Here is a 57,671-nt window from a genome sequence, read left to right as displayed (position 1 = left end):
AATCAATTTATCCATGTGCGTCTTTCACGTCGAACCGGCCGACATTCTGACACAAGGCGCGCGCCATGGACCGCAGGCTCAGAAGCCCATCCTGAACTTGGCGCTCAGCCCGGAATTATTGGTCTCGCTGCCCCATTTCTTCGCGCTGTTACCGTACTGCTCGTACTGCGCGGACACCGACGCCTTCTCGGTCAGCTTGTAGCGCGCGCCCATCCCGGCATAGGCGCCCACGTCGCTGTCCGAGGCAGTGGCGCGCAGGGTCTTGTCGTGGGCCACGCGCTCGCTGTAGGCGACGCCCACCTTCCCGTAGGCGGAAAAACTGTCGTTGACGGGCACGTTGACCCTGGCGGCCAGGTAGCTGTTGAAGCCCTTGGTGCCCAGGGCACCGTTCACTTCGTCGGGCCTGGCGTAGTCGGCGAAGTGATAGCCGCGGGTGTAGAGGTTCGCGTACCCCGTTTCGAGCGCGACGTGCGGACTGAGGTTGATGCCGCCGAACAGTTTCGGGTCCGCCACGTAGACGCCGAACTCACTCTTGGCGGGATTTCTCAGTCCGACCGGCTCCGCGGCATTGCCCATATAGGTGCGCGGGACGGGCTGGACTTTCGCGAACGGTTGCGACGGCGCGGGCGTCGACGACAGCGTCCTGGGCGCGGTCGCGCCGTCCAGCAGTTGAGCCTGGGCGCCGCCGGCGGCAAGCAGCCCGGCGGCCAATGCAAAACTGGATGTCTTCATCGTCCTCTCTCGTTGTCGTGGATGATTCAACCGGAGACCCCGTCACGATAGCATTCCGTGTTCAAGATCGCATCACGATATACGTACGATGTTTCACGTTGTTACAACAAAGCGGGCGACCGGAGCGCGCTCCGATGACCACACGCAGCCGTCGCGGCGCCGCTACGTATGGTCGGCCAGTTTACCGCGCAGCATGTCCAGCTGGCGCTTGATGGCCGCCAGTTCGGACGGCGCGCAGGCCGCGGCGCACAGCACGCCGTCGTGGATCGCGGCGGCTTCGCGCTCGAGCGCGCGGCCGCCCGGGCTCAGGGCAACGACGACCTGGCGCTCGTCCAGGGCGGAACGGGTCCGCGTCACCAGGTCGGCCGCCTCGAGCCGCTTGAGGAGCGGCGTCAGCGTGGCCGAGTCGAGGAACAGCCGGGCGCCGATCTCGGATACCGTCTGCTCGTCCTTTTCCCACAGCACCAGCATGACGAGGTATTGCGGATAGGTCAGATCCAGCCGGCGCAACAGCTTGCGGTACACCTTGTTCATCGCCAGGCCAGTCGAGTACAGCGCAAAACACAACTGGTCGTCGAGAAGCGGCGTCCGCTTGCCGTGCCGGGTGGATGCGTCGTTGGCTTCCATGGTTCGCAGATCGGATCGCGCGCCGTCAATGCCCGCATCGAGCGGACTCCACGCCAGTGTAGGCCTTCCGCAGCCGCGGGGCGCACGGCAGGGTTCAAGCCGCCGCCTCGTGGCCCTCGCGCGCGACGACGCGGTTCCGGCCCGTGTCCTTGGCCTCGTACAGCAGCCGGTCGGCCACGTCGACCCAGGCCAGCGGATCGTTGCGTTCGGCCAGGGACGGATGGCCGACGTACAGGCCCATGCTGAGGGTGACGCGGCCGGATGGGCTGTCCGGATGGCGCAGGTCGAGGCCGGCCACGGATGCACGGATCCTGTCGGCCACCGCGTTGGCGCCGGCCAGGTCGGTATCGGCGAGGATGACGGCGAATTCCTCGCCGCCGTAGCGCGCGGCCAGGTCGGCCGGACGGCGCGCGCCGTCGGCGACGGCACCGGCCACCTTGCGCAGGCAGTCGTCGCCGGCCGGGTGGCCGTAATGGTCGTTGTACTGCTTGAAATGGTCGATGTCGGCCATGACGAGGGCGAACGGCGCGCCGCTGCGGCGCGCGCGGTCGTATTCGCGCACGAGGCGGTCCTCGAACAGGCGGCGATTGGCGAGGTTCGTCAAGGCGTCGCTGTCGGCCAGGTTCTGCAACGACTCGTTGTGGCGCTGCAGCGCGGCGCCCGCGCGGCGCAGGTCGTGTTCGAGCCGCTCGCGGACGCGGATCTGGCGCACGAGGAGCACGCCGCCCCACGCCAGCGCGCAAATCGCCGCCAGCACCAGCACGCCCGTCTGCAGCGTGCTGCGGCGCCATCCGGCCAGGATCTCGTCCTTGGCCTCCCCGCTGGCGACGAACAGCGGAAAACCCGCCAGGTGCCGGTAGCTGTACAGGCGCTCGATGTTGTCGATCCTGGGCGCCAGCACGGCCGAGCCGGGCTGGCCGCTGCGCTGGGCCTGCTCCCAGATGGTGCCGTTGCGGATGTCCATGCCGACCTGGTCATCGTGGAACGGACGGCGGTAGACCAGCGTGCCGTTGTCGAGCGCCAGCAGGATGGTGCCGTTCTTGCCGACGTCGAAGCTGTCGTAGAAGCGGCCGAACCACCCCAGGTTGAGCGTGGCCAGCACCACCCCGGCGAAGGTGCCGTCGGGCGCCTCGATGCGGCGCGACAGCGGCAGGATCCACACGCCGGTCGAGCGGCTGCGCACGGGCACGCTCACGTGGGTGCCGCGCCCGGTGTGCAGCAGGTGGTACTGGAAATATTCGCGGTCGAAATTATTGCCCTGCATGGGACGCGGCAGCGACGACGTCAGCCACTTCCCGTCCGGGCCGTACACGAACAGGCCGTGCAGTTCGCCGACGTCGTGCGTGAGCTCGCGCAGCCGCAACGTCAGGCGTTCCGTGGCGGCATCGTCCAGGCCGTCGTGCTCGATGCGCTCGACCATCTCGGCCAGCACGGCATCGCCGAGCTTGATCGACGTCTCCGCATGCGACGCCAGCGCGCGCGTCATGTTGGCCGTGGCGACGCGGCTGTCGTCCAGGCGGGTCCGGTAGGCATGCCAGGCGCTCCAGCCCTGCAGGCCGGCCAGCAACAGGCAAAAGCAGGACAGCAGCGCGATGGTCAGCGCCGCCAGTGGACGGCGCGGCCCGTCGAGCGCGGGCAGCGCGGCGCCGGCGTGGTCGGTGCCGTGGCCGGCACCGTCATCGGAATTGTGCATGCGATGCTCCGAATCCTGCGGGGCTCCAGCTTAGCCGCGTCGCGCCGCGGCGTCCACCGGCGCACGGGACGATGCGGCCGGGCCTCATGCGTGATCCGCGGATGCCTAGATTTCGACTTGCGTTCCCAGCTCGATGACCCGGTTGGTCGGGATCCGGTAGTAGTCGGCGGCATCGCGCGCGTTGCGCTGCATCGCGACGAACAGGTGCTCGCGCCATGGCGCCATGCCCGCGCCCGGCGTCGAGATCACGGTTTGCCGCGCGACGAAGAAAGAGGTCTCCATCATGTCGAACGCCAGCCCGTGGCGTGCGCAGAGGCCCAGCATGCCGGGAATGTCCGGCTCGTCCTTGAAACCGAACGTCACGTCGACCTGATGGCAGCCGTGGCCAAGCCCGGTGATGCGGACCTGGGACTGCGGGTCGACACGGGGCTCGTCCGTGATGTGCACGGTGAGAAACACGACACGTTCGTGCAACACCTTGTTATGCGAAAGATTATGCAGCATCGCATGCGGCACGCCATCGCTTTCGCCGCGCAGGAAAATCGCCGTACCGGGCACCCGCGTCGGCGGCCCAATGAACAATGACTCCAAGAAAGCGTCGAGTGGAATGGCATGCTTTTGCAGGTTGTCGAACACTTGCTGGCGCCCCCGGCGCCAGGTGAGCATCAGGGTGAACAGCAATACGCCCAGCAACAACGGGAACCAGCCGCCATGCAATATCTTGAGGGCGTTCGCCGCAAAGAACGCCACGTCGATCACCAGAAAAAAGCCGGTCGCACCCAGGCACAGCAGCAGGTTCATGCGCCAGCGGTAGCGGATCACGAAATACGTGAGGATCGTCGTCGCCAGCATCGTTGCGGTGACCGCGATGCCGTAGGCCGATGCCAGTTGCTCGGACGAGCCGAATCCGACGACGGCCAGCAGCACCGCGATCAGCTGCAGCCAGTTGATGAGCGGAAGATAGATCTGCCCGATCTCCCGTTCCGACGTGTGCACGACGCGCATGCGCGGCAGGAAACCGAGTGCGATCGCTTCCTTGGTCATCGAGAACGTGCCGGATATCGTCGCCTGCGATGCGATGACGGTCGCGATGGTGGACAGCACGACCAGCGGATAGACGCTCCAGCTGCCCAACTGCTGGAAGAACGGATTGGCGATCGCTTCCGGGCGGGCCAGCAACAGGCCGCCCTGGCCGAGGTAGTTCAGGGCCAGCGCCGGAAAGGCGACGGCGAACCAGGCGAGCCGGATCGGCTTCCTGCCGAAGTGGCCCATGTCGGCGTACAGCGCCTCGGCGCCCGTGAACGCCAGGACGATCGCGCCGAGCGCGAGAAAGGCGATGCCGCGGTTGTCGATGAAGAAGCGCAGCGCATGCCACGGATTGAGCGCGACCAGGATGGCGGGGCTGCGGGCGATGTTCAGGACGCCTATTGCCGCCAGCACCGCGAACCACACCAGCATGATCGGGCCGAACCAGCGGCCGATGCCGGCGGTGCCGTGACTCTGGGCCGCATACAGGCCGATCAGGATGACGATCGTCAACGGCACGACATAGGCCTGCATCGCCGGGGTGGCGACCTCCAGGCCCTCGACGGCCGACAGGACCGAAATCGCCGGCGTGATCACGCTGTCGCCGTAGAACAACGACGCGCCGAATACCCCGATCAGCAGCAGCGCGGTGTGCAGGCGCTTGCGCTCGCCGACGGCTGCCAGCGCGAGCGCCAGGAGCGCCATGATGCCGCCTTCGCCGCGATTGTCGGCGCGCAGGACCAGCGCCACGTATTTGAACGAAACGATGATGGTCAGGCCCCAGAAGATCAGCGATACGACGCCGACCAGGTTGGCCGGCGTGAGCGCCAGCCCATGCGTGGGATCGAAGACGGTCTTCAGCGAGTACAGCGGACTGGTGCCGATGTCGCCGTACACGATGCCGATGGCGGCGAGCGCGAGGCCGGCCACTTTCTTGTTGTTCTGCTGCGTATCCAACCGGGTCCTCCAGACGGTATTCGGGAGCGGTATCGTACCGGGCGGCGCATAAATATTTTGTAAAAACACTGCCCGACGGCGCACGACCCCGTCCGTAAATAAACCGTTTATCCGCGCCGGACATCTTTTTAGAAAATCTTTACGTCCGCGTCTCTACACTCCATTGCATCGCAACGCATGACGGCAAGGCGCACGACCGTCCGACGGGAACGGCTGGCGCCGCCGCCCTGGCTTTCCGATCAACCTGAACAACGAGGTACGCATGGATATCGTCTTCATCGGCGCGATCGTCTTGTTCCTTGCCCTGGCCTGGGGCATGGCAAGCGGCTGCGCTCAACTGGGGGAGCGCACATGACGCTCTTTTACCTGATCGGCGCGCTCGCTTCCGGCGCCCTGCTGGCGTACCTGCTGTACGCCATGTTCAACGCGGAGGACCTGTGATGGACGTTCGTTCGCTGGCGCTTCCGGCGCTGTTTTTCGCCCTCCTGCTGGCCACGGCCTGGCCGCTCGGGATCCTGCTGGCCCGCGTGGCCGAGGGCGGCCGCGTGCGCGGTCTCGGCTGGCTGCACCGCGCCGAGTCGATCCTGTACCGCGCGGCCGGCATCGCACCGGCGCAAGGGATGGACTGGAAGGCGTACGCCATCGCCCTGCTGGTGTTCAACGCGGTCGGCGCGCTCGCCGTCTACCTGCTGCAGCGCGTACAGGCATGGCTGCCGCTGAACCCGCAGGCACTCGGCAACGTCAGCCCCGACTCGGCCTTCAACACCGCCATCAGCTTTGTCAGCAACACCAACTGGCAGGGTTACTCGGGCGAGCAGACCATGAGCTATTTGACCCAGATGCTGGCGCTGACCTGCCAGAACTTCTTCTCGGCCGCCACCGGCATTGCGGTGGCGTTCGCCCTGATCCGCGGCTTTTCCGCGAAGTCGTCCCGTTCGATCGGCAATTTCTGGGTCGACCTCACCCGCAGCACGCTGTATGTGCTGCTGCCGCTGTCGCTGGTGTTCTCCGTGTTCCTGATGGGACAAGGCGTGATCCAGAATTTCTCCGGCTACCAGCAAGTACCACTGGTCGAACCGCTCACCTATACGCAGCCGGGAACCGGCGCGGATGGCCGGCCGGCGACCGTGAACGTGACCGCGACGACGCAGACGATCGCGATGGGTCCGGTGGCGTCCCAGGAAGCGATCAAGATGCTGGGCACGAACGGCGGCGGCTTCTTCAACGCCAACTCCGCCCATCCGTACGAGAATCCGACCCCGCTGTCGAACCTGCTCCAGATGGTGTCGATCTTCCTGATCCCGGCCGGCCTGTGCTTCGCGTTCGGCCGCCTGGTCGGCGACCGCCGCCAGGGCTGGGCGATCCTGGCCGCGATGACGGCGCTGTTCGTCGTGATGGCGGGCAGCGTGATGTTCGCCGAGCACCAGGCCCACCCGCTGCTGTCGGCCATGGGCATCGACCAGCAGGCGAGCAGCCTGCAAGCGGGCGGCAACATGGAGGGCAAGGAAGTCCGCTTCGGCATCGACGCCTCGGCGCTGTTCGCCGCCGTCGCCACGGCCGCGTCCTGCGGCGCGGTCAACGCGATGCACGACTCGTTCACGCCGCTGGGCGGCGCCGTGCCGCTGCTGCTGATCCAGTTCGGCGAGGTCGTGTTCGGCGGCGTCGGTTCCGGCCTGTACGGCATGCTGGTGTTCGCGATCATGGCGGTGTTCATCGCCGGCCTGATGATCGGCCGCACTCCGGAATACCTCGGCAAGAAGATCCAGGCCTACGAGATGAAGATGACGTCGATCGCCATCCTGGTCACGCCGGTCCTCGTGCTGGCGGGCACCGCGATCGCCGTCATGCTGGACGCGGGCAAGGCCGGGGTGGCCAACCCCGGCGCGCACGGCTTCTCGGAAATCCTGTACGCGTTCAGCTCCGCCGCCAACAACAACGGCAGCGCGTTCGCCGGCCTGTCCGCCAACACACCGTTCTACAACTGGATGCTGGCCATCGCGATGTGGTTCGGGCGCTTCGGCGTGATCGTGCCGGTGCTGGCGGCCGCCGGCTCGCTGGCGGCCAAGCAGCGCCTGCAGGCCACCGCGGGCACCATGCCCACGCATGGTCCCATGTTCGTCGGCCTGCTCGTCGGCGTCGTGGTCCTGGTCGGCGTGCTCAATTATGTGCCGGCGCTCGCCCTCGGTCCGGTGGCGGAGCACTTGCAGCTGTTCGCAAAATAATCGATGGAGTCCCCAATGTCCCAACTCTCTTCGTCCGCGGCGCCGCCCGCGGGCGCGCCGGCCGGCGGCAAGCGCTTGAACATGTTCGACACCACGCTGGCCGTCCCGGCCCTGGTCGACGCCTTCAGGAAGCTGGGTGTGCGCACCCAGTTGCGCAGCCCCGTCATGTTCGTGGTCTATGTCGGCGCCATCATCACGACCTTGCTCTATCTGCAGGCCGTGGCCGGCACCGGCGAGGCGCCGCGCGGATTCATCCTCGCAGCGAGCGTCTGGCTGTGGTTCACGGTGCTGTTCGCGAACTTCGCGGAGGCGCTGGCCGAAGGCCGCAGCAAGGCCCAGGCGGCATCGCTGCGGGGCCTCAAGGACAGCGTGACGGCCAAGAAGCTGTCCGTCCCCAGGCACGGCACCACGTGGCTGCCCTGCCCCGCCTCCGACCTGCGCAAGGGCAACCACATCCTGATCGAAGCGGGCGACGTCGTGCCCATCGATGGCGAGGTGGTCGAGGGCGTCGCCTCGGTCGACGAGAGCGCGATCACCGGCGAATCGGCGCCGGTGATCCGCGAATCGGGCGGCGACTTTTCCAGCGTCACGGGCGGCACCCGCGTGCTGTCGGACTGGCTGGTCGTGAAGGTCACCGCGAACCCGGGCGAGACCTTCCTCGACCGCATGATCGCGATGGTGGAAGGCGCCAGGCGCAAGAAGACGCCCAACGAGATCGCCCTGACGATCCTGCTGGTAGCCTTGACCATCGTGTTCCTGGTCGTGACGGTGACGTTGCTGCCGTTCTCGCTGTACTCGGTCGCGGCGGCCGGGGCCGGCACGCCGGTCACGATCACGGTCCTGATCGCGCTGCTGGTCTGCCTGATCCCCACGACCATCGGCGGCCTGCTGTCGGCGATCGGCGTGGCCGGCATGAGCCGCATGATGCGCGCCAACGTGATCGCCACGTCCGGCCGCGCGGTGGAAGCGGCCGGCGACGTCGACGTGCTCCTGCTCGACAAGACCGGCACCATCACGCTCGGCAACCGCCAGGCCGCCGCCTTCCTGCCCGCGCCCGGCGTGACCGAACGCGAGCTGGCCGACGTGGCGCAGCTGGCGTCCCTGGCCGACGAGACCCCGGAAGGCCGCAGCATCGTGGTGCTGGCCAAGCAGCGTTTCAATATCCGCCAGCGCGAGATGGAAAGCATGCACGCCGTCTTCATGCCGTTTTCCGCGACGACCCGCATGAGCGGCGTCGACGTGGGCGAGCGCCGGATCCGCAAGGGCGCCTTCGATGCGGTGCGGCGCCATGTCGACGCGCTCGGCATGCCTTTCCCGGCCGAGGTCGCGCGCACCGTCGAAGATGCCGCGCGCCGCGGCAGTACGCCGCTGGTCGTGGTCGACGGCGCCCGCGCGATGGGCGTGGTCGAGCTCAAGGACATCGTCAAGGGCGGCATCAAGGAGCGTTTCGCCGAATTGCGCCGCATGGGCATCAGGACCGTGATGATCACCGGCGACAACAAGCTGACCGCGGCCGCGATCGCCGCCGAGGCGGGCGTCGACGACTTCCTGGCCGAGGCCACGCCGGAGGACAAGCTCGCGCTGATCCGGCAGTACCAGTCGGAAGGCCGCCTCGTGGCGATGACCGGCGACGGCACCAACGATGCCCCGGCGCTGGCCCAGGCCGACGTGGCGGTGGCGATGAACTCGGGCACCCAGGCCGCCAAGGAAGCCTGCAACATGGTGGATCTCGACTCGAACCCGACCAAGCTGCTGGAAATCGTCGAGATCGGCAAGCAGATGCTGATGACGCGCGGGTCGCTGACCACGTTCTCGATCGCCAACGACGTCGCCAAGTATTTCGCGATCATCCCGGCCGCCTTCGTCGGCACCTATCCGCAGCTGAAGGCGCTCGACGTCATGCACCTGGCCAGCCCGGCCTCGGCGATCATGTCGGCGCTGATCTTCAACGCGCTGATCATCGTGTTCCTGATCCCGCTGGCCCTGCGCGGGGTACGCTACCGCGCGATCGGCGCGACCGCCCTGCTGCGCCGTAACCTGCTGATCTACGGCGCCGGCGGTATCATCCTGCCGTTCATCGGCATCAAGGCGATCGACGTGCTGCTGGCGGCGCTCGGCCTCGTCTGAACAAGGAGACCCCCATGGCATCCATCCTGCGTCCCGCACTGGTCATCTTCGGCGCCCTGAGCCTGCTGTGCGGCCTGCTGTACCCGGCCGCCGTCACCGGCATCGGCCACGTCGCCTTCGCCCACGAAGCGAACGGCAGCCTCGTCGCGGTCGACGGCCGCACGGCCGGCTCGATCCTGATCGGCCAGCCGTTTTCCTCGCCCGGCTATTTCTGGGGCCGGCCGTCGGCCACGGCGCCGCTGGCGGACAATGCCGCCGGCTCCGGCGGCTCGAACCTGGGGCCGACCAATCCGGCCTTCCTGGCCGCCGTCAAGGAACGCGTGGCCGCGCTGAAACGGGCCGATCCCGGCAACCGCGCGCCGATACCGGTCGACCTCGTCACCGCCTCGGCCAGCGGGGTCGATCCGGAGATCAGCGTGGCGGCCGCCGACTACCAGGCGGCGCGAGTCGCGGCCGTGCGCAAACTGCCGGAACGGCAGGTCCGCGCACTCATCGAGCAGTATCGGCGAGACCCGGCGCTGGGGTTCCTGGGCGAACCGCGCGTGAACGTGCTGGCGCTGAACCTGGCGCTGGACGGCAAGACGCCGCGCGCGCAATGAGGCGAGCCGCATGAATTTCCCCGGCGACGAAGCGCGGCGCGACCCGGATGCGCTGCTGGCCCAGGTGCGCGAACAGGAACGCCGGGCGGCGCGCGGCCGGCTGCGCATCTATTTCGGCGCCTCGGCCGGCGTGGGCAAGACTTACTCGATGCTGTCCGCGGCGCGCCAGTTGGCCGCGACCTGCGACGTGTTGATCGGCATCGTCGAGACGCACGGGCGCGCCGAGACCGAAGCCTTGCTGGAAGGGCTGGCGGTCCTGCCGCGCAAACGCATCGATTATCGCGGCAGGGCGCTGGTCGAATTCGACATCGACGCCGCGCTGGAACGGCGCGCGCAACTGGTGCTGATCGACGAGCTGGCCCATTCGAACGTTCCCGGCTCGCGCCACCCCAAGCGCTGGCAGGACATCGAGGAACTTCTGGCGCGCGGCATCGACGTGTTCACGACGGTGAACGTGCAGCACCTCGAGAGCCTGAACGACGTGGTCGGCGGAATCACCGGCGTGCGCGTCGGCGAAACGGTGCCGGACTCCGTGTTCGACGAGGCCGACGAAGTGGTGCTGGTGGACCTGCCGGCGGACGAGCTGCTGGCCCGGCTCAAGCTCGGCAAGGTGTACCAGCCCTCGCAGGCCGAACGGGCCGGCCGGAATTTCTTCCGCAAGGGGAACCTCATCGCGCTGCGCGAGCTGGCGCTGCGCCGCACCGCCGAACGCATCGGGGACGACGTGCGCGCCTACCGCGTCGAAAAGTCGATCGACGCGGTCTGGCGGACCGGAACGGCCCTGCTGGCCTGTGTGGGCCCCGGCCCCGGTGCCGAGGGCGTGGTGCGCAGCGCTGCGCGGCTGGCGGGCCAGCTCGGCGCCGAGTGGCATGCGGTCTACGTCGAGACCCCCGCGCTGCAGCGGCTCGGCGCCGCCCGGCGCGAGCGGATACTGGACGCGCTCAAGTTGGCGCGCGACCTCGGCGCCGCCACGGCCGTCCTGTCGGGCGACCGGATGGAAGACGCGGTGGTCGACTATGCGCGCACCCATAACCTGGCGCGGATCGTGCTGGGCCGCGGCCATGGCGGCCGGCCGTGGCGGGCGCCGGCCAGCCGGCGCGTCGCGCGCCGCGCGCCCGACATCGAATTGCTCGAAGTCGCGGCGGCACAAAGCCTGGCGGCCGATGGCCCGCGCGCGCGGACCGACGAACCGCGTGCGCCCGGCCGGACGGCCATCGTGGCGCATGGCGCCGCGATCCTGTCCAGCCTGTGCATGGCGCTGGCGGCCACGCCGACCATCGCCTGGCTGGACCTCGCCAACATCGCCATGCTGTTCCTGCTCGTGGTGCTGCTGGTGGCGGTGCGGTTCGGCCGCGGCCCCTCGGTCACCGCGACCTGCGTGAGCGTGGCCTGCTTCGACTTCTTCTTCGTGCCGCCGCGCTTCACGTTCGCGATATCGGATCTGCAGTACCTGGTGACCTTCGGCGTGATGCTTGCGGTCGGCCTGATCACGGGACATCTCACGGCCGGCCTGCGTTTCCAGGCCCATGTCGCAGCCCGGCGCGAGAGCAGGACCCGCGCGCTGTACGAATTCGCGCGGGCCCTGTCCGGCGTGCTGCAGACGGAGCAGATCCAGGAAGCCACGCGCGATGCGATCGGGCGCACGTTCGGCGCGCGTACGGCCCTGCTGTTGCCGGACGCCGATGGGCGCGTGCGTCCCTCCGCCGAGGCGGACGCCGGGCCGATCGCCGCCCTCGATGCCGGCATCGCGCAATGGGCGTTCGACCACGGCGCCAGCGCCGGCATGGGAACCGACACCCTGCCCGGCAGTCCCGTCTTCTACATGCCGCTGGTGGCGCCGATGCGTACCCGCGGCGTGCTGGCGATCGAGGCAGCGACGGCGCGCTGGCTGCTGGCGCCCGAACAGCGCCAGCAACTGGACACCTTCGCCACGCTGGCCGCCATCGCACTGGAAAGGGTGCACTACATCGAGGTCGCGCAGGATGCGCTGCTCAAGATCGAATCGGAGCGCTTGCGCAACTCGCTGCTGGCGGCGCTGTCGCACGACCTGCGCACGCCGCTTACCTCGCTGATGGTGCAGGCCGAAGCGCTGGCGCACTCCGCGCCGCCGCTGGCGCCCGCGCAGCGCACCATGGCGGACGCGCTGCGCGAAGAAATGGTCCGCATGAGCATGCTCGTGACGAACCTGCTCGACATGGCCCGCATCGAAAGCGGCGACGTCAGGCTCAAACTCCAGTGGCAACCGGTCGAGGAAGTCATCGGCAGCGCGCTCGCGGCCAGCCGCGCCGCGCTGGCCGGCCACACGGTCGAGACCCATGTGCCGGCCGACCTGCCGCTGGTGCAGTACGACGCCGTGCTGATCGAGCGGGTGCTGTCCAACCTGCTGGAAAACGCGGGAAAATACACGCCGCCGGGCAGCACGGTCGCCATCTCGGCCGAGCGGCACGGCGTGTGGCTCGACGTCGCCGTGACGGACGACGGACCGGGCCTGCCGCCCGGCCAGGAAGAGGCGGTGTTCGAGAAATTCACGCGCGGCGAGCGCGAATCCGTCAAGCCCGGGGTCGGCCTGGGCCTGGCGATCTGCCGCGCGATCGTCGGCGCCCACGGCGGTACGATTCATGCAGCCAACCAGCCGGGAGGCGGCGCCGCCTTCGTGTTCACCCTGCCGCTGGGAACGCCGCCGGCGCTGCCCCTGCTGGACGAAGACATCGAGATCGAGGAACAGGATGAGTGATTTTGCCGGCATCGCCCTGCTCGTGGAAGACGAGCCCCATATCCGCCGCTTCGTGCGCGGCGCGCTGGAACAGGAAGGGTGGCAGGTGCACGAGGCGGCGACCCTGCAGCGCGGGCTGACCGAGTCCGGCACCCGCAGGCCGGACGTGGTCATCCTCGATCTCGGCCTGCCCGACGGCGACGGCGTCGATTTCATTGCCGATTTGCGCAAGTGGTCTGCCGTGCCGGTCATCGTGCTGTCGGCCCGCGTGAACGAGGAAGAAAAGATCCGCGCCCTCGACAACGGCGCGGACGACTACCTGACCAAGCCGTTCGGCGTCGGCGAACTGCTGGCGCGCGTGCGCGCGTCGCAGCGCCGCCAGCGCGGCCCCGCGACCGGCGGCGACGGCAAGGTGCGCTTCGGCGACGTCGTGGTCGACGTGCAGAACCGGCGCGTCACCAAGGGCGGCGCGGCCGTGCGGCTGACGCCCACCGAGCACCGCCTGCTGGCGGTACTCGTCGCCAATGCCGGCAAGGTCATGACCACGCCCCAGCTGTTGCGCAACGTGTGGGGCCCGAACCAGGCGGACCATGCCCACTATCTGCGGATCTACATGGGGCATCTGCGCCACAAGCTGGAAGACAATCCGGCCCAGCCCCGCTACATGATCACCGAAACCGGCGTCGGCTACCGGTTCCAGCTGCCTTGATTCAGGCGCCGGCGACCAACACGGACGCCGTATCGCGTCCCGCATGCTTGGACCGGTACAGCGCCTCGTCCGCCACCAGGGCCAGCGCGGCCTGTTCCGGATGCGCGCTCCAGGCGATGCCGATGCTGCTCGTGACCTGCACCGTGCGGCCGTCGAGTTCGAACGGCAGGCGGATCGCATCCTGCAGCTTGGCCGCGATCCGTTCGCATTCCCGCGGCGAACCCACCTGCTCCAGCAGGACCACGAATTCGTCGCCGGCCAGGCGCGCCACGGTGTCCGTGCTGCGCACGCTGGCGGCCAGGCGGCGCGCGAGTTCGCGCAGCACGGCGTCGCCGGTCGCGTGGCCGTGGCCATCGTTGATCTGCTTGAAGTGGTCGACGTCGAGATAGGCCAGCGCCAGCGGCGTGGCGCCGCGGCGCGCGCGCGCGATGGCCTGCCCGAAGCGTTCCTCGTAGCTGCGCCGGTTCGGCAGGCCGGTCAGGTGGTCGGAATGCGCGAGCGCGTGCAGCTGGCGCTCGTACTCGCGCGCCGACGTGGCATCCGTCGACAGCACGTAGATGCCTTGCACGACGCCGTCGCGCAGGTGCGGCAAATAGGTCGAGCTGACCACGCGGGTGCGGCCGCGGCGCACTTCCTCGATCTCCAGGTGCGACGCGTGGCCGCCCAGGCAGCGTTCCAGCGCTGCGCGGCGCGGCGCGTAGAACGCCTCGCCCATCGATTCCAGCACGGTCCTGCCGATCATGTCCTGGCTCTTCACGCCGAACCATTCGCGGTAGCGCTCGTTGGCGAAACGATAGCGCAGGTCCGTGTCGACGTAGGCGATCAGCGCGGGCACGTTGTCGGCGATGGTGCGCAGCCATTCGCCGCTCTCGGCCAGGCGCGCGCGCGACGCGGCCAGCTCCGTCACGTCCTTCATCGCGACGACGGCGCCCAGCGGCTCGCCGCCCGGGCCGTGCAGCGCGCGTCCGCTCGCCAGCAGGCGGCGCGGCGCGGCGCCCGGCGCGTGGATCGTCATGCCGGCATCCTGCACGCGCTCGCCGTGCAGCGCACGCACGAGCGGGACCTGTTCCGGGGCCAGCGGCGTGAGGCCGTCCTCGCCGTATAAATCGTAGCGCGCGGGCCAGTCGGCCATCGACAGACCGGTTTCCGCGTCGAGGCCGTGGAAGGCGCGCGCCGCGCGGTTGAACAGGGTCAGGTGGCCGTCGGCGTCGCACGCGACCACGCCCACGTCCACCGTCTCGAGCACCGCATCCAGCAATTCCTGCTTCTGCCGCAAGACGCGTTCGGCGGTCACGCGCAGGCGCATCGCCAGCTCGAGGGCGGCGTTCTTGTCGTGCAGTTCGCGGGTGCGCGCGGTCACCAGCGCGTCGCGGTTCAGCTCATCCTGCGCCAGGCGCGCCAGGTCGCCCAGCAGGTGCCGGTCGGCGTCGCCGAATGCGCGCGGCGCCGTATCGATGATGCACAGGGTGCCGAGCGGCTGGCCGTCGACGCTGTGCAGCGGCTGGCCGGCATAGAAACGGATGCGCGGCCCGCCCGTCACGTGCGGGTGGCCGGCGAAGCGCTCGTCGAGCAGCGTGTCGGGCACGACGAGCAGGTCGTCCAGGGTGATCGTGTGGCTGCACAGGGCGAGCGAACGCGGCATCTCGCCGGCGTCGAGCCCCACGCGCGACTTGAACCACTGGCGCTCGCGGTCGACGAGCGACACGAGCGCGATGGGCACGCGGAACGCGGCCACGGCGAGGCGGGTGACGCGGTCGAACCGGTCTTCCTGGGGCGTGTCGAGCACCCCCAGCGCGTGCAGGGCGCTGATGCGCGCTTCTTCCGCAAGATCTTGTTGACTGAGCATGAGCACCCTTGCCTGGACGGCGAAGAACAACCGGCGATGCCGACGCCGCGACAAGCAGATTCGTCAAAGCGCACAGCCTTTTCAGAAGATTCTATCCGATTACCACCAGGCTGTGCACTGGCGCTACAACCGTTGCATCACGGGCACACCCCGTACCGGCATAAAACTTCTGAAACATTCTACAGCGGAATAATTGGCGAGAATTCATTCTTTATGCAAAAAACATGACTTCTGCTGCGCAAATGTCACACCTGATGCCGAGCCAGCCCGCATTGCGTCGTCGGCGTAGCGGACGGCGCCGTTCGCTCAAATCGGGAACGGCAGTCGGTGCCGATCGGCATGTCGACGCGCTTCATTTCCACTTGGAATTTGAATCGTCGCGCCGGCAACACGGCCGCGACCGCAAGGCCGGGCCGGCGCATCTTTCACTTGCCCTGCCGGGCAAACTGCCCCTATTCTTCCCGTTCGCGGCCCAGCCGCACCGAGTCTGCCCGGCATAACAACGGACGAGAAGACATGACGCATAACGACACGGGCAATGTCGAGGCGCCCCTCGACGAGGTCTTGATCACGCACGAACTCGCACGCCGCCCGGCGCGTGCGCCCGACCACTGCGCGGAGAACCGCGCCCTCACCCTCCTCAGCCTCGAGCTCGTGACGCATCCGCATGGCGTACTGCAGCGGCTCGCCGAACTCGCGCTGCAATTGTGCCGCGCCGGCACGGCCGGCGTCAGCGTGCTGGAACGCGGCGACGACGGCGACGTGTTCCGCTGGCCCGCCGTGGCCGGCGCGCACACCGGCGTGCTCGGGAGCGCGATACCGCGCGCGGCCAGTCCGTGCGGCGTTGTCGTCGAGCGCAACACGACGCTGCTGTTCGACGCGCCGGACCGCTGCTTCCCGGCGCTGCGCTGCGGCGGTCCGCCGCTGGCGGAATGCCTGCTGGTGCCGTGGACGATCGACGGCCGGCCGGCCGGCACCGTCTGGGCCGTCGCCCACGACCACGAGCGCCGGTTCGACGCCGAGGATGCGCGCCTGCTGGCGGCGCTGTCGTCCTTCGCCGCGGCCGCGTACCGGGCCGTGACGGCGCTGGACGGCGACGGCCGGCGCGTCGAACACGGCCTGGCGGCGCAGCGCGACGACGAACGGCGCCAGGCTTTCCTGCTGCGCCTGAACGACGCACTGCGCCCGCTGGCCGATCCGCGCCGCATCCAGGCCGAGGCCGCGCGCGTGCTGCGCGAACACCTCGGCGTCGACCGGATCGGCTATGCGGCCGACTGCGGCGACGGCGAACACCTGATCGTCACGTACGCCGACGGCGCCACCGCGCCGGCGCTCGCGGACAAGCTGCGCTACGCCGACTACGGCGCCGGCCTGCTGGCCGCGCTGCGCACGGGCCGCCCGGTCGTGCGGCCGGACGTGCGGGCCGATCCGGCGCTGGATGCCGCCGCCCGCGCGGCGCATGCGGCGCTCGGCGCCGCCGCGGTGGCGGACATGCCGCTCGTGAAGGACGGCCGGCTCGTCGCCGTCCTGTTCGCGCACCACGGCCGGCCACGCGCCTGGAGCGACGCCGACCTGGCCCTGATGCAGGAAACGGCCGAACGCACCTGGGCCACCGTCGAACGCGCGCAAGCCGAGACCGAGCGCGAAGCGGCCCACGCGGCGCTGATGCGCCAGTCGCGCTTCGTCGCGACGACGCTCGATGCCCTGCCCGATTTCGTGTACGCGTTCGACCGCGCGCACCGCTTCGTCTACGTCAACCGCGCGATGGAAGAACTGTTCGGGGCGCACGCGGGCGACCTGCTGGGACGCAGCTTCGCCGACCTGGGCCACCCGTCCGACCTGGCCGCGCGCCTGGACGAGCACCTCGATACCATCTTCCGCACCGGCGTCACCATCCAGGACGAAGTGTTCTTCACGAGCCCCACGGGCACGAGCGCCTATTTCCAGTTCCGCTGGGGGCCGGTGCTGGCCGAGGACGGCTCGGTCGAGCAGGTCGTGGGCGTCTCGCGCGACACGACGGGCCGGCGCATGCTGGAAGCGCGCCTGCGCGAGAGCGAGGAACGCGCGGCCTTCCTGCTGCGCCTGTCCGACGCCATGCGGTCGCTGGACGCGCTCGACGCGATCGAGGCGACCGCCACCCGCATGCTGGGCGCGCACCTGGGCGCCAGCCGCGTGCTGATCGGCGAATTCGAGGACGGCCGGGTCCACATCCGGCGCGACCACGTGGACGGCGTGGCGTCGCTGGCCGGCACGTATCCGCTGCCCGCGCTGGGCGTGCGCGCACTCGCCGCGTTCGACCGGGGCGAAGCGTTCGTCGTCGAGGACATGGCGCGCGACCCGCTCGTGGACGGCGCCGCGCGCGCGGGCTGGTGCGGCGCCGGCATCGCGGCCCAGGTCGGCGTCGGCCTGTTTTCCGGCGGCCGCGTCGCGGGCGCGTTCTGCGTGCACCACGCGGCGCCGCGCCACTGGAGCGGCGCCGAAGTGAACCTCGTGCGCGAGGTCGCGGAGCGGACGTGGGCCGCGATCGAGCGCGTGCGCGCCGAGCAGGCGCTGAAGGAAGCGGACCGGCGCAAGGACGAATTCCTCGCCACGCTGGCGCACGAGCTGCGCAATCCGCTCGCGCCGATCAGCAACGCGATCCAGCTGCTGCGCCGTTCCGACGGCCCGGCGGCGGCCGACCGCCTGTTCGGCATCGTCGAGCGCCAGGTGCGGCAGATCGTCAAGCTGGTCGACGACCTGATGGAGATCGCGCGCATCTCGCGCGGCAAGATCGAACTGGCCAGGCGTCCGCTGCCGCTCGCCGACATCGTGCGCGACGCCGTCGATGCCAGCCGCCCGCAGTTCGAGCGGGCCGGCCACCGCCTCGACGTCGCGCTGCCGGACGAGCCCCTCGTCGTGTACGGCGACGCCGTGCGGCTGACGCAGGTGCTCACGAACCTGATCAACAACGCCGCCAAGTACACGGACGCCGGCGGACGCATCGAACTGGCCGCGCAGCGCTGCGGGACCACCGTCGCCCTGACGGTGGTCGACAACGGCCGCGGCATCCCGGCCGCCCAGCTGCCGCGCGTGTTCGACATGTTCGCGCAGCCGCACCTCGACAACAAGGGCGGCGGCGACGGCCTGGGCATCGGCCTCGCCATCGTGCGCAAGCTCGTCGAGATGCACGAGGGGACCGTGGAAGCGCACAGCGCGGGCCCCGGCCAGGGCAGCGAATTCATCGTGCGCCTGCCGCTGCTGCCGGACACCGCGCCGGACGCCTGCGCGGATACGCCATGCGGCACGCTGGCCGGCCATCGCATCCTCGTCGTCGACGACAACGCCGACGCGGCCGACACGCTGGCCCTGCTGCTGGAATCGCACGGTGCGCGGGCGCGGGCCGTGTACGGCGGGCCGGCCGCGCTGGCGAGCCTGCCGCAGTTCGCGCCGGACGTCGTGCTGCTCGACCTGGGCATGCCGGACATGGACGGCTTCGACGTCGCGCGCGCCATGCGGACCGCGGGCGGCGCGCGCGTGCGCATCGTCGCCCTCACGGGCTGGGGCCAGCAGGCCGACCGCGCCCGCACGCGCGCGGCCGGCTTCGACCATCACCTGACCAAGCCGGTCGACCTGCAGGCGCTGGCGGCCTGGTTAAGCGGGGCGTAGTTCGCGCACCCGCTGGAACGTGCGGGCCTCGCCATCCTCGGGCACGCTCACGCGCGCGCGCAGGCCCTGCCCGTCCAGCCAGGCGCGCAGGTCGGCGCGCGACAGCACGCAGTGGTTCACGGCCTCCAGGTGGCTCGCGACGATGGACGCCCGCGGCGCGGCGCGCGCCACCCGGCCCACGTCGTCCAGGTCCATGATGATGGCGCCGAGGCCCGGCACCTGCGCGTCACCGCAGTTCAGCACGACGACGTCCGGATCGTACGTTTCCAGCGCCGCCGCCACGTGCGCGTTCCACACGGTGTCGCCGGCGATGTACAGCGTCGGCTCGTCGGGATGGCGCAGCACGATGCCGGACACCTCGCCCATGCGTGCGCCGATCGCCGCCATGACGGCATCGCTGCCGTGCTGGCCGCCGGTCCGGGCGATGCGGATGCCGTCGAACGGCGTGTCCCCGTCCGCCGCGAGCGGCCGCACGTCGGTGAAGCCGTCGGCGCGGATGGCGTCGGCATCGGCCCCGTTCTGCGCGAACACGGGCAGGCCGCGCGGCAGCACGCGGCGCGCCGTCTCGTCCCAGTGGTCGAGGTGCAGGTGCGTGACGACGACGGCGTCCACGTCGAGCAGCGTGGCCAGCGGCACGGGCAGGTCGACGAGGGGATTGGCGAGGTGGCTGTTGGCCGTGCCGGCAAAGCCGGGGTAGGCGCCCCGCCCGGCCAGCAGCGGGTCGATGAGGAGGGTCTTGCCGGCGTAGTCGACGAGCAGGGTGGCGTTGCGGATCTGGGTGAGTTGCATGGCGGCTCCTTGTGGTTCGTGTACCGCCATTCTCGCGGCGCGGGGTCAAACCCGACAGTGGCCCGCAGGACACCTTTCGATATAATCGGGCCATGACCCGATCCGCTCCTCCTTCGTACCGCGTGGCCGTCATCGCCTTCGACGGCATGACGCCGTTCCACCTGTCCGTGCCCTGCCTCGTGTTCAGCGGCCGCCCCGGCGCGGACGCGCGCTCCCGCTTCGAGCTGACCGTGTGCGGCGCCGGCCCCGAAACGCCGCTGGCGACGAGCGCCGGCTTCGCCATCGTGCCGCGCCACGGCCTGGAAGCGCTGGCGCACGCCGACATCGTCGTCATGCCGGCCTGGTACGACGATTGCCGCCCCGCGCCGCCCGCGCTGCTGGACGCCCTGCGCGCGGCGCACGGACGCGGCGCCTGCATCGTCGCGCTGTGCCTGGGCGCCTTCCCGGTGGCCGAAGCCGGCCTGCTGGACGGCCGCACCGCGGCCACGCACTGGGCCGTGGCACCGGAACTGGCGCGCCGCCATCCGCGCGTGAAAGTCGATCCGGACGTGCTGTACGTGGACGACGGCGACGTGCTGACGTCGGCCGGCGTGGCCGCCGGCATCGACTGCTGCCTGCACCTGCTGCGCCGGCTGTGCGGCGCCGACGCCGCGAACCACGTGGCGCGCATGCTCGTGGTGGCGCCGCACCGGCAAGGCGGCCAGGCCCAGTTCATCGAGCGGCCGCTGCCCGTGTCGGGCACGGACGGCCGGCTGTCCGCGGTGCTGGACTGGGTGGCGCGGCACCTCGGAGAAGAACACGCCATCGACGACCTGGCGCGGCGCGCCGCCATGAGCCGGCGTAACTTCACGCGTCACTTCCGCCAGGCGACGGGCACGTCGTTCAAGCAATGGCTGCTGGCCCAGCGGCTGGCGCACGCGCGCTGGATGCTGGAGACGGGCGATGCCGCGGTCGAAGTGGTGGCCAGGGAAGCGGGCTTCGGCTCCGCGCTGTCGCTGCGCCAGCACTTCCGCACCGCGCTGCAGACGTCGCCGGCGGCGTACCGCAAGGCGTTCCGGCTACGTCCCGGGTAACGCCTCGTGGGCGCCGCATGTGCCCAGCCACGCGTGCAGCATGGCCAGGTCGACGGGCTTGGTGAGATGGAAATCGAACCCGGCGCCGCGCGTGCGTTCGCGGTCGCGCTCCTGTCCCCACCCGGTCAGCGCGACGATGCGCACGCCGCACCAGGCGGGATCGGCGCGGATGCGGCGCGCCACTTCGAAGCCGTCCATGTCCGGCATGCCCAGGTCCAGCAGCACCGCGTGCGGACGCAGGCCGGGCAGCGCGGCCAGCGCCGCGGCGCCGTCGTACACGGCACGCGCCCGGGCGCCGTCCGCTTCGAGCAGCATGGCGAGCGTGTCGGCCGCGTCCTGGTTGTCGTCGACGACGAGGATGCACTGCCCGGCCAGCGGCACCGTGCCGGCCGCCGCCGCGTCGTCGTCGGCCGCGTCGTGCGCGTCCGCCAGCGGCAGGCGCACGACGAATTCGCTGCCGTGCCCCGCGCCGGCGCTCTTCGCCTCGACGGTCCCGCCATGCATCTGCACGAGGCCGCGCACCATCGCGAGCCCGATCCCGAGCCCGCCGTGCCCGCGCCCGGCCGCGCGGTGCGCCTGCGTGAACATGTCGAACACCTCGGGCAGGTGGCCGGGCGGGATGCCGATGCCGTTGTCGCGCACCGCGATCTCGACGTCAAGCCCGACGCGGCGCGCGGCCAGTTCGATGCGGCCGCCCAGGTCCGTGTACTTGGCCGCGTTGTTCAGCAGGTTGGCGAGGACCTGCGTGAGGCGCACGCTGTCGGCGTACAGCGTGAGCGGCTCGTCGGGCAGGCGCACGTCCAGGTGGTGGCGCATCTGGTCGATCAGGGGCCGGCTCGTCTCGACGGCGCCGTGCACGACGTCGGCCAGCAGCAGCGGCTGCGGGTGCAGTTCGATCTTGTCGCGGGTGATGCGCGCGATCTCCAGCAGGTCGTCGACGAGCTTGATCATCTGGCGCACCTGGCGTCCCAGCATCTCGACCAGCCGGTCGGCGCGGCGCCGTCCGTCCGGATGGCGCAGCAGGTGCACGGCGTTGCTGATCGGCGCGAGCGGGTTGCGCAGTTCGTGCGCCAGCACGGCCAGGAATTCCTCCTTGCGGCGGTCGGTCTCCTTGAGCGCCTGTTCGGCCAGCACGGCGTCGGTGATGTCGAGCGAGGCCCCCACATGGCCCGCGTAGCTGCCGTCCGGCGCGAACAGCGGCTGCGCGTAATTGTCGAACCAGCGCCACTGGCCGTCGTGGCGCAGCAGGCGGTCGAGGTTGCGCCAGGGCCGGCGCGCGCGCACGGCCTCCATGTAGTCGGCGATGTAGGCCGGCGCGTCGTCCGGATGCACCAGCGCATGCCAGCGCACGCCCATCAGGTCCTCGAACGGCTTGCCGGCGAAGTCGAGATAGTACTGGTTGACGAACACGTTGCGGGCCTGCTCGTCGTTCTGCCAGATCAGCACGGGCACCGTGTTCGCCAGCGTGCGGAAGCGCAGTTCCGACGCCCGCAGTTCTTCCTCGACGCGCTTGCGCGCCGTGATGTCCTGCACGATGTTCACGGCGCCGCCGAGCGCGCCCGCGTGGTCGCGCAGCGGCGTGATGTTCAGCAGGACGTCGATGCGGCTGCCGTCCGGCCGTTCGATGGACAGTTCGCGGTCGACGACGGGCTCGCCGCCGGCCAGCACGTCGTGCAGCGGCGCCGTGAAATTGGTCAGCCGGTGGCCGTTCGCGGCGCATGCGCCCACGCCCCAGCAGGCCGGCGTCTCGCCGGGCGGGCCGCCGCACAGCCGGTCGGCGCACGCGTTGTGGAATACGACGGTCCCCGCCGCGTCGCACGCGACGACGCCGGCGGGAATCGCGCCGAGCAGGTCGCGGTAGCGCTGCTCGCTGGCGCGCAGCGCGTCGTCGGCCTGGCGCCGCTGGGCGATCTCGTGTTCGAGCATGCGATTATGTCCCGCCAGCACGCGCGTGCGCTCCTCGGCCGCGTGCACGAGGTCGCGCCTGCTCTCGGCCGTCTCCTCGAACGCGACGATGGCCTGGTAGGCCGCGGCCGCGAAATCGGCCAGGTTGCACAGCACGCGCGCGTCTTCCGCGTCGAACCGGCGCTCCTCGCGGTGGCTGATCACCCACACGGTCCCCAATGCGCGGCCCTCGGCCACCCACGGCGCGAGCAGGCTCTCGATCAGGGGCGGATCGAAGCCCAGCATCGCTTCGAAGCAGCGCTCGCCGTACCGCATCAGCATGATTTGATTGCGGTCGACTACGACGCCGCACGGGCTGCGGTCGAACTCGATGGTGCCGCCCAGGTGCTCCGCGAACAGCCCGGCCGCCGCATGCCAGCGGAACACGCGCCGTCCATCCAGCTCCTCCAGCAGGCTGATGCCGGCCGAGTCGGCGTCGCACAGCTCCAGCACCAGCTCGGCCAGTTTCTGCGGGACGCCGTGCGGATCGACGGCCAGTTGCCGGGCGAGCGCGGCCATGGCACGGTTCTCGGCCGCGTGATCCGGCGCCCGGCGCGGGCGCCGCTCCAGCTCCGCCGTGATGAGCACGTCGTCGACGCAGGACGCGACGGATGAGGGTTGGGGCGCCATCGAAGCAGGACCGAGTGGTTGGTCAGCCCATGCTACCGAAAAGCACGGCGCCGCGGCGCGCCATTTGCATTGCATGCGCAATCAAGCGGGGGCGGCAGCCAACCCCATCTTCGCAAGCGTCAAGGTCTCGTCCGCCCGGCCCCAGCCGCCGTCGGCGACCTCCTCCACCAGCACCATCGTGTAGGGCCGCACCTGCTCGCCGAAATACTCGACGAACATGGCCGTCGTGCGGTGGATGATCTCTTCCTTGCGGGCGGCGTCGACGACGCCTTCTGGAAATTTGAAATTTGCGAACGGCATGGATGGTCCTCGTCATGAATGGGCGGCGACGGGTGTCGCCGTCCCATGCATTGTGGCCATTCGCGCCCCGAGGATAAATGCGGAGAAATGGAAAAGTCCGTTCGGCGCGGCGCAACAGCCGGCGGCGGCCCGGATTCCCTCAGCATCCGCCGGTATTGACCTTGAGGACGGGAACGCCCGTGCCGTTATACGTGTACTGAACGGAGCATTGGGTGGGCGTCGGCGCGCTCTCGATTCGCCATCCGGCGTCGCCGTTGGGCAGCTTGTTGTTCCCGAAACCGTAAAACGTAAAGCCGTCGACTTCGATGCCCGCTGCCGAGAGATAGCAGCCGCCACTCGGGACGGTCATGCTTTGCAGGACGGCGCCGATGCCGTCGCACCACCGGTCGGGGTAGCCATTCCAGACCCGCAACTGGGTTGCGGAGTCCATGCTGACAAACGTCAGGTCGGTCACACCGGCCGGCGTGCCCGCCCCGCGTATCGCTGTCAGAGACTTGACCATGCCGATGCCCGTTTTGACGGATCCGGCCAGCGCCTGAAGCGAGGAAACGCGGGCCGACGACCCGAGGTCCACGAATTTCGGCAAGGCCACCGCCGATAACACGCCAAGGATGACGATCACGACAATCAGTTCGATCAGCGTAAAGCCCTGGGTCCGCCCGGTATGGATGGCGTTGATTCTATGTATTTGTCGATGCATGACAGGGTTGCGAATTCGATATAGAAACGAGCAGCAAATGGTCTGGTTTCTTGGCAGCAAGAATTTTTTCAGTATATCCACGTGGCGCCGCTTTGACTACGACATGGTTTGCGAAACGTTGTAACCATGCGTGGTCCGTGCCCGGATTGCGCTACCATACAGTCGAGAGCTACTCTTGACGCATGCATGGAACTGGAACTGATCACGCGCCGTCCGGCCCGGCCTCGTCCGGACAGCCCGCGCCTGCTGCTGGTGCATGGCATCTGCGTGGGCGCCTGGGTGTGGGAAGAACACGTCATGCCCTGGTTCGCCGACGCCGGCTTCGAAGTGCATGCGCTCAGCCTGCGCGGCCACGGCGGCAGCGGCGGCCGCGAGCGCCTGAACGACTGGCGCCTGGCCGACTACACGGACGACCTGCGCCGCGCCGTCGCGCAACTGGACGGCGGACCGCTGGTCGTCGTCGGCCACTCGCTCGGCGGCGCCGTCGTGCAGGACTGGGTGCGCAGCGGCGGCCACGCGGCCGGGGTCGCGCTGCTCGCGTCCGTGCCGCCGTGGGGCCTCGCCTATTCGGCGTGGCAGATGATGCTGTCGTCGCCCGACCTGTTCCAGCAACTGGCGCGCCTGAGCTTCGCCGACGCGCAGTCGCTCGATCCCGACGCCATGCGCCGCCACCTGTTTTCCGACGACCTCCCCGACGCCGACTATGCCCGGTTCGCCGGCCGCGTGCAGGGCGAGTCGCGCCACGTCGGCATCGAACTGCAGGGCTGGCGGCCGTTCGCGCCGATGCCCTGGCAGTCGCCGCCGATGTTCGTGCTGGGCGGCCTGGACGACCGCTTCATCCGTCCCGACGCCGTGCGCGGCACCGCCACCTATTACGGCGCCACGCCGCACCTCGTGCCGCGGCTGGCGCACGCGCTCATGCTCGATCCGCGCTGGGAAGACGCGGCCCGGCCCCTGCTCGACTGGGTGCTGCGGCTGCCCGCGTGAACGCCGCCGCGCCATGCTAGAGTGACGTTTTACGGCTTTCGACGACCATGGCACACCCGCTCGACAACGTCTTCTGGAACTGCCTCAACGGCCCCCACCGCCACCTCGCCACCGGCACCGACCGCGCGCGCCGCTACGCACCGGGCTTTTCGCCCATCGTCGGCTTCCCCGATCCGCATGCGCCCGACTTCGCCGCGCTGCGTCCGTTCTGCGTGCCCGGCGAACAGTTGTATTGCGACGCCTGGTCAGGCCCCGTGCCGGACGGCTGGCGCATCACGGCGGAGGCCACCATGTTCCGTCTCGTGTGGGACGGCCGCGCGGGCCCGGCGCACGACCCGGCGCCGGACGCCCTGCCGCTGGGTCCCGCGCACGTCGACCAGGCCATGGCACTGGCCCAGCTGACGCGCCCCGGCCCGTTCGGCCCGCGCACCATCGAACTGGGCGAGTACTTCGGTTACGTCGAAGACGGCCGCCTCGTCGCGATGGCCGGCGAGCGCATGGCGGCGCACAGCCTGCGCGAGATCAGCGGCGTCTGCACGCATCCCGACCACCAGGGCCGCGGCTACGCGCAACGCCTGATGCAAAAGCTCGTCATGCGCCAGCTGGCGCGCGCGAACACGCCGTTCCTGCACGTGATGAGCGCCAACCGGCGCGCGCACGACCTTTATCTGCGCATGGGTTTCCGCGACTGGTGCGAAACGGTCGTGCGGGTCGTCACGCCGTGCTGACCTACGCCGGCCGTCATTTTTTTTCGCAGGACCGATTCGTTTCGCCATCCGCCGGCGTCTATGCGGATGCGAACCCTCCTGTCCGGGTTCATGGAGAACCGATATGACCACCACCCTGATCAACATCTTCACCGTCGCGCCGGAAAACCTCGACCGCCTCGTGACCCTGCTGCGGCAAGGCACGGAGGCGTGGATTTCGAAAGTCCCCGGCTTCGTGTCGTCCACGCTGCACATCGCCCGCGACAACCGCCGCGTCGTCATCTACGGCCAATGGCGCAGCGCCGACGACATCGCGGCGATGCGCCAGCATCCCGAGATGCCGGCCTACTTCGAACGCGTGAAGGCCATCTCGCAGATGGACGCCATCATCTGCGACGCCGCCTCGACCGTCGCCGCCGCATGACCCGGGCCGCGCCGTCCGCCATCCAGTCGGTCGACCTGGAGCGCCTGCGCCCCCGGCTGCACCGCTATTGCACGCGCATGGTCGCATCCGTGCTCGACGCCGAGGACATCGTGCAGGATGCGCTCGTGCGTGCGCTGGAGTCGCCGCCACCGGACCGTCCCATCGACAATCCGGAGGGCTGGCTGTTCCGCATCGCGCACAACCTGGCGCTCGACCTGTTGCGGCGCCGGGCCCGCGCGCCCGCCGTGCGCGACGAGGACGAGGTGGACGCGATCGCCGACGCGCACGACGAGCAGGCGCGCCGCGAAGCGACGTCGGCCAGCCTGCCGGCGTTCATGCGCCTGCCCCCGGCGCAGCGCAGCGCCGTCATCCTGTTCGACGTGCTGGACTACTCCGCCGACGAGGTCAGCGACATCCTCGACACGACCGTGCCCGCGGTGAAATCGGCCCTGCAGCGCGGGCGCGGACGCCTGCGCGAACTGGCCGGGCACGGGACCGGCGCCGCCACGCACGCAGCCTTGCCGGACGCGGAACGGCGGCTGCTGCAGCGCTACGTCGACCTGTTCAACGCGCGCGATTTCGACGCGCTGCGCGAGACGCTGGCGGCCGACGTGCGGCTCGACCTCGCGAACCGGCTGCGGCTGCAGGGCGCCGCCGTCGGCGAGTACTTCACGCGCTATGGCCAATCCACGGGTTGGACGGCATGGCCGGGCCTCGTGGAAGGGCTGCCCGCGGTGCTGATCCGGCAGTCGGACGGCGCCCCTGGGCGGCCGGATTATTTCGTCGTCCTCGGCTGGGCGGATGGACGCGTGGCGTCGATCCGCGACTTTTTGTTCGCCCGCTATGCCATGCAGGATGCGGAATATGTCTGCCTGCCGGAGTGAATAGCGTCTTTTTACGGCGTACGGGCGCCCCCCGTCGTTCCCGCGCAGGCGGGAACCCAAGTTTGCCGGCGCTGCCGTAACGCACGAAAACTTGGGCCCCCGCCTGCGCGGGGGCGACGGTGTTTATGCGCGGGGGCGACGGTGTTTATGCGCGAGGGCGACGGAGTTATGCGGGGACGCGACGGCGTTATCCGTGAGGCGACGGGTTTATGCACGCGAACGACGCCGCTTTTTCACACCAGCCCGGTCACGTAATAAAACGCGATCACGAAAAACACCGCCAGCGTCTTGATGACGGTGACGGCAAAGATCTCGCGATACGATTCCTTGTGCGTGAGCCCCGTCACGGCCAGCAGCGTGATGACGGCACCGTTGTGCGGCAAGGTGTCCATGCCGCCGCTCGCCATCGACACCACGCGGTGCAGCACTTCCAGCGGGATCTGCGCGGCCTGCGCGCCCTTGATGAACAGGTCCGACATCGCGGCCAGCGCGATGCTCATGCCGCCCGACGCGGACCCCGTGATGCCGGCGAGGGAACTCACCGACACGGCCGCGTTGACGAGCGGGTTCGGGATGCTCTTGAGCGCATCGCCGACGACGATGAAGCCCGGGAGCGCCGCGACCACGCCGCCGAAACCATACTCGGACGCCGTGTTCATCGCGGCCAGCAGCGCGCCGCCGACGGCCGCCTTCGATCCGTCCGCGAAACGGCCGGCGACGCGCCGGAACGCGGTCACGATCACGACGACGATCCCCAGCAGCAGCGCCGCTTCCACCGACCAGATCGCGACGACGGTCTTGACGGTGGCCGTCACCGGCGTGTGCACGCCGGGCAGGATCGCGGCCGGCACGGTGTACGCATCGCCATACCATTGCGGGATCGCGCGCGTGAGGACGAAGTTCGCGACGCCCACGACGATGAGCGGCAGGATCGCCAGCGCCGGATGCGGCAGCGACGTGGACGGGATGCGCTCCGGCTCGTTGACGAGCGAGCTGCCGTAGCCTTCGCCGCGCGCCATCGCCGCGCGGCGGCGCCATTCGAGGTAACCGAGGCCCACGACGACGATGAACAGCGAGCCGACGGTGCCCAGCACGGGCGCGGCCCACGACGTCGTCTTGAAGAACGTGGTCGGGATGATGTTCTGGATCTGCGGGGTGCCCGGCAGCGAATCCATCGTGAACGAGAACGCGCCCAGTGCGATCGCGCCCGGCATCAGGCGTTTCGGAATATTGCTCTGGCGGTAGAGCTCGGCCGCGAACGGATACACGGCGAACACGACGACGAACAACGACACGCCGCCATAGGTCAGCAGCGCGCACACGGCGACGATCACGGCGTTCGCGCGCGCGCGGCCGATGTAGCGGATGGCGGCGTTGACGATGGATTCCGAAAAGCCGGACAGCTCGATCACCTTGCCGAACACGGCGCCCAGCATGAACACGGGGAAGTACAGCTTGACGAAGCCGACCATCTTTTCCATGAAGATGCCGGTGAATACGGGCGCGACGGCCGCCGGCGCCGTCAGCAGCACCGCGCCGAGGGCCGCGATCGGCGCGAACAGGATGACGCTGTAGCCGCGGTAGGCGGCGAACATCAGGAACGCCAGCGCGGCGAGAACGATGATGAATGACATATGCCTCCTCTCTCTTTTGTTACGGCCGGGATCGCCGTGAGCCGTCCGGCTGCCGATTATTATTGATTCGACAAATCTTTGATATACGTAAAATTACGGTCGCCGGATCGGCGTCATGGGCGGCACATGTCACACCGCTGATGTTACACAGCCACACATTTGCACGTTAGCGCACCGGATTCCCACATTCACAGCCGCGATACTGCATACACATATTGATGATTTCGCAAAGAAAATGATATTTTCGAGAATCATCGGCCCATGTGTTCGGAGGATTGCCGTGCCCGTTGTAAGTGCAGAGCTCCTGTTGCTGCTGATGCCTCTCGCGGCGGTCATCGCCGTCGTCCTGGGCCGGCAGCAGGAACGCCTGGCGGACGCCGGGCGCCAAAGCATGGACATGCGCCGCGCCATGCTGACCCTCGAAGCCGCGCTCGCCCACGTGCCGGTCGGACTGGCCGTGCTCGACCTCGACCTGCGCTACCTGCGCATCAACCGCCTGCTGGCCGACATCAACGGGCTGCCGCCCGAGGACCACGTCGGCAAGTCGATCCACGACGTCGTTCCGGAAATCGCGGCCGCCGCCGAAATCCGCATCCGCCAGGTCATGGCGACGGGGCGGCCCATCGTCGGTTCCGTCTTCGAAGGCGCGACGCCCGCCCAGCCGCACGTGCGCCGCGTCTGGCGCGAAAGCCTCCATCCGGTATTCGACGGCGCCGAAACGCTGCTGGGCGTGACGGTCATCGTCGAGGAGATCACCGAACAGCGGCGCCTGGCGGGCGCCCTGCAGGACAGCCAGCGGCGCGAGCAGCGCCGCACGAGCGAGCTGGAAGGCCTGATGCAGGCGGCGCCCGCCGCGCTGTTCCTCGCCAGCGACCGCGAATGCCGGCGCGTCAAGGCCAATCCCGTCGCCGAACGCCTGCTGCGCCTGCGCCGCGGCGAGAATCCCGGACCCGACGCCCCGGGCGGACGGGCATTCGCCGTGTATGCCGGCGCCACGCTGCTGGCCCTCGACCAGTTGCCGCTGCAGCGCGCCGCCGCCAGCGGCGAAGAAATCCGCGGCGAAACGCTGACGGTGCGCTTTGCCGACGACGAACGGCTGCACGTCGTCATCAACGCCGTGCCCCTGCGCGACGAGACGGGCGCAGTGGTGGGCGCCGTCGCCGGCTTCGTCGAGGCGCCGGCCCACGCGAAAGCCGAGATTGATGCGTAATCCAGGCGATGTTCAATGAATGAGATGACAAGTTTGCGCGGATAATACCGGCATGACGACCACGATTCCATCCACGACGACGGCCGCGGCCACGGCAGGCAGCAAGAGCCTGTCCGACCTGTACGGCAGCGCCGTGAAATCGCTCACCGCGCGCAGCACGGGCCTGCAGGGCATCGACGCGCAGATCCGGCGCGACGACGCGCGCCTGTCCACGCTGGGCCGGCTCGCCAACGTGCTGGACGACGTGAAGTCCGTCGCCGGCACGGTCGCGGCCAGCGGCCTGAAACTGGCCGCGCAGGTCGACGGCAAGGCGGTCGACGCGCGCATCACGGCATCCGGCGCCGTGGCCGGCACGCACAAGGTCGACGTGAAGCAGCTGGCGCAGGCCCAGCAACTGTCGACCGTCCGGGTGGCGTCCGGCACCACGGCCATCGGCAGCGGCGCGCCGACCGTCATCCGGATCGGGACGGGAAACGACACGAAGACGATCCGCATCGGCGCGCCCGACAACACGCTGGAAGGCATCGCCGCCGCATTCAAGGCGGCCGGCGTGGATGCGAAGCTGGTATCCGGCGACAAAGGCGTGGCGCTGACCTTGAGCAGCCAGCCCGGCGCCGCGAACGCGATGCGCGTGCAGGTCTCCGGCGACCCGGCGTTGCAGGCGCTGCTGGCGTGGCAGCCGCCGGCGCGCGGCACGGTCACGCAGACGAGCGCCGCGCAGGACGCGGTCGTGAACGTCGACGGCAAGACCGTCACGAGCGCCGGCAACAGGCTGGCGGGCGCCATCGCCGGCGTCACGCTCGACCTCAAGGCGACGGGCACCGGCACGGTCACGCTCGCCGGGGACAACGACGCCATCGCGCGCAACGTGAAGGCCTTCGCCGCCGCCGTCAACGGCCTGCCGGCGCGCCTGGCAGGCCTCAAGTCGGGCGACGTCGCCTCCGACCGCCTGCTCGCGCACATCCAGGATCAGGTCGCGCGGCTCGTCGGCGGCGCCGATCCGGCCGCGCTGGCGGCCATCGGCGTCGGCACGAAGAACGGCAAGCTGACGGTCGACGAGACGAAGCTGAACGCGGCCATCGCCGCCGCGCCCGACCGGGTGGCGAAGGTGTTCGCCGACGGCGGCGCGGGCCTCGCCGACAAGCTCGGCGCCGGACTCGCGCAGCAGCTGGCGACGGGCAGCACGCTCGCGGACCAGGCCACTGCCGTGACGAAGGACCGCGACGCGCTCGCCGACAAGAAGACGCAGATGACCCAGGCCGTCAACGCGCAGGCGAGCCGCCTGGTGCAGCAATATGCGAGCGCGGGCGCCAACTCGCTGTTCGGCATGATGAGCGAGGGACGGCCGGCGTCGGCGTTCGACTTCCTCGCCTGACCGGCGTCAGGCCGTCGTCCTGGCCGCGAAGTCGGCCAGCCAGCCCTGCAACTGCGTCGCCGCCATCGGGCGCGCGATGCCGTAACCCTGCGCGATGTCGCAGCCGTGCTCGCGCAGCCAACGCAGCTCGGCCTGTGTCTCCACGCCTTCGGCGACGACGGTGAGGCCGAGCGCGTGGCTGAGCATGATGGTCGATTCGACGATGGCCGCGTTGCGCGGCGATTCCGTGATCGCCGTGATGAAGCTGCGGTCGAGTTTCAGTTCGTCGACCGGCAGGCTTTTCAGGTAGGCCAGCGACGCCTGGCCGACGCCGTAGTCGTCGATCGACAGCTTGATGCCGAGGGCCGCCAGTTCGTCCAGGTGCGCCTGCGCCTGCGCCGGATCGTCCATCAGCGCGCTCTCGGTGATTTCCAGGCACAGGCGGCGCGCCGGCACGGCATGCGTCTCCAGCAGGTTGCGCACGCGCCGGCCCAGGTGCGGATCGAGCAGGTCCAGCGTCGACAGGTTCGCCGACACGGCGATGTCCAGTCCCGCCGCATGCCAGACGGCGGCCTGGCGCACGGCCGTCTCAAGCACCCACGGCGTGATCTCGCGGATGAAGCCCGTCTGCTCGGCGAACGGGATGAAGCGCGCCGGCGCGATGCTGCCGCGCTCCGGATGCTGCCAGCGCAGCAGCGCCTCCACCGCCACGATGCGGCCGCCGGCAAGCGCCAGCTTGGGCTGGTAGGCGAGCGTGAATTCGCCGGCGAGCAGCGCGCGCCGCATGTCGCCGATGAGGGACAGCTGCTCGTGCGCGGGCTCGGCGCCCGTCTCGGACGCGAACGCGACGCCGGCGTGGCGGCGCTTGGCCGCGGCCAGCGCCAGCTCGGCGCGCCGCAGGAGCGTTGCGGCATCGAGGCCGTCGTCGGGATACAGCGCGATGCCGAGGCCGGCCTCGATGTCGAGGCGCTGGCCGTCCAGCGTGACGGGATCGCGCAATGCGGCCAGCACGCCGTCGGCGAAGCGGCGCGCCGCGTCCAGGTCGGCGCCCTCCAGCAGGAACGCGAACTGGTCGCCCCACAGGCGCGCCAGCATGCCGCCGGCCGGCGCCAGCGGCCGCAGCTGGCCGGCCACGGCGCGCAGCAGGCGGTCGCCGACGAGGTGGCCCAGCGCGTTGTTGATGAGGGCGAAGCGGTCGATGTTCACGACGATCACGGCGCCGCCCCCGCCCGGCGTGAGGCGGCCGAACGCTTCCAGGAAGCGCGTGCGGTTCGGCAGGTCCGTCAATTCGTCGACATAGGCCAGCCGCACGATGCGTTCCTCGCGGCTCGCGATCCCCGTGCGCATCTGTTCGAAGCTGCCGGCCAGCTGGCCGATCTCGTCGCCCTGCGCCGGCGGCAGCGGCTGCGCGTAATCGCCCAGCGCGATGCGACGGGCCGCGGCGGATAAATCGTTCAGGGGCCGGACGATGCGCCCGGCCAGCATCACGCTGCCCAGCGCGAACACCAGCACGGCCGCGGCGATCACACCCAGCAGCCGCCCCTGCAACTGGTTGAACGGCGCCTGCACCTGCGCCACCGGCAGCTGCAGCACGGCCTGCAGGCCGCCGTCCAGCGGCACGCCGACCGATGCGTTGCGCGCGTCGCCGGCATCCGTCGCGGCGGCGCCGGACGACGCGAGCAGGCCAGGCATGCCCACGCGGACGATGTGCACACCGAGTCCGGTCACGCCGGCCATCTCGTGCGCCCAGCGGTCGTCCACGTGGAAGCCCATCGCCACCCAGGCGATGCGCGTGGGCGCCATGATCGGCACGAGCACGACCTGGAACAGCTGGCCGTTGCGCATCTGGCGGAAACCGGCGCTCCGCCCCGCGGCTTCGGCCGCCGCGAGCAGGTCGGGAAACGGGAACGGATCGCCGGCGGCAAAGGTGCTCTGCGTGGCGGCGATCATCCTGCCGTCGGTGCCGGTGACCATCATGACCTGGGCGTGGATGCGCTGGCCGTGGTTGCGGATCACGGAGCGCACGGTCGGCTGGTCCTGCGTGGCGATCGCCTCGCGGAACGCGAAGTCGGCGGACAGCACGCCGGCGGCCGTCTCGAGCTGGCGCTGGTTCTGTTCGAGCAGGCGCTGGAACACCTTGGCGCCGACGGCCAGCTCGCGCTGCGTCTCGCGCTCGACGATACGCGCGCTGCTGCTGTGGACGAGCGCCAGCACGAGCCCCATGACCAGCACCAGCAGGCCGACGAAGACGATGGCGATACGATGCCGCAGCGATGTCGATGACATGTCAGTAGTGGTCCGTGTCCTCGGTATGCGGCCTGGGCTCGCGCGGGCGCGCGTCCAGCACGAGCGTCTCGCGCACCGGCGCGTCGCCAACCTCGATGTCGTCCGGCGCGCCCTGCGCCTTTTGCAGCGGATGCCACAGGCGCAGGCGGTAGCGCCCGGCCGGAACGCCGGCGATGGTCGCGCGGCCGTCCGCGCCCGTGCGGGCAAAGTACGGCGTGTCGACGATCAGCACGTGGGCCTCCATCCAGTCGTGGATATTGCAGCCGATGTCGACCTGGCCCGGCTTGTCGAACACGATGGGCTGGCCCGGCTTGCCCGCGTACAGCTTGATCTCGAAGCGCTTGGGTTCGGAGAACGAGTACACGTGGTGGCGGACCGTGTCGTTGTTGGGGAAGTCGACGCTGGTGCCGGTCTGCACTACGGTCATCCACGGGATGAATTCGCGGCCGCGCTGCTCGATGGCCACGTGCGCGGCAGGCGCGCGCGCGCGCGCTCGCGCGGGCGCGCCCGCGAGCGGCTCCACGAGCACGGCGGCGTCGGCCAGCGGGAGGCCCGCCGGCGTCCGCACCAGCACCTCGACGGGCGCGGCGCCGGCCGCACCGCCGAACAGCGCCGCCGCCAGCACCAGCAGCGACGCGCGCATCACTGCTCGATCTGCAGCGCGGGGGCGATCTGCCAGACTTCGGTGGTCAGGTCGCCGTCGCGGTAGGTCAGCGCATGCCACACTTTCATCGGCAACTTCCCGCCGTAGCCGGCCCCGGCCTCCACCGACGTGCCGTGCGGGTTGGCGAACGCCTTCAACTTGCCGAACGTCGCGGGACGCGGCTGGCCGCCGTTGACCGCAATGAATTTCTTCCAGACGGCGCGGATCTCGGCCTTGCCCCGGTAGCGGCCGTCGAGCGGTCCGCCGACCCACTCCATGTAGGCGTCGTCGGCATAGTCGCGCATCAGCGCTTCCAGGTCGCCGGCGGCCACGGCGTCGAGGTGCGCCTTGGCCTTCGCCTCGTCCAGCGGTCCGGCCACGGCCTGGCCGCCGCACCAGGGCAGAAGCGCCAGGGTCAATATCAGGGATGCAACTTTCGTCTTGCGGGTCATCGTCCACCTCCACGCTTGGTTATTACCTGGATAAAAGTTTCGTGTCCGAAAATCATGATTACACGGAAACCCAAGCGTGGCAACACGGCTGTGGCGCAACGATGCGCGCGGCACCACATCGGTGCGGCAGATCAGCTTTCGATCATGCTCAGCTTGCCGAGACAGCGGCGCTGGAAGTTGTCGAGGCCCTCCATGACGAAGTCGTCGTCGTCGTCGACCACGTTGGCGTCGATCAGGACGCGCAGCTTGGAGATGCGGTCGCCCAGCGCGAGCGCCTGGGCCAGGTTTTCGCCGTCCGGATCGCCCGCGTGCGCGATGGCGTCGGCGACCGGCTGCGGGAAGTCCCAGTGCTGCGCGATGGCCGCCGACAGGTTGCGGCCCTCGGCCAGCAATTGCAGGCCGAATTCGCTGGAGCCGGGCACCTTGCCGTCCTCGCAGACGCGGTCGGCCAGGCGCAAGCCGACGACGACGCCGAGGTTCTGCATCAGGCCGGCCAGATAGGCTTCGAACGCCCCCGCCGTGAGGCCCGGCGCCATGAGGCTGGCGGCCAGCGCGCATTTCTCGGACTGGTTCCAGACCAGCGGCGCGGCCACGCGCGTGAAGCCGGTCGCCTGCAGCTTGATGATCGGGCGGAACGCGACGCGCGCGAGCAGCATGCGCAAGCCGTTCTGGCCCAGCATCATGAGGGCCGCCTCGACCGTCTTCACGGGCGACATCGGCCGGTAATAGGCGCTGTTCGCTTCGCGGATCACTTCCGCGACGAGGACGACGTCCTGCGCGACCTGGCGCGCCAGCTCCGCATTCGACGCCTCGTCCTGCAGGCTGCGCAGCAGTTGCGGGATCACTTCGGGCACGCGCGGCACCAGCTCGGCCGCGCCGGCCGGATCGCGCGCCAGCGCGCGGACCTGGTCGAGGATCGCGGTTTCGACCTCGGCCGGGGCATCGTAGCCGGCGGATGCCGTCAGCCAGCGGTAGTAGGTGGCTTCGATCCCGGCGGCGACGCCGCCGGGCTGTTCGCCATCCTCCGCGGCCGCGGGGACGGCCTTGGCGACGGCAGGGTTGTCGGCGCCGCCCCGAAGGCGGCTGATCCAGTTTTTCATGGGGCCTATTGTAGCCTGATGCAGGGCGCACGCGGATAACCGTGACGATGCGCGCATCACCGCATTGCAGCATGCTCCGCGGCATCCGCGGCATCCGCGACATCCTCGCCACCGAACCAGCGCGCGGCCGCATGCGCCAGTCCGGTGCGATCGGGCGGGCCGTCGCAAGCCCAGGCGACGATGCCGTCGGGCCGGACCAGCAATGCGCGCACACCGAGGCTGTCGCGGACGGCGCCCGCCACGTACGTCATCCGGTCGCCGCAGCGTCGCGCGAAGGCCGCGAGCGCCGCGTCCGCGCCGACATCGAGCAGGATGGGCCGGCCGTCGCGCATGGCCGCGCCCATCGTCGTGCTCATTGTCGTGCCATCGTCGAACACGAAGTCGGGTACGCTGCGGCCCACGAGCGGATGATCGCCGCCGAGGTCGTAGTGCGTGTGGATGCCCCACACCCTGCCCGCGACATAGGTGGCGCCGTCGCGCGTGTCCATCAGGTCGCGGAGGACCGCATGCAGCGCGCGGGCCGCCGGTTCCGGCCGCATGATCGCCACCTGCGCGCGCGACCAGTCCAGCACCCGCGCGCCGATCGGGTGCCGCTCCGCGTGATAGGTGTCGAGCAGGCCGGCGGGTGCGGTGCCGTGGACGGTCGCGGCGAGCTTCCAGCCCAGGTTCATCGCATCGCCCAGTCCGAGGTTGAGTCCCTGCCCGCCCAGCGGCGAGTGGATGTGCGCGGCATCGCCGGCCAGCAGGATGCGCCCGTCGCGATAGGCGGTGGCCTGGCGCGCGCGATCGGTCCACGTGGTGGCGAGATGCAGCGCGGCGATCGTCGCATCGGTGCCGGAGACGCGGCGCAGGACCGCCTGCACGTGTTCGCGCGTGACCGGCTGGCCGGCGTCGTGAGCGGCACCGCCGTCGAAATCGCCGAGCGCCAGATGCCCCGGCTGGAACTGGATGACCATGCCGGCCGGCGTCATCGTGCGGCCCATCCTGATCGGCGCCGGCTCGACGAGATCGGCCTTGACCGTATAGCCCGTGAATTCAGGCGCCGTGCCCGCGAATTCGAAGCGGCCGGCCTTGCGCACGGCACTGCGCGCGCCGTCGCAGCCCACCAGCCAACGCCCCGTGAAAGCCTGCCCGCCCGCATGCACGGTCACGTCATGGGCCGCTTGCTCGACCTTTGTCACGGCAAGGCCGCGCCGGATCTCGACGCCCAGCGCGTGCGCGCGGCGGGCCAGCATGGCTTCCAGTTCCGCCATCTCGGCCAGCAGATTGGTCGGCGTTACGCCGGGCAGGCGCCAGGGCCATTGCGACGCGTCGACGTCTTCGCGATGAAACGGAATGCCGGCGAAGTGCCCCGCCTGGCGCCGGACTTGCGTGCCGGTCGCGGTGACGAACGGATGCTCGAGTTTTTTGGGCACCTGCAGTTCGTCCAGCAGGCCGCGGCGGTACAGCGCTTCGATGCTGGGCGACGACAGGCCGCGTATGCCGAACGGCAGGCGCTTCAACGGCGAATCGGGATCGGCGGCTTTTTCCAGGACCAGTACGGTGCAGCGTGCAAGCGCCAGTTCGCAGGCGAGGAACAGGCCGACGGGACCTGCGCCGGCGACGATCACGTCGTAATGGGGTGATGTAGAGGTCATCCGGGAACGATACCGGCGCCCTTCCCGTCAGGCTTGTACAAACCCGCCAAAGTCGCCGCGCGGCTGCCTGCGCGCGAACGCCGCGGGCGTCGTGCCGCTGTAGCGCTTGAATTCGCGGCTCAGGTGCGACTGGTCGACATAGCCCAGCGCCTGCGCCAGGCCGGCAATGCTGGCCTGCGGCCGATGGAACAACGCATTGCGCACCTGCTCGAAGCGCATCAGGCCGGACACCTCCTTGACGGTATGGCCGGACGACTGCTTGAACTTCCGTTCCAGCGTACGCACGGTCGCATGCGCGGCCGCGGCGACTTCGCTGACGGCCAGCGTGCCGTTCGCCTCCCGCATCGCCGCGCCGGCACGGGACAGCATGCCGTCGACGGGTGTGCGCGTCTGCATGAAACAGCGCTCGACGTGGGCCAGCGCCTCGTCGATGCGCTCTGCCTGGATGCACCGCGCGAGTGTCGCGTGCAGGCTGGCGACGGGATGCGCGAACACGCGCACGCCCGCGGTCCCGGGCACGAGGCCGAGCAGGTCGAACACGGCCCACGGATAGCAGCGGATGCCGACGATGTCGAGCCGGCCGCGGACGTCCAGCGTCACGGGCTGGTTCAGTAAGCCCATCAGGAAAGGCGACGGCAGTTGCTGGACGCATCCGATGCCGGGCAAGCCGCACGTGTCGCCGAAGTGAAAAATGATTTCGGCGTAGCCGTCGGGCAGGACCTCGAACGGCTGGCTCAACGCGCCCGCATCCCGGCGGTCGTACCAGAAGCACTTGATGGCGCTGCGCAGTGCGGCTGGCGGGTCGAGTTCGCGGTGGTGAGGTCGGATGGAGGGTGCCGGGGGCATGGTGAGTGATTGGCTTGGGAACGTGCGGTGCTGCCAGCATACGGGGAGATGGGCGAGCATGCCAGCGGGGCGAGAGTGGTTCTAGTACAAACGCGACAAATTCGGGATGGCTGACTGGCGCCAGGTGCGTGCCGCCCCGCTTCAAGGATGCACAGAGACTCCCTTTCGAGGGGATCGGCAAGCCGGAGGCCTTGCGATACAGCCTGAGCGGCTTCTGGTCGAGCAGGATCGATGAAGCAAACCGTCTCGTCCACGAAGTGCGCGAGAATGAGCTGGTGATCATCTCGTGCCGCTATCACCACAACTCATGGATTGGGGAGCGAAAACGCTCCCTTTTTTAATTCCAGTTATCGACAGGTCATCAGGGTGGCGCTGCACACCTTGCCGAGCCGCCTCGATACCAGGGACGAAACTGCCCCCCTGAGGTGGCTCCGGCAAGGTGCCGGCAGCGGCTCGGCAATCCGGGCAACTGCCGTCGAATTGAGCAATTCGGCGCTACGGCTTGTCGTCGACCGGGGGGGCCGCCGCAGGCACGTACGCTACCGGCGCGACGGCCCTGACCGGAATCGTCAGGTGCGCCGTCCGCAACCCGGGAGCGCTGGCGTCGACTTCGATCGAACCGCTGCTGTTCCAGTTGCTCTGCACCAGCAACTGGGCCAGGCCGTTGAACAGTTTGCGCGTCCTGCCTTTCTCGTCTTCGTGTGAATTCGGGTCGCCATTGCCATTGCCGATCGACTGGCCCGCGCCGGCGATGGTAAACCGCACTTCGTCCTGCGCGAGCGGAACCGCCCTGCCCTGTGCATCGAGCGCGCGGACGGTGATCGGCATGGCGTCGCGCCCGTCGCCATCGAGGGCGGCCCGATCCGGCACCAATTCCAGCGCGACGGCCGGACCGGTGGTCTCGACCCGCGCGCGCGCGACTTCCTTGCCGCCCGTGTAGGCGATTGCTTCCAGCGCGCCTGCCGCATAAGCGACCTTGAAGTCGTTCATCCGGTAATGGTCGACCTTCTGCTCGCCGATTTCCTGACCGTTCAGCAGGAGCTTGACGCGTTCGGCGTTGGACATCACCCTGACGACGATCTCCTGGCCCTCCTTGCCGGCCCAGTTCCAGTGCGGCGCGATGTAGATGAGCGGGCGATCCTTGATCCACTGGACCTGGTGCATGTAATACGCCGTCTTCGGAAAACCGTTCAAGTCCATGATGCCGAAGAACGAACTGACCGAGGGCCACGATGCGTAGGGCCAGGATTCGCCGTGATAGTCGAAGCCCGTCCAGACGAAGCCGCCGGCGACGAAATCACGCGTGCCGATCGCTTGCCAGGCGTCGCGATGGGTATTGCCCCAGGCCGGCGCTTCGGTGTCGTAGCTGGTCTCGATATGACGCGCCTTGTCGGTCGCGAATTCGCCGCGTGTCATGAAAGCCGACGTATCTTCCGAACTCGTAAAAGGTTTGTCGGGACGGGCCGCATGGAACTTGTCGTACTCGGGAATCTGATAATTGGCGCCGACCACGTCCACCGCATGCGAAACGTTAAGGGGCGTGAGCAAGCCATTGCTCATGGCGGCCGTGGTTGGGCGCGTGCCATCGAGCGCCTTGGCGACAGCGACCATGCGGCGCGCCATTTCGTAGCCGGCCTCCGTGGCCTGCACAGGCTCCTCGTTGAACACCGACCACAGGATGATCGAGGGATGATGGCGGTCGCGCTTGAGCATCCACTCGAACTGCTTCATGTAATCCGGCGACGGATTGAAATTGCGGTTCTCGGCCATCACCAGGAAGCCCATGCGGTCGGCCATGTCCAGCACCTCGGACGCGATCGCATTGTGCGAGAAGCGGATCGCATTCACCCCGAGTTCTTTCAAGCGGCGTAGACGGAATGCCCAGATCGCGGTCGGCACGGCGACGCCAACGCCGGCATGGTCCTGGTGCAGGCACACGCCCTGCAACTTGACGTGCTTGCCGTTGAGGAAGAAGCCTTTTGCGGCGTCGAAGCGCAACGTGCGAAAGCCGGTATCGAGGGCAAGCCGGTCCACCACCTTGCCGTCGCGCCGCACCGTGGTCGTGACGCGGTAGAGCGTGGTCCGGTCGAGAGACCACAGCATCGGATCGCGTATCGTCATGGGCAGCGCCGCGGTCACCTGCGTCAGCACCGGAACGTCGACCGACGCGCGGCGGCGGGCCACTTGCTTGCCATCCGGGCCGGTCACCACCATCTCGACCTCGACGTGCGCGTCCTGCTTGCCATCGTTATCGAGGGTGACGGTGGCCGGAATTTCCCAGGTGCCGCCATCGGTCTTGCGCGGCGTGACGCGCACCCCGTCGGGCACCACGTGCACGGCATCGGTCTTGACCAGCCAGGTGTGCCGGTACATGCCGGCCCCCTCGTACCACCAGCCTTCCATCGCATCCGCATCGACGCGGACCGCGACGACGTTGGCATGCTTGTCGCCATAATGCAGATACGGCGTAATGTCGATGCGCACCTCGTTATAGCCCGACCAGTTATGGTTGACGAGGTTACCGTTCACCCACACCGTGGCATGCGTGGCGATGGCGCCGAATTCGAGTTCGACGTGCCGGCCGCGATCGCTTTCGGGCAGGGCGATATAGCGCCGGTACCAGCCGATGCCGCGCGGGCGAAAGCCCTGGGCCATATTCGCTTTCGGGTCGAAGGGCTGTTCGACCTGCCAGTCGTGCGGCAGGTCGAGCTTGCGCCAGGCGGTGTCATCGAATTTCACGGCTGCCGCACCCGACGCCATGCCGGCCTTGGTGGCGTAATAGGTTTCATCCTGCGTGGCCGGCACGTGGAATGGCACGTCCCCAAGATGAAACAGCCAACCGCGATCGAGCGACAGCCGTTCGCGTCCGGCGTCGGCGTGCGCCGGCATGACGACCAACCCGCCGAGCACCGCGAACAAAACATGGCGGACCAGCATCCGCCAACCAGGAAAAGCAGACTTGTGCAGCTTCATTGCGTCGTTCCTATGCAAGTAAAAAAATCCGCGTATCGAATCGGAGCATCAATACACATAAGGCCAGCCATCCGCCGTAAAGCCGATGCGGTTGACGCCCAGCGTCGGATTGCCGTTGTTATTGGCATCGTAGTAGTGGTACACCATCAGAGGGCCGTCGCTGTCGGTCATCAGGCTCTGGCCGCCGGGTCCCTTGATGTTGCCGTGCGCGCTCAGGACGATCGTGCCGCCGCCGCTCAGCAGATTGACGCCGCCGCGGTCCAGGTAGGGGCCGGTCACCGAGCTCGAACGGCCGACGATGATGCGATAAGTGCTGTTCGCACCGCTGCAGCAGTTATTGATGGACGCGAAGAGGTAGTAATACCCGTTGTAATAGTAGAGATACGAACCCTCCAGTCCCTTCGGACGCTGGGCCAGGTGGTAGTTCGTCGTATTGGCCGTCGATTGCTTGCCGGTGGCCGGATCCAGCTTGATCAGGTAAATGCCGTTCCACCACGATCCGTAGGACATCCACCAGCCGCCCGCCTGGTCCTGGATGACGCTGGGGTCGATGGCATTGTAGGGCGTCGATGCGCTCGACGTGACCGCGGTCCCCAGGTCGGTCCACGCCGTGCTGTTCGGCATGGACGCGCTGGCGACGCCGATGGCCGAGGTCTGCGATCCGTAGCTGGATGCGGAATAGTATTGGTAGTACGTGTTGTTCATCCGCGCCAAGTTCGGCGCCCACAGCGTGCCGCCCTTGGTATAGGTGGCGGTCCACGCAGGTATCGGCGCCAATGCGCTGCCGGCATTCGTGAAATTGATCCGGTCGCTCGACGACGCCAGCGTATTGTTGGTGCCGTACAGCCAGTAGGTCCCGCCGCCGTCGCGCAGCATGAACGGATCGTGCACGCCCGTCCCGTTGCCGCTCACGGCGCCAGGCGCCGGATACGGATCGGTGCCGGTGCTTACCAGCTGCCATTCCTGGCACAGGCAACCGGACGCGCTCCATTGGTCGATGACGGCGCCCGTCGACGTGCTCCCCTGGTAGACGTCGAGGTACAAGCCACTGTTGACGTTCTTGATCAGATAATTGCCATCGGACGCCTGGGCGACCGTCCACAGGTGATCCGCCGTGCCGTTATCGGCCCATTGGACGATTTGCGCGCCGGCCGATTTCGAGCCGCTCGACACGCCCAGCAGTTGATGGGTCGCGAGGTTTTCGATGTTGTACTGGCCGCTGCCCATCGACATGAAATGCCACAACTGCTCGCTGCCGCCGGTGTCGCTCCATTGAATCACGTTGCTTCCCGCGGCCTGGCTGGCGCCGGGAATCGCGAGCAGCAATCCGCTGTTGACGTTCTTGATCTTGAACTGCACGGCGTCGCTGACGGCCACCTGCGCGCTTGCCTGGGTCGCCAATGCCGCCAGTAATACCAGTCCAACTGCACATCTTTTCATGAAGATCCTCCTGTGAGTGTCGGCGCAATACAGAGCAGGAAAAAAAGCAACCGCGATCGCTTTTCCGCGCCCTGCGATACCGCTTTTGCGATGCCGACGTGTAATCGTCCAAAAGCGGAAAAACGTACGTTGAGCATATTCGTCCCCCAACAAAAAAGTGGCAGCCGAGGCTGCCACAAAGGCCACGCTGGCCTAGGAGACGAAACGGTTTATATGCCGCGTCCGGCAGGCCGCACGCGCCTGCCCCGGATAGCGCAACGGCGCCGCGCCGCCGGACCTGGGCCGGATCGGCCGCGTCGAGCGTGCAGCCGCGCCAGCGCGTCCCGGCTTTCGGCGCCGCCAAACAGGGAGGAATGAAGTGCCATGCCGATAGTTCGCACTGCTTTAACGTTAAACCAATGTTTGACAATATTAGTTGAACGTAAAACTAATTTCAAGGAAAATCCCGACATCCATTCACATGCAAGGCTTTCGAATCCACTCATGGCAACCATCAAGGAAGTAGCGGCCCATGCCGGCGTCACACCGACCACCGTGACCAACGTTCTCCGCGGACGCGGCAGGACGGGCGACGCGACCCGGCAGCGCGTGCTCGATGCGGTCGCGCACCTGGGCTACCGCCCCAACCTCGCGGCGCGTGCGCTGGTCGAGCGCAAGGCCCCCACCTTCGCCCTGGTGCTCACCTGCATCACGAATCCCTTCTATTCGGAGCTCATGCTGTACGTGGACCAGGCCGCCCGCAAGCACCAGCGCTATCTCATCGTTTGCAACACCGACTACGAAGCGGAAAAGGAAACCCGCTTCCTCGACGAAGTGGCCGGTTCGTTGTCCGACGGCGTCATCGTCGCCAACAATCCGGGCCTGAACGTCGAGCATCTCAAGCAGATCGTCGCGCAGGGCACACCGGTCGTCCTCAACCTGTGGGAAGACCCGGACACGCATCCGGGACTCCCCTGCCTTGCCTTCGACGGCCGCGCGGCGGGACGGATGGCGGCCGGCCATCTGACCGAACTCGGCCACCGCCAGATCGGCGCGATCATCGCCAGCCCGAAAGACGGCATGCACAACCTGCGCTACCTGGGCTTCCGCGACGCCATGCGCAAGGCCCGCCTGGCCTGCCCAGCCGCGGCGGTACGTTTTTGCGCGGACACGTTCGAAGGCGGAAAAGCGGCGGCGCTCGACCTGCTGTCCGCCATGCCGGACCTGACGGCGATCTTCGTCTCGAACGACCTCGCCGCGCTGGGCGTCCTCGAAGCCGCCGCTCACCTGGGCCGTCCGGTCCCCGCCGCGATTTCTGTGGTCAGCATCACCAACATCATGTCGTCGAGCCAGTCGCGCCCGGCGCTGACGACGGTCGCCATCCCCACTGCCGCGATGGCCGCGCGCGGCGTGGAACTGCTGATGGAAATCCTGGAGCGCAAGCACGACGCGCCGCCGATGGAGTGCATTCCCGGCCTGGAACTGATCGTCCGGGAATCGACGGCGGCGCCGCGCCCGGGCGCGTGAAACATCGACCGGACGATCAGTTCTTCCAGTTCAGCGCCAGCCCGACCGTACGGTCATAACGGCGGGTATCGCGTGGATACAGCCGCTGGTCGGTCCAGTAATCGACATACTGGAAGTTCAGCAGGTTGGTGCCGGTGAGGGTCACCGACAGGTTCGGCGTGAACTTGTAGCTCAGCGAACCATCCAGCGTGGACATCGGCGCAGCGATCAAATCGCGCGCCGGCGCGCTGCCCGAATTGCTCGGATGATCGCCGTAGACCTCCACGAATTTCGAGCGCCAGTTATAGGCGAGGCGCGCCGATACGCCGGCCCTTTCATACAGCGCGACCAGGTTGTACGAATTCTTCGACATGCCGCTGAACGGCTTGCCCTGCAATCCCGGCACGATGGACGACGTCAGGCCGCCTTCCATATAACTGACGTTCGCCTCCATGCCGAAGCCGCCCAGCCAGCCCGGCAGCCTGTCGTAGAACTGGCGGTACGACATTTCCAGGCCTTGCAAATGGCCTTTGTCGGTATTGAACGGACGGCTGGTGTCGTACTTGATGCCCTGGAATATTTCGGGCACCGATTTGTTGATGATGTAGCCGTCGAAGTTATGTCGGAACACTGTCGCGCTAAGCATGCCGGTCGGTGCGAAATACCACTCGAGCGCCGTATCCAGGTTCTGGCCGGTGAACGGCTTCAGGTTCGGATTGCCGCCATTGGCCGTCGCCTGCACTGTCGTACCGTTCGCCGCGACGTAGGCCGTACCGGGATTGAGCTGTGCAAAATCCGGACGCGTCAGGGTCTTCGCGTAGGCGACGCGCGCAATCACGTCATGCGTCAGCCTGGCCTTGAAGTTCGCACTCGGCAGCACGTCGGTGCCGCTCGCGCTGACCGGCGTCTCGACGTACTGGCCGTTGACCTGGCTCTTGCCGATCAGGTCGGAATCGGTCCGCGTCACGCGCACGCCCAGCAGACCGTCGACGGGAATGGTGCCGACATCGAAGCCGATCTTGCTCGACACGTACATCGACATATTCTTTTCGACGTCCTTGAAGAACGAACCCGGATCGAGTCCCTTGGCGGTCGGGTTGCCCGTCACCGCCTGCCGCACCGTCGCGGTATCGTCCAGCAAGTAGCTCGCGCATGGCGTGTACCAGTTCTGCGTGCCGTAATCGCGCGACATCGTCGGCGCGTTACAGGTCATGCCCGGCAGCGTCGACGCCTTGACGTTATTCGGCGCGGAAATGCTGCCCTCGAACGACTTGATCGACTCCGCCGTGCGGTGGTTGGCACGCACGCCGGCCAGGAATTCCTTGAACAAGCCGTCGTTCTCCGGCGTAAAGGTGGCGTCCGAGCGGAAGTCGGTCGAACTCCCCTTGTCGTTGCCGTAACGGTCGAACAGCTGCAACAGGTTGATATTGGCCGGATTGCCGATATCGAAGCCGTCGTATTTCACGTACGCGCCGCCGTCGACATTGGTCTTGCCGTACGCGTTCGGAACGTTGGTGATCACGTCCAGGATCGGATTGCGCCAGACGTATTTCGAGTCGGTATGCGCCAGTTCGGAGGTCAGGCGCAAGCCGGGCGTGACCCGCCATTTCGCGCCAAGGGCGATCTGGGACGTCTTGTTGTCCGCGTTGCGCGCCTGCGTCGACAGGATCGTGTTGGCGTTCTGCGAAGTCACGGTATCGACTTCCTTGGTGCCGGGAATCATGGTGGCGCTGCTGCTGCCGGCCCAGAAGGGAAAGCCCACCAGCAGGTCGGTCTGGTCATTACCCTGGAAATGGGAGGCCAGGCCTTCGGCATAGAATTCCAGGTCGGCGTTGGGTTTGTACTGCGCGGCGAAATTGGCGGCCGTGCGTTTGCGCTTGCCGTAAATCGTCTGCAGGCCCAGTACGTCCGGACCGGTCGCGCCTGCCCCGAGCCAATCCTTCGAGATCGGGAAGGACTGGAAGCTGCGCTCTTCCCAGTAATCGCTCTTCACGTACGACACGCCGACCAGCGCGCCGAACTCGCCGGCATTCGTCTTCCAGCGATTCGAGAACAGGGCGCTCGCTTCCGGGTTGGTGCGGTGCGCCTTGTCCAGGTGCCGCGCGCCCGCGTTCACGCTGACGGTGGCGCCCTTGAAGTCGAACGGGCGATTGGTGCGCACGTCGATCACGCCGGCGATACCGCCCTCAAGCAATTCGGCGCTCTGCGATTTGTACACATCCACGCGCTGCAGCATCGTCGATGGAATGTCCGCCAACTGGATATAGCGGCCGGTCGTCGTGAACATTTCACGGCCGTTGAGCAGCGTCGAGATCCCCGGCAGGCCGCGGATCAGCACCGAATTGGCTTCGCCGGCATCGCGCCGTACCTGGATGCCGGTGACGCGCGCCAGCGTCTCGGCCACGTTCGTGTCCGGGAATTTGCCGATATCGTCCGCGACGATCGAATCGACGACGTTGTCGGCATCCTGCTTGATTTTCTGCGCCGTCTGCGCGGCCCGGCGCACGCCGGTGACCACCACGACGGTGCTCCCGTCCGCTTGTGGCGTATCGGCCGGGGCGGCTTCCTGTGACCGCGCCGGGGCGCTGCCCAGGACGCCGGCCGACGCGAGTGCGGCCACCGTCACCTTGAGCGCGAACTGCGCCGTTGTGTTTCTTTTCATTTTATATCTCCTCAAGATTTTTACTGTTATCGATGAAACCTGGACAATCACGCAGATTGGTTTATCGTTAAACCAAACGACGCAAAAAAAGCGGACGTAGCATGTCCGTTCGGAACGAATTTTAGTTTAACGTAAAACCAACGCGCAAGAAAAATCGCGGCGCCGTCCACCCGCCGTGGTTTTTTGGCACCGGCGTTCTGATCCTGCTCACTTGCCCGCGAAGACTTTCTGCTCGAACGGCGCCATCTGGAATTTGGTCCTGGTCGGCGTGACGGTCGGCCAGCCATCGGCGTCCATGTAGAGAGGCTTGATGTTGAGTACCGAGTTGTAATCGAAAGCCTTGGTATAGGCGTGATAGACCAGGTAGGTGGTGTCGCCTTCCGAGTAGATGCCGTTATGCCCACGACCGGGTTCGTTGTCGTCGCCCGCCAGCAGCAGCGAATACTTGTCGTCGACCCAACTGCCGCCATCCTTGGCCAGATAGGGCCCGGTGATCGTCCTGGAGCGGCCCATCACGATCTGGTAGGTGCTCTTCGCGCCGCTGCAGCAGATGCCGCGCGAGGCAAAGATATAGTAGTACCGCGGGTCCTTGATCAGGAATACGCCTTCACCGAGGGACTTCGTGAGGACCGTGGGCGTGGGCGTGTCGGACAGCAGTTTGCCGGTCTTACGATCGAGTTCGACCATCCGCAAGCCGGCCTTGAAGGAACCGTACAGCAGGTACTCCCTGCCGTCCTTGTCGATGAATGCGTTCGGGTCGATGACGTTGACGCCCTCGCCGCCATTTTTGTACGAAATGACCTGGCCCTGGTCTTCCCATTTATAGGCCGGGTCTGTTGGATCCAGCGTGGTATTGGTGGCGAGGCCAATGCTGGAATTAAAGTTCATCCAGGCCGATACGGCGTAGTACATCCAGTACTTGCCGTCGTGCCAGGAGATATCGGGTGCCCAGATCTGGGCGCCCTGCGGGATATCCTTGCTCCACCAATCGAGCTGGAATCCCTTCGGGAAGACGGCGCCGGCATTCGTCCAGGTGGTCATGTCCTTCGAGGTTTTGATGCCGGTGAACGTGCCGAACACGTAGTAGGTATCGCCGCCCTTGATCATGACTGGATCGTGCACGCCAAGAGCACCTTTGAGGCCCCCGCTTTCGATGTAGTCTGGCAATGGTTTATCGGCCACGACAGGGACGGCATCGGCCGTCGGTACGGACACGGCGCCGCTAGTGTTGCCACCGCAAGCGGCAAGCAAAAGTAAGGGGAACAAGCGGATCGACAAACGGAGTGTGTTGGAGGAATTTTTCATCATTCGGGTGGATCTTTCTCGAGCGTGGGGAGGCGAAGACAGCAAGCCGGGGCCGGGTCGCCATTGGTTTAACGTTAAATCAAACTGCCAGTTTACCGCAAAACCACGTTCGAGAACATCCCGCGGTCGACATGAATTAAAGCCGCGGCACGTTTACCCGGGCATCGAAAAGCGCGTGGCCAGGACGGGGCGCGCAAATGAAAAAGGCCGCATCAAAGCGGCCTTAGCAGAATCTGTGGCGGAGAGAGGGTCCGCCGAGACGGCGGCCGGCATCGTCCGGCAAGATTCGCCACGCCCTTGATTTTTATGGACTTTCCTCATCATCAGCGTCCGGCTGAGTTCGGTAGAATCCGGTACAATCCGGGCTGCGCATGTGGGTAGGAATGGGGGTAGAGATTGGCGAGGACAGTTGAGAAATTGAGCGCGCTGGCCGTGTCGAGGGCTAGCAAGCCAGGCTATTACGGCGACGGCGCCGGCTTGTACCTGCAGGTGTCGAAGGCAGGGACGAAGAGCTGGATTTTCCGGTTTACGCTCGCTGGCAAGCAGCGCGAAATGGGTCTCGGCGCCCTGCATACCATAACGCTCGCCCAGGCACGCGAGAAAGCCAAGGCCTGCCGCGCGTCTCTACTCGACGGCGTCGATCCGCTCGACGTGCGCAATTCGGCCAAGCTCGACGCCGCACTGGAGCGCGCTAAGACCGTCACCTTCGACCACTGCGCGCAGCAGTATATCGCCGCGCACCGCGGTAGCTGGAAAAACGCGAAGCACGCGGCGCAGTGGGAGAGCACGATTGCAACCTACGCCAGCCCGATTATTGGCCAACTGCCGGTCGCATTGATCGACACCGCCCTGGTCGTGAAGGTGCTGCAGCCGATCTGGCAGGAGAAAACAGAAACCGCCACCAGGTTGCGGAGCCGCATCGAAAACATCCTCGACTGGGCGACGGTCAGCCACTTCCGCACAGGCGAGAACCCGGCACGCTGGCGCGGGCACCTCGAAAACCTGCTCGCTGATCCGAACAAGGTGGCGCGCGTGGCGCATCACCCGGCCCTGCCTTGGCAGGAAATCGGCAGCTTCATGGCCGAGCTGCGACAGCGCGAGGGAACGGCCGCGCGCGCCGTCGAGTTCGCGATCCTCACTGCAGGTCGGTCGGGCGAGATCCGCGGCGCGCGCTGGAACGAGTTCGACCTGACTGCTGCGGTCTGGACGGTGCCGGCCGAGCGAATGAAGGCGGGCCGAGAACACCGCGTGCCTCTGTCGACCGCGGCGCTGACGCTGTTGAAGGCTCTGCCCGATGTTGGCGACTTCGTGTTTCCCGGCCAGCGCGAGGGCGCCATGTTGTCCGATATGAGCTTGACGGCCGTGCTGCGCCGCATGGACCGCAAGGACATCACCGTTCACGGTTTCCGCTCAACGTTCCGCGACTGGTGTGCAGAGTCGGTCGGGAATTCATTCCCGCGTGAGGTCTGCGAACATGCCCTGGCACACAGCCTACCCGACAAAGTGGAAGCGGCATACCGGCGCGGCGACCTGATTGAAAAGCGCAAGGCGCTAATGCAAGTGTGGTCTGAGTACTGCAACAAGCCACATACTAAGGCGAGCATCGCTCCTATCTGCCGTGACGCTGCATAGGAGCTGGATTTGAAATACAACCCTTGCGCACCCAACCGTACGAATTTCGTCGGCTTGGTCCGGTTTGAAATCTGCACCTTAACCGCACCTATGCAGAGCTCAGAACGTTGTCGCCCTGTACGATTGCAGCAAAATTTTGTACGTTTATTCTTGATTTTGTGACGCACGTCACAATCTGCATTAGCGCTCAGCGTTAGGGTGGCCTATACTTTTAAACAGATTGTTGTATTGCATAATTTTCAAGAAAGGTAAGGCATGTATCGGATCGGGTACCCGTTTTGGAAGCAGGCAGCAAAGCTCGGGGTTCCTTTGAAGCTACGAATCGACGTCATTCGCGACGATGAGGCAAGCGTGTTCGTGGCAACCAGCGACGACCTTCCGGGCCTTGTATGCGAAGCGCCGACGATGGATGACCTCGTGAAGGAGGTCAATCTTGCCATTGGCGAGCTCCTTACTCTGCATTTGCACGCTCGGCCGCAAAGCCGAACCGTTACGGACCTGCGCATCTGCGCAGCATGAACGGTTACTACAGGCTCGTCATCGAACAGCTAAAACTACACGGCTTCTCCTACATCAAGAACGGCAAGGGCTCACATGAGATCTGGGGCAAAGGCTCGTTCTTCACGACCGTCCCATTCAATTGTGATTCTCGTCACACTGCCAATGGCATCATGAAGGCCTGCGGCATCAAGCACAAATTCTGAGGCGCCTACCGGCGTGACTCATGGGAGCGGAAACGCTCCTTTTTTCATTCCGCTATGTCCATGTCTGGGAGTTATCTATGTCAGACACGTTTCTTTCCAAGGAAGAAGTTGCAGAGCTAACTGGCCGCAAATACAAGCGGCTGCAAATCGAGCAGCTACGCAAAATGGGCATTCCGTTCTGGCTCAATGCAGTCGGCGCGCCCATCATTGCTCGGGCGACTATCGAAGGGAGTCGCGAGAAGGTAGAGCTTCCAAAGCCCAAGTGGGTTCCCAACGTCCTCAAAGGTTAGCGGGTGAGTTAGTGCTCGATCGACGGCGGGCGGAAGCGCTTACCGAAGCGGCGGCAGTCCTCTGCGAGCGCGCTCCTGATTGATCCGCTCCTTCTTCGCAGCCCGCTGCTCCTCTTTCCGAGCATACTCAGCCTGCTGGTCTGCGAACGCATCCCAATTCGGCTCCGTGGCCAATCTTGGTTTTTCCTCCGACTTCCGGCCAGCGAACACCTGCTCGACATGGCTGCGAAGAATGACGAGAGAGCCATCTGGCCGGATCTTGTGAGTGATCCCCAGCGAGTTGAGCACCTTGGCCTGAGATGCGCGCCGGCTCTTGCGGGTCAATTCTTTAACTTCGTCATCGGTTAGGAACATCATGAGCGAAGCTTAACGGAAATCGCCGACCGCGATTGTGAGACGCGGCCGGCGACCTGGGTTAGCTCACGATCTCAACCAGCATCGGGCCACCGCCAGCGGTAACGCGCTCCAGCGTATCGGAGGTGCTCATGGTGTTTTTCGCGATCGCCTGATTCTCAGCGCTGTTGGCCTGGCGGAATGCTTGGACCTCGACCCGAAGCGCCTTAATCTCGGCCAGCAGCGCATCGTTGTTGCTCGAAGGATTGGAGAGCCGATCCATCAACTCGCGGTTATCCGCCGCAGGGATAATCCGCTCACCCTTGTGCACCATGGCCGGCATGTCCTCCGGGATGAAGTTCGTTCCGACAGCGAACGGATGCAGCGTCTTGGCCTCAGCACTGTTCGCGATAGCGTTTCCGATGTCACCCGGCGACACGCCGTTCTTCATCTGCGTGAGCCAGTAGTTCAACTCGTCAGCCTTCGGATCGCGCCCACCGAGCATCGTTTCGTACATGCCGCGAATTGTGGCCTCTGGGGAGTTCGCGATTGCGTTTTGGATGTCGGTCGGCGAGACGCCCGCCGCTGCCTGCTGCTGCCAGTACGAGAGACCTGCCGCATCCGGTGCGCGACCTAGCGACTTCTGGTACGTGTCGTTGATGGTCGACATGGCCGCGATTACCGGATTAGCCTTGGCCGCAAGGATCGCTGTCAGCACGCCCTGTGTGGCCTGGTCGATCGACAGCAAAGTCGTCGACTGCCCCTTCAGCACGTCGATTTGGTCCTGATACTTGGTCAGGATCGCATCGAGGGACTTCAGTTGGTCCTGCGCCGCGGCCAGCGCTTTCTGCTCCACCGAAAGCTGATCGTCCGTGACGTTACCGAGTGCGGCAATGTCGTTCTGCGTTTGATACAGGTCCTTCAGGTAGTCCTGATACGTTCCGAATTGGCTTGCCGCGTCCTGTTGAACTGCACTCAATGCCTCCTTGAGGCTGTCTGAGTCGGGCAGCGGCCCGCCGGCTTTAGCGATGGCCAGCGCGGCGCGGATCTGCGCTTGTCCCAAGGCGCGGTCGGCCAGCTTCTGGTCCGGGGACTTGATGCTGTCCAGCGTGCTGCGCAACGACTGAGACAGACTTTGCAATTTGCTCACCGCGGCAGTGTGCGCATCGATGCTCGTCTGGACCACCGCCTTTTCACGCTCGACCACCTTCTGCAGCACAGAGTATGCGCTGTCGACGTCGCCCGTCAGCACGGTCGCGACATCCTTAACAGCCTTGATCGCTTGCACTTGGTCGAACAATGCGCGGTTGCTCTCGTCGAGCGCGTCTCGCTGTTTGGTCAGAAGTTGGGTCGACGTCATCGTCAGTTCGTCGAGCTGATCCTGCAGGTTTTGCCGCTCCTGCAGGGCCTTCGTCGCGGTCTCTGGGTGCACCTGGGCGAAGGCATCGGCCAGGCCAAGCAATTCGGAAAGCTTCTTGGCCCCCTCGGCAGTCGCTGCTGCGCCCGAATCGATCAGACCGTTGACCGCTGACTTGAAGTCATCGCGAGTCTGCAGACTGGCGTAGCCGATCGATGTCAGTGCATCAGCAAGCGCTTTCTGTACCGGGGCTAAGCGCTCTGCGTCAGTCAGGAAGTTCTGATTGAAAGTTTGCGCCTGCTGACTCAACGTCGAAAGACCACCGGCCGCACTGATCAGGCTTTCGCGTGCCTGCGCCGATGCCATGCCGGCAGAGCCAAACAGCTGCGCCGCCGATTTGCCGAGCAGCTGTGCGACCTGGTCTGTACCTTGGAAGTCGCCGGCCAGACGCTGCAGGGTGGTCGACAGCGTTTCGCCCGACTTCTGGAACTCGGTCAAGTTTGGCGCCAGCTTGGTCGCGATTTCGTCGCTCACACCACTGAAGAAGTCAGTGGTTGCCTGAGCATCCTTCGTCTGATCGCCAGTTAACTTGATATCGAATGCCTTGCTATACGTCGAAATCCAGTCTGCCGAGACGCCCAATGCCTTCGCAAAGCCGGCCGTCGCCATCTCAATCGACGTCAGCCCCTCGGTAAGCTGCTTGCTCAGTTCAGAGCTCAGAGCTTTGGTGTCCGTCCAGTTTCGATCACTGGTGAACCATCCGCCATCCTGGTGCAGGTTTTGATACGACTCGCCGCTCACGCTATCGGCCGTCAGCGTACCGTGCAGACCTTGGCTGGAGACCTCCGTCGGTCCATGGCCGAAGCCCTTCTTCAGGATTGCGAAGGCAGCGATTGCCGCACCCACGTACGGCAGCGCGGCGGCCACGCTTGCGCCCAGGCCTGCCGCGCTTGCCTCGGCGGCCATGCCGGCGTTGGCGAACGTCTCTGCCGCAGTAGTGGCCATCCCTGCTGAGTTTCCAGCTAAGCCGGCACCGAATGCCGATAGCGAACTCGATCCCACCGCGTTACCCAGGCCTGCGATCGCACTGCCAGCACCACCCAAGATGCTGCCGCCGTTGAGAAGCGATGCGCCATTGACGGCGGTGCTAGCTGCACTCGTAAGTCCGGACGCAGTCGACGCTCCCGCACTCGCCAACGTCGAGCCGACGTAATCGGCCTGCATCTGGAAGACCCACTTCTTGATCGTCATCTGGTACAGCAGCTCGAGCAGACCGTTTTTGAGCGTGTCGCGCAAACGATCGAATACCGACTTGCCGCTATCGAAGATGCTGATGAACGTGTCGTGCGCGGTACTCTCGATCTGCCCCCACAGCTCCTTCTGACGCGTCAACTCATCCTTCAAAAGAGATTGGTTGGCTAGTGCGCGTAGTGCTTCGGCCTGCCTGCGGCTCTCATCACCGAGGCGCTTAGTATCGTCCTGAATGTCCTGAACAGTGGCCCACTGCTCGAGCAACGCGGCGCGATCGCGCAGACGCGAAGCCGTGACCTCTGCGACCTGCTTCGACGTCATGCCCAGCATGTCAATTTCGTCCTGGCCATCACGCACGGCGTCCTGCTGGGCTTTCGACTGAGCCTGGGCCGCTTCGAGCAGGTCACCATAATTGTTCACGGCTTGCCGGTATTGCTGCTGATCGAGCAGTAACAGGTCTTCGTCGCGCTTTGCCTGCGCATTGTCGATCTGGGTGCGCAAGTTGGCAATTTGGCCCTCGATATCCTTCTGTTCCTTCTGACTGTCCTGACGGTGTTTCGCGATGGCGAGCAGCTTCTGCTGCGCCTCAATTTGGTCGTTGAAGTTCTTGATCTGGGCGTCCGCGCCCGCGTTAATCGCAGCCTCGTCGTTAATTTTGCCGCCACTTTTCAGGAACTGAATATGCTCCTGCTGACGTTGATTCAGTAGAGCCTGCGCCGCAGTCGCACGCTGAATGGTCGCAACCTGGGCATCGAGATTCTTCTGCTCCTGCTTGTAGGCCAGGGAGTTAGCCTGCATCTGCTTCTCAAGCTGACCCTTGAGGCGGTTGTACTCGGCCTGACTGATCGCTCCCGTATCCAGCGCGGTCTGAATCTTCTTCATATCCGCTATATCCTGTGGGTCGATACCCAGCAGCTTCTTGCGAACATCGATCAGGGCGTTGAGCGCGTTCGTGCGCTTTTCCTCTGCACTGAGCTGGACTGCATACTGCTGCAGCCTATCCTTACTCCCGTTTTTGAGGTCTTCAGATTCTTGCTTCTGTGCGGCACTCAGCTTTTCGGTTGACCCTAGGATAGCCTCGGTCTTCTGACTTACCCACTTGCTAAGCGACTCGGCGTCCTCGCGACGCGCCTGCATGATGGTCTTCACGCCCTTAAGGTCGCCGTTCACGACCGCCACCGAAACAGCCGCCAACGCGCCGAGCTCCTGCCCAACCTCTTTGAAGGCGCCGACCAAGTAAACGCCGCCGATAGCCAGCCCTTTGAACGCACCGGTAAGCACAGTGTGCATTCCGGATGCCTCTTGAACGGCCTGCCCCTCTTCAGTGGCCTTGCCCCCAACTGCATCGATGATCGCGCCGAGATCCTGCAGCGCGCCGCCCAGGGCCAGAACGCCCGACTGCATGACTTCGCCGCTGCCGTTCGATGCGATCGAACGCATGACGCTATCCCAGGTGTCGCCAAGGTTGCTGATGGCGCCATCAAGGGTGGCCGCGCGGCGCTCCATCCCGCCAGCGAAATCTGTCTCACCGAGCTTCTGTAGGTAGGCTTGGATCTCCTTGGCGTTGTTGCCAATTGTGCTGGTAACGCCTTTAAATGTCAGAGAAACACGGTCCCCATTCTGCTGCGCCGTGATGCCAAATTCACGCAAGCGCTCAAACTGGGAAGTTGCAGCATCCGCCACGGCCTCAATCATCTGATTCAGGCCTTTACCCATCGCAGCTGATGTATTGCCGTAGGAGCGCAGCGCCTTCTCGGACGGGTCAAGGCCAAGGTTGCGCATTTTGATGAACGCCTCTGTAGCCTCTTGCACCGAGTACGGCGTCGTAATCGCGAAAGACTGTAGCGCCTTGAAGGCCTGCGCCGCATTTGCGCTCGACCCGGTCGCGGTAACGAGGGAGGCATTCAGCTTGTCGAACTCTCGCTGGGCGTCAAGGACCTGATGTGCCAAGGCGCCAAACGCGGCGCCTACCGCCATCCCTCCAATAGCTGCCTTTGCAGCATTGGCGGCACGGGCCATGCTAGCTGAGGCATCACTGACGATAGACCTCGCCTGGGCCATGTCTCGGGAAAGGCGGGCGATATCCGCGCGCAGCTGGATCTCAAGTGATCCTGCAATCATAGTGACTCCATTTCTTCATCGGGTGAGCGGCCGTTTTTGCTACGACCGCCAAAGCCCTTTCGCGGACGGGCTGCTTTCATTGGGTGCTGACCGGCGAAGAGAAATATCGACCGCCATCGGCCTCAATTGCCTTGAAGGCCTCAGCGATTTGATCGACGGGAAGTCCTTCGTTTGCCATCGCTTGGAGGGCCTGCAGGCAGGTCACGCGGACCAACTCCGCCTCCTCCTTTCCTCGGCGCGCGGCCAGCTGATTGACGCGGGCGCGAAGACCTGCAGGCAATTCGACGCCTCGCTTTGCCAACGGCACTTTTTTGGTTTTCTTGCTCATAGTTTTCCTTTTGTGCAAAAGAAAAGCCGACCTTGTTAATTCGGTCGGCTTTAACATCGCTTTAACAACAAGCCACGTTAATTTTTTGCTGCCCTCCCCTATGAAAACAGGTGTTAAACGTGGTTTAACCGATTGGCTCCGTCCTTTAACAAAAGCTCCAAAGGGGGATTTTTTCTGCGCGTGGGAGGGCATGAGGTGTCGGTCGAGTGAGGGTTGTGGACTTTGAAGGCCCCGGAGGGGTTTTACGACCAAGTCGCGAAACTCCTCTCGCCAGGGTCCGCGCTGAACACATCCCCTCGGCATCTATCATTCCCCTGCCATGGCCTTGAGACGCAGCTTACGAAGGTCCGCAGCGATCTCTTCCGCCGACTGCGAGTACCTCTCGGCTTCGCGATACCAATAAAAGGACGCGTTCCCGTTGCGATCGCGCGGGTCCTCGACGCCGCAGAAGTTCATCGCCGGCAAAGCGGTAGCGGTGTACCCCAGGCGCACCAGGTCATCGCGCAAGGACTCCTCTGCCTGATTGGCTGCATACAGCTCGTCCATCGCTGCCATCACGCGCTTCACTCGCTTCTTGTGCTCGTCTTCATATCGCCGCCCCGCCGCCTGGGCCAACTGCGCAATCACACCGCGGATGACGGCGTGCTGCGCTTTCTGGGCATTGCGCAGCGCCTCGATCAGCGAGTTGGTCGCGCGGATCTCGGCATGTAGATCCACACCACGCTCCTCACCTGTAAGGAGCGCTTCCGCCTTGGAGATTGCATCCTCTTCCGTGCGCTCGATCTTTTTGGACTGCTCCAACTGCGCGTGCAGGTCCGCGAGCCTCTTCTCCGCATCGGCCTGCTGTTTGACGAAACGATTCAGCTTATCTGCCTCAGCCTTATAGGCGGGCTGCTTGGCAATCGGTGGATAGTCCAACCCGATAGGCGGCATCGGCGGCGCCGGCGGCGGTGCATCAGCCGGCTTGAGTCCGCCATTGGGACCGAGCATGCTTCGGTTAAGGGCTTCGTGAAGGGAGATGTTCGGCATGGTCACTGATCCTTTAGTTCGTATCGGGTTCTTAGTCGTCCGCGAGGATGGCGGCAAGGCGGGCCTTATTCGCGGCCGTGCTCGATGGGGTTGACTTCGAGTTCGTCGCGCGCGGTGTTTGAGTGGCCGGGGTATCGGCGAGCACCTTCGCGAGAGTCGCCCTGTTCTTCGCGCCAGCCGTGTTGCCACATACGGTCAAGCGCAGACCTAGCGGGCGCTTGGCTGTTTCCAGCTTCAACTTCGCATTTTGTGTCGCGTTCATCAG

Annotated in this window: 45 protein-coding genes and 1 pseudogene (2 of these 46 running past the window's edge); 20 read left to right on the top strand and 26 right to left on the bottom strand. The window is 66.7% G+C overall.

From position 1 onward, the window contains the following. The 5 genes from ASC93_RS07430 to ASC93_RS07410 form a co-directional block, all read right to left on the bottom strand. Nucleotides 1-15: the beginning of a hypothetical protein gene (locus ASC93_RS07430; RefSeq protein ID WP_056439454.1), read on the bottom strand. It extends 744 nt beyond the left edge of the window; the window shows 15 of its 759 coding nt (coding positions 1-15); its start codon is at nucleotides 13-15; the stop codon falls past the left edge of the window. Nucleotides 16-78: 63 nt separating this feature from the next. Continuing rightward, nucleotides 79-732: an outer membrane protein gene (locus ASC93_RS07425; RefSeq protein ID WP_082547832.1), complete on the bottom strand. Its 654-nt coding sequence runs from the start codon at nucleotides 730-732 to the stop codon at nucleotides 79-81. 162 nt (nucleotides 733-894) lie between these two features. After that, entirely contained in the window at nucleotides 895-1,359 is a 465-nt protein-coding gene (locus tag ASC93_RS07420) for a MarR family winged helix-turn-helix transcriptional regulator (protein ID WP_056439447.1), read from the bottom strand. A gap of 94 nt (nucleotides 1,360-1,453) precedes the next feature. Next, a complete protein-coding gene (locus tag ASC93_RS07415) occupies nucleotides 1,454-3,052 on the bottom strand; it encodes a GGDEF domain-containing protein (RefSeq protein WP_056439443.1) in 1,599 nt (532 codons plus the stop codon). Between the two features lie 105 nt (nucleotides 3,053-3,157). Continuing rightward, nucleotides 3,158-5,035, bottom strand: a complete 1,878-nt coding sequence (locus ASC93_RS07410; protein WP_056439440.1) for a potassium transporter Kup — start codon at nucleotides 5,033-5,035, stop codon at nucleotides 3,158-3,160. Between the two features lie 351 nt (nucleotides 5,036-5,386). Between ASC93_RS07410 and ASC93_RS30525 the strand changes: the two genes are divergently transcribed. From ASC93_RS30525 to kdpE, 6 genes are read left to right on the top strand one after another with little or no spacing between them, the layout of a single operon-like run. Further along, nucleotides 5,387-5,476 carry a potassium-transporting ATPase subunit F gene (locus tag ASC93_RS30525; protein ID WP_056439437.1) on the top strand — a complete coding sequence of 30 codons (90 nt, stop codon included), beginning with the start codon at nucleotides 5,387-5,389 and terminating at the stop codon, nucleotides 5,474-5,476. Continuing rightward, a complete protein-coding gene (kdpA, locus tag ASC93_RS07400) occupies nucleotides 5,476-7,257 on the top strand; it encodes a potassium-transporting ATPase subunit KdpA (RefSeq protein ID WP_056439434.1) in 1,782 nt (593 codons plus the stop codon). The genes ASC93_RS30525 and kdpA overlap by 1 nt, the downstream gene beginning before the upstream one ends. A 15-nt stretch (nucleotides 7,258-7,272) precedes the next feature. Next, on the top strand, nucleotides 7,273-9,384 hold the full coding sequence (gene kdpB, locus ASC93_RS07395; protein WP_056439431.1) for a potassium-transporting ATPase subunit KdpB: 2,112 nt from the start codon (nucleotides 7,273-7,275) through the stop codon (nucleotides 9,382-9,384). A 14-nt stretch (nucleotides 9,385-9,398) separates the two neighbouring features. Next, nucleotides 9,399-9,983: a potassium-transporting ATPase subunit KdpC gene (gene kdpC / locus ASC93_RS07390; RefSeq protein WP_056439429.1), complete on the top strand. Its 585-nt coding sequence runs from the start codon at nucleotides 9,399-9,401 to the stop codon at nucleotides 9,981-9,983. 10 nt (nucleotides 9,984-9,993) lie between these two features. Then, nucleotides 9,994-12,717 (top strand): two-component system sensor histidine kinase KdpD, encoded by a 2,724-nt coding sequence (gene kdpD, locus ASC93_RS07385; RefSeq protein ID WP_056439426.1) that lies wholly within the window; start codon nucleotides 9,994-9,996, stop codon nucleotides 12,715-12,717. Continuing rightward, nucleotides 12,710-13,405, top strand: coding sequence for a two-component system response regulator KdpE (gene kdpE, locus ASC93_RS07380; protein WP_056439423.1), 696 nt, complete (start codon nucleotides 12,710-12,712; stop codon nucleotides 13,403-13,405). Before kdpD ends, kdpE begins: the two co-directional genes overlap by 8 nt. Nucleotide 13,406: 1 nt before the next feature. On the opposite strand, the gene ASC93_RS07375 is transcribed toward kdpE, so the two are convergent. After that, nucleotides 13,407-15,251 (bottom strand): diguanylate cyclase, encoded by a 1,845-nt coding sequence (locus ASC93_RS07375; protein WP_157201791.1) that lies wholly within the window; start codon nucleotides 15,249-15,251, stop codon nucleotides 13,407-13,409. Nucleotides 15,252-15,767: 516 nt separating this feature from the next. Between ASC93_RS07375 and ASC93_RS07370 the strand changes: the two genes are divergently transcribed. Beyond that, nucleotides 15,768-18,896: a GAF domain-containing protein gene (locus ASC93_RS07370; RefSeq protein WP_056439417.1), complete on the top strand. Its 3,129-nt coding sequence runs from the start codon at nucleotides 15,768-15,770 to the stop codon at nucleotides 18,894-18,896. Here ASC93_RS07370 and ASC93_RS07365 read toward each other — a convergent pair. Then, a complete protein-coding gene (locus ASC93_RS07365; RefSeq protein ID WP_056439415.1) occupies nucleotides 18,882-19,685 on the bottom strand; it encodes an MBL fold metallo-hydrolase in 804 nt (267 codons plus the stop codon). The two genes, ASC93_RS07370 and ASC93_RS07365, sit on opposite strands and share 15 nt — an antisense overlap. Before the next feature lie 92 nt (nucleotides 19,686-19,777). Here ASC93_RS07365 and ASC93_RS07360 point away from each other — a divergent pair, with 92 nt between their 5' ends. Further along, complete coding sequence (locus tag ASC93_RS07360; RefSeq protein ID WP_056439412.1) at nucleotides 19,778-20,758, top strand: GlxA family transcriptional regulator; 981 nt, start codon at nucleotides 19,778-19,780, stop codon at nucleotides 20,756-20,758. Here the strand turns inward: ASC93_RS07360 and ASC93_RS07355 are convergent. The 3 genes from ASC93_RS07355 to ASC93_RS07345 all read right to left on the bottom strand — a co-directional run bounded on the left by ASC93_RS07355 (nucleotide 20,744) and on the right by ASC93_RS07345 (nucleotide 24,413). Next, nucleotides 20,744-23,332: a PAS domain S-box protein gene (locus ASC93_RS07355; protein WP_056439410.1), complete on the bottom strand. Its 2,589-nt coding sequence runs from the start codon at nucleotides 23,330-23,332 to the stop codon at nucleotides 20,744-20,746. The genes ASC93_RS07360 and ASC93_RS07355 overlap by 15 nt on opposite strands. A gap of 81 nt (nucleotides 23,333-23,413) precedes the next feature. Then, entirely contained in the window at nucleotides 23,414-23,632 is a 219-nt protein-coding gene (locus tag ASC93_RS07350; protein ID WP_056439407.1) for a 4-oxalocrotonate tautomerase family protein, read from the bottom strand. A 139-nt stretch (nucleotides 23,633-23,771) separates the two neighbouring features. Continuing rightward, the gene (locus tag ASC93_RS07345) at nucleotides 23,772-24,413 is read right to left on the bottom strand and encodes a type II secretion system protein (RefSeq protein ID WP_229412630.1); all 642 of its coding nucleotides are present in this window, start codon (nucleotides 24,411-24,413) and stop codon (nucleotides 23,772-23,774) included. Between the two features lie 105 nt (nucleotides 24,414-24,518). Here ASC93_RS07345 and ASC93_RS07340 point away from each other — a divergent pair, with 105 nt between their 5' ends. The 4 genes from ASC93_RS07340 (at nucleotide 24,519) to ASC93_RS07325 (ending at nucleotide 27,334) form a co-directional block, all read left to right on the top strand. Continuing rightward, the gene (locus ASC93_RS07340) at nucleotides 24,519-25,319 is read left to right on the top strand and encodes an alpha/beta hydrolase (protein ID WP_056439400.1); all 801 of its coding nucleotides are present in this window, start codon (nucleotides 24,519-24,521) and stop codon (nucleotides 25,317-25,319) included. A 47-nt stretch (nucleotides 25,320-25,366) separates the two neighbouring features. Then, nucleotides 25,367-26,047 carry a GNAT family N-acetyltransferase gene (locus tag ASC93_RS07335; RefSeq protein ID WP_056439397.1) on the top strand — a complete coding sequence of 227 codons (681 nt, stop codon included), beginning with the start codon at nucleotides 25,367-25,369 and terminating at the stop codon, nucleotides 26,045-26,047. Between the two features lie 103 nt (nucleotides 26,048-26,150). Next, on the top strand, nucleotides 26,151-26,450 hold the full coding sequence (locus ASC93_RS07330; protein ID WP_056439395.1) for a putative quinol monooxygenase: 300 nt from the start codon (nucleotides 26,151-26,153) through the stop codon (nucleotides 26,448-26,450). Continuing rightward, nucleotides 26,447-27,334: a sigma-70 family RNA polymerase sigma factor gene (locus ASC93_RS07325; protein ID WP_056439391.1), complete on the top strand. Its 888-nt coding sequence runs from the start codon at nucleotides 26,447-26,449 to the stop codon at nucleotides 27,332-27,334. Before ASC93_RS07330 ends, ASC93_RS07325 begins: the two co-directional genes overlap by 4 nt. 233 nt (nucleotides 27,335-27,567) lie before the next feature. On the opposite strand, the gene ASC93_RS07320 is transcribed toward ASC93_RS07325, so the two are convergent. Beyond that, nucleotides 27,568-28,968, bottom strand: coding sequence for a GntP family permease (locus ASC93_RS07320; RefSeq protein WP_056439388.1), 1,401 nt, complete (start codon nucleotides 28,966-28,968; stop codon nucleotides 27,568-27,570). A gap of 280 nt (nucleotides 28,969-29,248) precedes the next feature. On the opposite strand from ASC93_RS07320, the gene ASC93_RS07315 reads away from it, so the two are divergent. Further along, a complete protein-coding gene (locus ASC93_RS07315; protein WP_162251807.1) occupies nucleotides 29,249-30,178 on the top strand; it encodes a PAS domain-containing protein in 930 nt (309 codons plus the stop codon). 52 nt (nucleotides 30,179-30,230) lie between these two features. Then, the gene (gene fliD, locus ASC93_RS07310) at nucleotides 30,231-31,553 is read left to right on the top strand and encodes a flagellar filament capping protein FliD (RefSeq protein ID WP_056439382.1); all 1,323 of its coding nucleotides are present in this window, start codon (nucleotides 30,231-30,233) and stop codon (nucleotides 31,551-31,553) included. A 6-nt stretch (nucleotides 31,554-31,559) separates the two neighbouring features. Here the strand turns inward: fliD and ASC93_RS07305 are convergent, their stop codons facing one another. The 6 genes from ASC93_RS07305 to ASC93_RS07280 form a co-directional block, all read right to left on the bottom strand. After that, on the bottom strand, nucleotides 31,560-33,818 hold the full coding sequence (locus tag ASC93_RS07305; protein WP_056439379.1) for a bifunctional diguanylate cyclase/phosphodiesterase: 2,259 nt from the start codon (nucleotides 33,816-33,818) through the stop codon (nucleotides 31,560-31,562). A gap of 1 nt (nucleotide 33,819) precedes the next feature. After that, nucleotides 33,820-34,461, bottom strand: coding sequence for a hypothetical protein (locus tag ASC93_RS07300; RefSeq protein ID WP_056439375.1), 642 nt, complete (start codon nucleotides 34,459-34,461; stop codon nucleotides 33,820-33,822). Further along, nucleotides 34,461-34,913 carry a nuclear transport factor 2 family protein gene (locus tag ASC93_RS07295; protein WP_157201789.1) on the bottom strand — a complete coding sequence of 151 codons (453 nt, stop codon included), beginning with the start codon at nucleotides 34,911-34,913 and terminating at the stop codon, nucleotides 34,461-34,463. Before ASC93_RS07295 ends, ASC93_RS07300 begins: the two co-directional genes overlap by 1 nt. Nucleotides 34,914-35,044: 131 nt before the next feature. After that, nucleotides 35,045-36,013, bottom strand: coding sequence for an HDOD domain-containing protein (locus ASC93_RS07290; RefSeq protein WP_056439372.1), 969 nt, complete (start codon nucleotides 36,011-36,013; stop codon nucleotides 35,045-35,047). Nucleotides 36,014-36,069: 56 nt separating this feature from the next. Further along, on the bottom strand, nucleotides 36,070-37,650 hold the full coding sequence (locus ASC93_RS07285; protein WP_056439366.1) for an FAD-dependent monooxygenase: 1,581 nt from the start codon (nucleotides 37,648-37,650) through the stop codon (nucleotides 36,070-36,072). A 27-nt stretch (nucleotides 37,651-37,677) separates the two neighbouring features. Then, on the bottom strand, nucleotides 37,678-38,496 hold the full coding sequence (locus tag ASC93_RS07280; RefSeq protein WP_056439364.1) for a helix-turn-helix domain-containing protein: 819 nt from the start codon (nucleotides 38,494-38,496) through the stop codon (nucleotides 37,678-37,680). Between the two features lie 143 nt (nucleotides 38,497-38,639). On the opposite strand from ASC93_RS07280, the pseudogene ASC93_RS07275 reads away from it, so the two are divergent. Next, nucleotides 38,640-38,837: pseudogene (locus ASC93_RS07275) on the top strand (Txe/YoeB family addiction module toxin); the annotation flags it as partial. A gap of 154 nt (nucleotides 38,838-38,991) precedes the next feature. Here the strand turns inward: ASC93_RS07275 and galA are convergent. Then, the gene (galA, locus tag ASC93_RS07270; RefSeq protein ID WP_082547825.1) at nucleotides 38,992-41,469 is read right to left on the bottom strand and encodes a beta-galactosidase GalA; all 2,478 of its coding nucleotides are present in this window, start codon (nucleotides 41,467-41,469) and stop codon (nucleotides 38,992-38,994) included. A 48-nt stretch (nucleotides 41,470-41,517) separates the two neighbouring features. Further along, entirely contained in the window at nucleotides 41,518-42,909 is a 1,392-nt protein-coding gene (locus ASC93_RS07265) for a family 43 glycosylhydrolase (RefSeq protein ID WP_082547824.1), read from the bottom strand. Between the two features lie 483 nt (nucleotides 42,910-43,392). On the opposite strand from ASC93_RS07265, the gene ASC93_RS07260 reads away from it, so the two are divergent. After that, on the top strand, nucleotides 43,393-44,415 hold the full coding sequence (locus ASC93_RS07260; RefSeq protein WP_056439355.1) for a LacI family DNA-binding transcriptional regulator: 1,023 nt from the start codon (nucleotides 43,393-43,395) through the stop codon (nucleotides 44,413-44,415). Between the two features lie 16 nt (nucleotides 44,416-44,431). On the opposite strand, the gene ASC93_RS07255 is transcribed toward ASC93_RS07260, so the two are convergent. Both ASC93_RS07255 and ASC93_RS07250 read right to left on the bottom strand, forming a co-directional pair. After that, complete coding sequence (locus ASC93_RS07255; protein WP_056439352.1) at nucleotides 44,432-47,056, bottom strand: TonB-dependent receptor; 2,625 nt, start codon at nucleotides 47,054-47,056, stop codon at nucleotides 44,432-44,434. Nucleotides 47,057-47,263: 207 nt separating this feature from the next. After that, nucleotides 47,264-48,178, bottom strand: coding sequence for an arabinan endo-1,5-alpha-L-arabinosidase (locus ASC93_RS07250; RefSeq protein WP_162251806.1), 915 nt, complete (start codon nucleotides 48,176-48,178; stop codon nucleotides 47,264-47,266). Nucleotides 48,179-48,757: 579 nt separating this feature from the next. On the opposite strand from ASC93_RS07250, the gene ASC93_RS07245 reads away from it, so the two are divergent. From ASC93_RS07245 to ASC93_RS07230, 4 genes are all read left to right on the top strand, one after another. After that, on the top strand, nucleotides 48,758-49,993 hold the full coding sequence (locus ASC93_RS07245) for a site-specific integrase (protein ID WP_056439346.1): 1,236 nt from the start codon (nucleotides 48,758-48,760) through the stop codon (nucleotides 49,991-49,993). 255 nt (nucleotides 49,994-50,248) lie between these two features. After that, nucleotides 50,249-50,512: a DUF1902 domain-containing protein gene (locus ASC93_RS07240; RefSeq protein ID WP_056439344.1), complete on the top strand. Its 264-nt coding sequence runs from the start codon at nucleotides 50,249-50,251 to the stop codon at nucleotides 50,510-50,512. After that, nucleotides 50,509-50,697, top strand: a complete 189-nt coding sequence (locus ASC93_RS07235; RefSeq protein WP_056439340.1) for a hypothetical protein — start codon at nucleotides 50,509-50,511, stop codon at nucleotides 50,695-50,697. Before ASC93_RS07240 ends, ASC93_RS07235 begins: the two co-directional genes overlap by 4 nt. A gap of 20 nt (nucleotides 50,698-50,717) precedes the next feature. Then, nucleotides 50,718-50,987 carry a DUF4224 domain-containing protein gene (locus tag ASC93_RS07230; protein WP_229412629.1) on the top strand — a complete coding sequence of 90 codons (270 nt, stop codon included), beginning with the start codon at nucleotides 50,718-50,720 and terminating at the stop codon, nucleotides 50,985-50,987. A gap of 39 nt (nucleotides 50,988-51,026) precedes the next feature. On the opposite strand, the gene ASC93_RS07225 is transcribed toward ASC93_RS07230, so the two are convergent. The 5 genes from ASC93_RS07225 to ASC93_RS07205 form a co-directional block, all read right to left on the bottom strand. Next, the gene (locus ASC93_RS07225; protein ID WP_056439337.1) at nucleotides 51,027-51,344 is read right to left on the bottom strand and encodes a DUF4224 domain-containing protein; all 318 of its coding nucleotides are present in this window, start codon (nucleotides 51,342-51,344) and stop codon (nucleotides 51,027-51,029) included. Between the two features lie 58 nt (nucleotides 51,345-51,402). Beyond that, nucleotides 51,403-56,049: a DUF4214 domain-containing protein gene (locus ASC93_RS07220; RefSeq protein ID WP_056439333.1), complete on the bottom strand. Its 4,647-nt coding sequence runs from the start codon at nucleotides 56,047-56,049 to the stop codon at nucleotides 51,403-51,405. Between the two features lie 76 nt (nucleotides 56,050-56,125). After that, complete coding sequence (locus tag ASC93_RS30520) at nucleotides 56,126-56,569, bottom strand: hypothetical protein (RefSeq protein WP_157201788.1); 444 nt, start codon at nucleotides 56,567-56,569, stop codon at nucleotides 56,126-56,128. A gap of 114 nt (nucleotides 56,570-56,683) precedes the next feature. Further along, nucleotides 56,684-57,406, bottom strand: a complete 723-nt coding sequence (locus ASC93_RS07210) for a hypothetical protein (RefSeq protein ID WP_157201787.1) — start codon at nucleotides 57,404-57,406, stop codon at nucleotides 56,684-56,686. 31 nt (nucleotides 57,407-57,437) lie between these two features. Next, on the bottom strand, nucleotides 57,438-57,671 hold the 3' portion of the coding sequence (locus tag ASC93_RS07205) for a hypothetical protein (RefSeq protein WP_157201786.1). It continues 60 nt past the right edge of the window; only the last 234 of its 294 coding nucleotides appear in the window; its start codon lies off the right edge, out of view — the gene reads right to left on this strand; it ends in the stop codon at nucleotides 57,438-57,440.

Origin of the sequence: Massilia sp. Root335 (assembly GCF_001425685.1) — a bacterium.
Taxonomy (GTDB): Bacteria; Pseudomonadota; Gammaproteobacteria; order Burkholderiales; family Burkholderiaceae_D; genus Telluria; species Telluria luteola.
Note: the sequence above shows the minus strand (reverse complement) of the source record. Positions and strands in the feature narration are given on the sequence as shown.

Bases quoted from the DNA above. Each gene is read 5' to 3' on its own strand.
- ASC93_RS07370 (WP_056439417.1), top strand. From the start codon at position 15,768: ATGACGCATAACGACACGGGCAATGTCGAGGCGCCCCTCGACGAGGTC.
- galA (WP_082547825.1), bottom strand. From the start codon at position 41,469: ATGAAGCTGCACAAGTCTGCTTTTCCTGGTTGGCGGATGCTGGTCCGC.
- ASC93_RS30525 (WP_056439437.1), top strand. From the start codon at position 5,387: ATGACGCTCTTTTACCTGATCGGCGCGCTCGCTTCCGGCGCCCTGCTG.
- kdpC (WP_056439429.1), top strand. From the start codon at position 9,399: ATGGCATCCATCCTGCGTCCCGCACTGGTCATCTTCGGCGCCCTGAGC.
- ASC93_RS07335 (WP_056439397.1), top strand. From the start codon at position 25,367: ATGGCACACCCGCTCGACAACGTCTTCTGGAACTGCCTCAACGGCCCC.
- ASC93_RS07320 (WP_056439388.1), bottom strand. From the start codon at position 28,968: ATGTCATTCATCATCGTTCTCGCCGCGCTGGCGTTCCTGATGTTCGCC.
- ASC93_RS07300 (WP_056439375.1), bottom strand. From the start codon at position 34,461: ATGCGCGCGTCGCTGCTGGTGCTGGCGGCGGCGCTGTTCGGCGGTGCG.
- ASC93_RS07325 (WP_056439391.1), top strand. From the start codon at position 26,447: ATGACCCGGGCCGCGCCGTCCGCCATCCAGTCGGTCGACCTGGAGCGC.
- ASC93_RS07210 (WP_157201787.1), bottom strand. From the start codon at position 57,406: ATGCCGAACATCTCCCTTCACGAAGCCCTTAACCGAAGCATGCTCGGT.
- kdpB (WP_056439431.1), top strand. From the start codon at position 7,273: ATGTCCCAACTCTCTTCGTCCGCGGCGCCGCCCGCGGGCGCGCCGGCC.
- ASC93_RS07330 (WP_056439395.1), top strand. From the start codon at position 26,151: ATGACCACCACCCTGATCAACATCTTCACCGTCGCGCCGGAAAACCTC.
- ASC93_RS30520 (WP_157201788.1), bottom strand. From the start codon at position 56,569: ATGCCCTCCCACGCGCAGAAAAAATCCCCCTTTGGAGCTTTTGTTAAA.
- ASC93_RS07365 (WP_056439415.1), bottom strand. From the start codon at position 19,685: ATGCAACTCACCCAGATCCGCAACGCCACCCTGCTCGTCGACTACGCC.
- ASC93_RS07240 (WP_056439344.1), top strand. From the start codon at position 50,249: ATGTATCGGATCGGGTACCCGTTTTGGAAGCAGGCAGCAAAGCTCGGG.
- ASC93_RS07225 (WP_056439337.1), bottom strand. From the start codon at position 51,344: ATGATGTTCCTAACCGATGACGAAGTTAAAGAATTGACCCGCAAGAGC.
- ASC93_RS07360 (WP_056439412.1), top strand. From the start codon at position 19,778: ATGACCCGATCCGCTCCTCCTTCGTACCGCGTGGCCGTCATCGCCTTC.
- fliD (WP_056439382.1), top strand. From the start codon at position 30,231: ATGACGACCACGATTCCATCCACGACGACGGCCGCGGCCACGGCAGGC.
- ASC93_RS07220 (WP_056439333.1), bottom strand. From the start codon at position 56,049: ATGATTGCAGGATCACTTGAGATCCAGCTGCGCGCGGATATCGCCCGC.
- ASC93_RS07340 (WP_056439400.1), top strand. From the start codon at position 24,519: ATGGAACTGGAACTGATCACGCGCCGTCCGGCCCGGCCTCGTCCGGAC.
- ASC93_RS07295 (WP_157201789.1), bottom strand. From the start codon at position 34,913: ATGACCCGCAAGACGAAAGTTGCATCCCTGATATTGACCCTGGCGCTT.
- ASC93_RS07420 (WP_056439447.1), bottom strand. From the start codon at position 1,359: ATGGAAGCCAACGACGCATCCACCCGGCACGGCAAGCGGACGCCGCTT.
- ASC93_RS07230 (WP_229412629.1), top strand. From the start codon at position 50,718: ATGGGAGCGGAAACGCTCCTTTTTTCATTCCGCTATGTCCATGTCTGG.
- ASC93_RS07260 (WP_056439355.1), top strand. From the start codon at position 43,393: ATGGCAACCATCAAGGAAGTAGCGGCCCATGCCGGCGTCACACCGACC.
- ASC93_RS07355 (WP_056439410.1), bottom strand. From the start codon at position 23,332: ATGGCGCCCCAACCCTCATCCGTCGCGTCCTGCGTCGACGACGTGCTC.
- ASC93_RS07290 (WP_056439372.1), bottom strand. From the start codon at position 36,013: ATGAAAAACTGGATCAGCCGCCTTCGGGGCGGCGCCGACAACCCTGCC.
- ASC93_RS07305 (WP_056439379.1), bottom strand. From the start codon at position 33,818: ATGTCATCGACATCGCTGCGGCATCGTATCGCCATCGTCTTCGTCGGC.
- ASC93_RS07265 (WP_082547824.1), bottom strand. From the start codon at position 42,909: ATGAAAAGATGTGCAGTTGGACTGGTATTACTGGCGGCATTGGCGACC.
- ASC93_RS07425 (WP_082547832.1), bottom strand. From the start codon at position 732: ATGAAGACATCCAGTTTTGCATTGGCCGCCGGGCTGCTTGCCGCCGGC.
- kdpE (WP_056439423.1), top strand. From the start codon at position 12,710: ATGAGTGATTTTGCCGGCATCGCCCTGCTCGTGGAAGACGAGCCCCAT.
- ASC93_RS07350 (WP_056439407.1), bottom strand. From the start codon at position 23,632: ATGCCGTTCGCAAATTTCAAATTTCCAGAAGGCGTCGTCGACGCCGCC.
- kdpA (WP_056439434.1), top strand. From the start codon at position 5,476: ATGGACGTTCGTTCGCTGGCGCTTCCGGCGCTGTTTTTCGCCCTCCTG.
- ASC93_RS07255 (WP_056439352.1), bottom strand. From the start codon at position 47,056: ATGAAAAGAAACACAACGGCGCAGTTCGCGCTCAAGGTGACGGTGGCC.
- ASC93_RS07285 (WP_056439366.1), bottom strand. From the start codon at position 37,650: ATGACCTCTACATCACCCCATTACGACGTGATCGTCGCCGGCGCAGGT.
- ASC93_RS07235 (WP_056439340.1), top strand. From the start codon at position 50,509: ATGAACGGTTACTACAGGCTCGTCATCGAACAGCTAAAACTACACGGC.
- ASC93_RS07375 (WP_157201791.1), bottom strand. From the start codon at position 15,251: ATGCTCAGTCAACAAGATCTTGCGGAAGAAGCGCGCATCAGCGCCCTG.
- kdpD (WP_056439426.1), top strand. From the start codon at position 9,994: ATGAATTTCCCCGGCGACGAAGCGCGGCGCGACCCGGATGCGCTGCTG.
- ASC93_RS07280 (WP_056439364.1), bottom strand. From the start codon at position 38,496: ATGCCCCCGGCACCCTCCATCCGACCTCACCACCGCGAACTCGACCCG.
- ASC93_RS07415 (WP_056439443.1), bottom strand. From the start codon at position 3,052: ATGCACAATTCCGATGACGGTGCCGGCCACGGCACCGACCACGCCGGC.